General features: G+C 51.5%; 57 protein-coding genes and 3 tRNA genes (2 of these 60 only partly in view). 44 read left to right on the top strand and 16 right to left on the bottom strand.

The annotated features are described in order from the left end of the window. Both HPY52_04030 and HPY52_04025 read left to right on the top strand, forming a co-directional pair. Positions 1–812 carry the 3' portion of a sugar phosphate isomerase/epimerase gene (locus tag HPY52_04030; GenBank protein ID NPV79434.1) on the top strand. Its footprint begins 16 nt before the window's first position, so the window shows 812 of its 828 coding nt (coding positions 17–828); the start codon falls outside the window, past its left edge; it ends in the stop codon at positions 810–812. Between the two features lie 89 nt (positions 813–901). Next, a complete protein-coding gene (locus HPY52_04025) occupies positions 902–1918 on the top strand; it encodes a Gfo/Idh/MocA family oxidoreductase (GenBank protein ID NPV79433.1) in 1017 nt (338 codons plus the stop codon). A 274-nt stretch (positions 1919–2192) separates the two neighbouring features. Here the strand turns inward: HPY52_04025 and HPY52_04020 are convergent, their stop codons facing one another. Continuing rightward, positions 2193–2456 (bottom strand): hypothetical protein, encoded by a 264-nt coding sequence (locus tag HPY52_04020; GenBank protein ID NPV79432.1) that lies wholly within the window; start codon positions 2454–2456, stop codon positions 2193–2195. A gap of 348 nt (positions 2457–2804) precedes the next feature. On the opposite strand from HPY52_04020, the gene HPY52_04015 reads away from it, so the two are divergent. From HPY52_04015 to murQ, 3 genes are all read left to right on the top strand, one after another. Further along, a complete protein-coding gene (locus HPY52_04015) occupies positions 2805–3752 on the top strand; it encodes a hypothetical protein (GenBank protein ID NPV79431.1) in 948 nt (315 codons plus the stop codon). 494 nt (positions 3753–4246) lie between these two features. Then, positions 4247–5608 (top strand): TrpB-like pyridoxal phosphate-dependent enzyme, encoded by a 1362-nt coding sequence (locus tag HPY52_04010; GenBank protein NPV79430.1) that lies wholly within the window; start codon positions 4247–4249, stop codon positions 5606–5608. 135 nt (positions 5609–5743) lie between these two features. Next, positions 5744–6664 (top strand): N-acetylmuramic acid 6-phosphate etherase, encoded by a 921-nt coding sequence (gene murQ / locus HPY52_04005; GenBank protein ID NPV79429.1) that lies wholly within the window; start codon positions 5744–5746, stop codon positions 6662–6664. A 4-nt stretch (positions 6665–6668) separates the two neighbouring features. Here murQ and HPY52_04000 read toward each other — a convergent pair whose 3' ends face one another. Continuing rightward, entirely contained in the window at positions 6669–8090 is a 1422-nt protein-coding gene (locus HPY52_04000) for an HD domain-containing protein (GenBank protein NPV79428.1), read from the bottom strand. Positions 8091–8506: 416 nt separating this feature from the next. Between HPY52_04000 and HPY52_03995 the strand changes: the two genes are divergently transcribed. From HPY52_03995 to yabQ, 14 genes are all read left to right on the top strand, one after another. Further along, positions 8507–9484 (top strand): L,D-transpeptidase family protein, encoded by a 978-nt coding sequence (locus tag HPY52_03995; protein NPV79427.1) that lies wholly within the window; start codon positions 8507–8509, stop codon positions 9482–9484. A gap of 191 nt (positions 9485–9675) precedes the next feature. Continuing rightward, complete coding sequence (gene glmU, locus HPY52_03990; protein NPV79426.1) at positions 9676–11079, top strand: bifunctional UDP-N-acetylglucosamine diphosphorylase/glucosamine-1-phosphate N-acetyltransferase GlmU; 1404 nt, start codon at positions 9676–9678, stop codon at positions 11077–11079. Between the two features lie 56 nt (positions 11080–11135). Further along, on the top strand, positions 11136–12080 hold the full coding sequence (locus HPY52_03985; protein ID NPV79425.1) for a ribose-phosphate pyrophosphokinase: 945 nt from the start codon (positions 11136–11138) through the stop codon (positions 12078–12080). 128 nt (positions 12081–12208) lie between these two features. Then, positions 12209–12850, top strand: a complete 642-nt coding sequence (locus HPY52_03980; GenBank protein ID NPV79424.1) for a 50S ribosomal protein L25 — start codon at positions 12209–12211, stop codon at positions 12848–12850. A 21-nt stretch (positions 12851–12871) separates the two neighbouring features. Next, positions 12872–13450, top strand: coding sequence for an aminoacyl-tRNA hydrolase (locus HPY52_03975; protein ID NPV79423.1), 579 nt, complete (start codon positions 12872–12874; stop codon positions 13448–13450). Further along, a complete protein-coding gene (locus HPY52_03970; GenBank protein NPV79422.1) occupies positions 13447–13884 on the top strand; it encodes a hypothetical protein in 438 nt (145 codons plus the stop codon). The genes HPY52_03975 and HPY52_03970 overlap by 4 nt, the downstream gene beginning before the upstream one ends. Before the next feature lie 177 nt (positions 13885–14061). Next, positions 14062–17604, top strand: coding sequence for a transcription-repair coupling factor (mfd, locus tag HPY52_03965; protein ID NPV79421.1), 3543 nt, complete (start codon positions 14062–14064; stop codon positions 17602–17604). A 187-nt stretch (positions 17605–17791) separates the two neighbouring features. Then, positions 17792–18355 (top strand): stage V sporulation protein T, encoded by a 564-nt coding sequence (spoVT, locus tag HPY52_03960; protein NPV79420.1) that lies wholly within the window; start codon positions 17792–17794, stop codon positions 18353–18355. 125 nt (positions 18356–18480) lie between these two features. Beyond that, positions 18481–20127: a polysaccharide biosynthesis protein gene (locus HPY52_03955; GenBank protein ID NPV79419.1), complete on the top strand. Its 1647-nt coding sequence runs from the start codon at positions 18481–18483 to the stop codon at positions 20125–20127. A gap of 75 nt (positions 20128–20202) precedes the next feature. Next, positions 20203–20988 (top strand): nucleoside triphosphate pyrophosphohydrolase, encoded by a 786-nt coding sequence (mazG, locus tag HPY52_03950; protein NPV79418.1) that lies wholly within the window; start codon positions 20203–20205, stop codon positions 20986–20988. 104 nt (positions 20989–21092) lie between these two features. Beyond that, positions 21093–22079: a SpoIID/LytB domain-containing protein gene (locus tag HPY52_03945; GenBank protein NPV79417.1), complete on the top strand. Its 987-nt coding sequence runs from the start codon at positions 21093–21095 to the stop codon at positions 22077–22079. 76 nt (positions 22080–22155) lie between these two features. Beyond that, a complete protein-coding gene (gene yabP, locus HPY52_03940; GenBank protein ID NPV79416.1) occupies positions 22156–22443 on the top strand; it encodes a sporulation protein YabP in 288 nt (95 codons plus the stop codon). 138 nt (positions 22444–22581) lie between these two features. Continuing rightward, positions 22582–23379, top strand: a complete 798-nt coding sequence (locus HPY52_03935; GenBank protein ID NPV79415.1) for a lytic transglycosylase domain-containing protein — start codon at positions 22582–22584, stop codon at positions 23377–23379. 45 nt (positions 23380–23424) lie between these two features. Next, positions 23425–23871, top strand: a complete 447-nt coding sequence (gene yabQ, locus HPY52_03930) for a spore cortex biosynthesis protein YabQ (protein NPV79414.1) — start codon at positions 23425–23427, stop codon at positions 23869–23871. A 16-nt stretch (positions 23872–23887) separates the two neighbouring features. Here yabQ and HPY52_03925 read toward each other — a convergent pair whose 3' ends face one another. From HPY52_03925 to HPY52_03915, 3 genes are all read right to left on the bottom strand, one after another. Continuing rightward, the gene (locus HPY52_03925) at positions 23888–24874 is read right to left on the bottom strand and encodes a D-glycerate dehydrogenase (GenBank protein NPV79413.1); all 987 of its coding nucleotides are present in this window, start codon (positions 24872–24874) and stop codon (positions 23888–23890) included. Positions 24875–24936: 62 nt separating this feature from the next. Next, positions 24937–25851, bottom strand: a complete 915-nt coding sequence (locus tag HPY52_03920) for a sugar phosphate isomerase/epimerase (protein ID NPV79412.1) — start codon at positions 25849–25851, stop codon at positions 24937–24939. A 64-nt stretch (positions 25852–25915) separates the two neighbouring features. Continuing rightward, positions 25916–26629 carry a FadR family transcriptional regulator gene (locus tag HPY52_03915; protein ID NPV79411.1) on the bottom strand — a complete coding sequence of 238 codons (714 nt, stop codon included), beginning with the start codon at positions 26627–26629 and terminating at the stop codon, positions 25916–25918. A 290-nt stretch (positions 26630–26919) separates the two neighbouring features. Here HPY52_03915 and HPY52_03910 point away from each other — a divergent pair, with 290 nt between their 5' ends. From HPY52_03910 to HPY52_03885, 6 genes are all read left to right on the top strand, one after another. Then, complete coding sequence (locus HPY52_03910) at positions 26920–27297, top strand: septum formation initiator family protein (protein NPV79410.1); 378 nt, start codon at positions 26920–26922, stop codon at positions 27295–27297. A 134-nt stretch (positions 27298–27431) separates the two neighbouring features. Then, entirely contained in the window at positions 27432–27875 is a 444-nt protein-coding gene (locus HPY52_03905) for a S1 RNA-binding domain-containing protein (GenBank protein NPV79409.1), read from the top strand. 250 nt (positions 27876–28125) lie between these two features. Then, positions 28126–28764, top strand: coding sequence for a DUF501 domain-containing protein (locus tag HPY52_03900; protein ID NPV79408.1), 639 nt, complete (start codon positions 28126–28128; stop codon positions 28762–28764). Between the two features lie 36 nt (positions 28765–28800). After that, positions 28801–29376 (top strand): MarR family transcriptional regulator, encoded by a 576-nt coding sequence (locus HPY52_03895; protein ID NPV79407.1) that lies wholly within the window; start codon positions 28801–28803, stop codon positions 29374–29376. A gap of 164 nt (positions 29377–29540) precedes the next feature. Then, complete coding sequence (locus HPY52_03890; GenBank protein ID NPV79406.1) at positions 29541–30074, top strand: rubrerythrin family protein; 534 nt, start codon at positions 29541–29543, stop codon at positions 30072–30074. 238 nt (positions 30075–30312) lie between these two features. After that, positions 30313–31404, top strand: a complete 1092-nt coding sequence (locus HPY52_03885) for an NADH:flavin oxidoreductase (GenBank protein NPV79405.1) — start codon at positions 30313–30315, stop codon at positions 31402–31404. 422 nt (positions 31405–31826) lie between these two features. Here the strand turns inward: HPY52_03885 and HPY52_03880 are convergent, their stop codons facing one another. The 4 genes from HPY52_03880 to HPY52_03865 all read right to left on the bottom strand — a co-directional run bounded on the left by HPY52_03880 (position 31827) and on the right by HPY52_03865 (position 34317). Further along, positions 31827–32549, bottom strand: coding sequence for an ABC transporter permease subunit (locus tag HPY52_03880; protein ID NPV79404.1), 723 nt, complete (start codon positions 32547–32549; stop codon positions 31827–31829). Beyond that, complete coding sequence (locus HPY52_03875; protein NPV79403.1) at positions 32546–33562, bottom strand: ABC transporter ATP-binding protein; 1017 nt, start codon at positions 33560–33562, stop codon at positions 32546–32548. The genes HPY52_03880 and HPY52_03875 overlap by 4 nt, the downstream gene beginning before the upstream one ends. A 189-nt stretch (positions 33563–33751) precedes the next feature. Then, the gene (locus HPY52_03870; GenBank protein ID NPV79402.1) at positions 33752–33946 is read right to left on the bottom strand and encodes a hypothetical protein; all 195 of its coding nucleotides are present in this window, start codon (positions 33944–33946) and stop codon (positions 33752–33754) included. After that, on the bottom strand, positions 33943–34317 hold the full coding sequence (locus HPY52_03865) for a nucleotidyltransferase domain-containing protein (protein NPV79401.1): 375 nt from the start codon (positions 34315–34317) through the stop codon (positions 33943–33945). The genes HPY52_03870 and HPY52_03865 overlap by 4 nt, the downstream gene beginning before the upstream one ends. Before the next feature lie 165 nt (positions 34318–34482). Here HPY52_03865 and HPY52_03860 point away from each other — a divergent pair. After that, positions 34483–34568, top strand: a tRNA-Leu gene (locus tag HPY52_03860). Between the two features lie 4 nt (positions 34569–34572). On the opposite strand, the gene HPY52_03855 is transcribed toward HPY52_03860, so the two are convergent. Continuing rightward, positions 34573–35781 (bottom strand): uroporphyrinogen-III decarboxylase-like protein, encoded by a 1209-nt coding sequence (locus HPY52_03855; GenBank protein NPV79400.1) that lies wholly within the window; start codon positions 35779–35781, stop codon positions 34573–34575. 78 nt (positions 35782–35859) lie between these two features. Here HPY52_03855 and HPY52_03850 point away from each other — a divergent pair, with 78 nt between their 5' ends. The 4 genes from HPY52_03850 (at position 35860) to HPY52_03835 (ending at position 38921) form a co-directional block, all read left to right on the top strand. Next, positions 35860–36453, top strand: a complete 594-nt coding sequence (locus tag HPY52_03850) for a transcriptional repressor (protein NPV79399.1) — start codon at positions 35860–35862, stop codon at positions 36451–36453. Positions 36454–36460: 7 nt separating this feature from the next. Further along, positions 36461–37213, top strand: a complete 753-nt coding sequence (locus HPY52_03845; GenBank protein ID NPV79398.1) for an energy-coupling factor ABC transporter permease — start codon at positions 36461–36463, stop codon at positions 37211–37213. 95 nt (positions 37214–37308) lie between these two features. Next, positions 37309–38082: a hypothetical protein gene (locus tag HPY52_03840; protein ID NPV79397.1), complete on the top strand. Its 774-nt coding sequence runs from the start codon at positions 37309–37311 to the stop codon at positions 38080–38082. Beyond that, positions 38079–38921 carry an ATP-binding cassette domain-containing protein gene (locus tag HPY52_03835; GenBank protein ID NPV79396.1) on the top strand — a complete coding sequence of 281 codons (843 nt, stop codon included), beginning with the start codon at positions 38079–38081 and terminating at the stop codon, positions 38919–38921. The genes HPY52_03840 and HPY52_03835 overlap by 4 nt, the downstream gene beginning before the upstream one ends. Here HPY52_03835 and HPY52_03830 read toward each other — a convergent pair. Next, on the bottom strand, positions 38918–39877 hold the full coding sequence (locus tag HPY52_03830) for an RsmB/NOP family class I SAM-dependent RNA methyltransferase (protein NPV79395.1): 960 nt from the start codon (positions 39875–39877) through the stop codon (positions 38918–38920). The two genes, HPY52_03835 and HPY52_03830, sit on opposite strands and share 4 nt — an antisense overlap. Before the next feature lie 201 nt (positions 39878–40078). On the opposite strand from HPY52_03830, the gene HPY52_03825 reads away from it, so the two are divergent. Both HPY52_03825 and HPY52_03820 read left to right on the top strand, forming a co-directional pair. Next, positions 40079–40154: transfer RNA gene (locus tag HPY52_03825), tRNA-Met, on the top strand. Positions 40155–40199: 45 nt separating this feature from the next. Next, a tRNA-Met gene (locus tag HPY52_03820) sits at positions 40200–40276 on the top strand. Between the two features lie 40 nt (positions 40277–40316). On the opposite strand, the gene HPY52_03815 is transcribed toward HPY52_03820, so the two are convergent. From HPY52_03815 to HPY52_03795, 5 genes are all read right to left on the bottom strand, one after another. Next, complete coding sequence (locus HPY52_03815) at positions 40317–41714, bottom strand: amino acid permease (GenBank protein NPV79394.1); 1398 nt, start codon at positions 41712–41714, stop codon at positions 40317–40319. An 82-nt stretch (positions 41715–41796) separates the two neighbouring features. Further along, complete coding sequence (locus HPY52_03810; protein NPV79393.1) at positions 41797–42741, bottom strand: ABC transporter permease; 945 nt, start codon at positions 42739–42741, stop codon at positions 41797–41799. Positions 42742–42770: 29 nt separating this feature from the next. Then, positions 42771–43871, bottom strand: a complete 1101-nt coding sequence (locus tag HPY52_03805; GenBank protein NPV79392.1) for an ABC transporter permease — start codon at positions 43869–43871, stop codon at positions 42771–42773. Positions 43872–44064: 193 nt separating this feature from the next. Next, a complete protein-coding gene (locus HPY52_03800; GenBank protein ID NPV79391.1) occupies positions 44065–45573 on the bottom strand; it encodes an ABC transporter ATP-binding protein in 1509 nt (502 codons plus the stop codon). 339 nt (positions 45574–45912) lie between these two features. Further along, positions 45913–46812 (bottom strand): BMP family ABC transporter substrate-binding protein, encoded by a 900-nt coding sequence (locus tag HPY52_03795; protein ID NPV79390.1) that lies wholly within the window; start codon positions 46810–46812, stop codon positions 45913–45915. Positions 46813–47134: 322 nt separating this feature from the next. Here HPY52_03795 and spo0A point away from each other — a divergent pair, with 322 nt between their 5' ends. The 12 genes from spo0A to HPY52_03735 form a co-directional block, all read left to right on the top strand. Next, positions 47135–47950 carry a sporulation transcription factor Spo0A gene (gene spo0A / locus HPY52_03790; GenBank protein ID NPV79389.1) on the top strand — a complete coding sequence of 272 codons (816 nt, stop codon included), beginning with the start codon at positions 47135–47137 and terminating at the stop codon, positions 47948–47950. 315 nt (positions 47951–48265) lie between these two features. Further along, positions 48266–49597, top strand: coding sequence for a Trk family potassium uptake protein (locus tag HPY52_03785; protein NPV79388.1), 1332 nt, complete (start codon positions 48266–48268; stop codon positions 49595–49597). A gap of 63 nt (positions 49598–49660) precedes the next feature. Then, entirely contained in the window at positions 49661–50119 is a 459-nt protein-coding gene (locus HPY52_03780; protein ID NPV79387.1) for an arginine decarboxylase, pyruvoyl-dependent, read from the top strand. A gap of 73 nt (positions 50120–50192) precedes the next feature. Next, positions 50193–51056, top strand: coding sequence for a polyamine aminopropyltransferase (gene speE, locus HPY52_03775; GenBank protein ID NPV79386.1), 864 nt, complete (start codon positions 50193–50195; stop codon positions 51054–51056). Next, positions 51049–51924, top strand: a complete 876-nt coding sequence (gene speB / locus HPY52_03770; protein ID NPV79385.1) for an agmatinase — start codon at positions 51049–51051, stop codon at positions 51922–51924. The genes speE and speB overlap by 8 nt, the downstream gene beginning before the upstream one ends. 295 nt (positions 51925–52219) lie before the next feature. Then, positions 52220–52555, top strand: a complete 336-nt coding sequence (locus tag HPY52_03765; protein ID NPV79384.1) for a hypothetical protein — start codon at positions 52220–52222, stop codon at positions 52553–52555. 80 nt (positions 52556–52635) lie between these two features. Further along, on the top strand, positions 52636–54591 hold the full coding sequence (locus tag HPY52_03760) for a V-type ATP synthase subunit I (protein ID NPV79383.1): 1956 nt from the start codon (positions 52636–52638) through the stop codon (positions 54589–54591). Positions 54592–54594: 3 nt separating this feature from the next. Further along, positions 54595–55083, top strand: a complete 489-nt coding sequence (locus HPY52_03755; GenBank protein NPV79382.1) for a V-type ATP synthase subunit K — start codon at positions 54595–54597, stop codon at positions 55081–55083. Between the two features lie 17 nt (positions 55084–55100). Beyond that, positions 55101–55721: a hypothetical protein gene (locus HPY52_03750; GenBank protein NPV79381.1), complete on the top strand. Its 621-nt coding sequence runs from the start codon at positions 55101–55103 to the stop codon at positions 55719–55721. A gap of 53 nt (positions 55722–55774) precedes the next feature. Continuing rightward, positions 55775–56788, top strand: coding sequence for a hypothetical protein (locus HPY52_03745; GenBank protein ID NPV79380.1), 1014 nt, complete (start codon positions 55775–55777; stop codon positions 56786–56788). Continuing rightward, positions 56781–57116: a V-type ATP synthase subunit F gene (locus tag HPY52_03740; GenBank protein NPV79379.1), complete on the top strand. Its 336-nt coding sequence runs from the start codon at positions 56781–56783 to the stop codon at positions 57114–57116. The genes HPY52_03745 and HPY52_03740 overlap by 8 nt, the downstream gene beginning before the upstream one ends. Continuing rightward, positions 57109–57671, top strand: the 5' end (the start) of a protein-coding gene (locus tag HPY52_03735; GenBank protein ID NPV79378.1) for a V-type ATP synthase subunit A. The gene runs 1219 nt beyond the window's last position; the window shows 563 of its 1782 coding nt (coding positions 1–563); the start codon lies at positions 57109–57111; its stop codon lies beyond the right edge, outside the window. The genes HPY52_03740 and HPY52_03735 overlap by 8 nt, the downstream gene beginning before the upstream one ends.

Below are 57671 nucleotides of genomic sequence, written 5' to 3'. Positions count from 1 at the left end.
GTATGTGGAGTCTTCACAAACTCTATCGAAAGGGAGAAATGGATGTCTTCGGGTTCATCGATTATGCCGCGGAACTGGGCGTAGATGGAGTCGAGCTTCTTGATTTCTTCTGGAAAGATATCTCCTCTGAGCCAAAGAAAGCCTTGGACCGCGTGAAGTCCAGGGGGCTTAAGGTTGCAGCTTATGCCATCGGCAATAATTTTGTAAACCCTGATGTCAACAAAAGGATGGCCGAGGTGGAAAAAATCAGGAATGGGGTGGACATGGCTGTTGACCTAGAGACTAAGATAGTGCGGGTTTTCAGCGGAGATCTAGTTCCTGGAATCAAATTCGAGGATGCTAAGAATTGGATATTGGAAGGGCTTTCTGAGGGCGCAAAATATGCGGAAAGAAAGGGGGTCGTTCTTGCCCTGGAGAACCATGGGCTTCTGGCCGGAAAGAGCTCCCAGGTCAAGGAGATCATTGAGACCGTTGGGTCACCCAGTTTGAGATCCACTATTGATACAGGCAATTTCCTCCTAGTAAATGAGAAGCCTGTAGATGCGGTGCGTACACTTGGCTCCCTTGCCGCCCATGTTCATTTCAAGGACATGAAGAAGATCGACGATGGCGATGTCACGGAGTTTTACACTGCTCTCGATGGCACGCGCTACATTGGAACAGTCGCAGGCGAAGGGGATGTTCAGATCGATGAAGTGGTCAGGCTCCTAAAAGAAGCTGGCTACAACGGATATCTGTCGGTTGAGTTTGAAGGGCTTGGGGACCCCAAAGAGGGAACCAGGAAGAGCGTGGAATACCTTCAGCGGTTCTAGGGTCATGGACCACCAAAGCAAAGGATCTCATACTAGATAAGGAGGGACTTGACATGTCCCTCCCACATCAAAATGAGGGGGTTAGTCTAATGTCAGATAACAAGCTCAGAGTAGGGGTAATCGGTTGTGGTGCGATAGCCAGGAATGCGCATCTCCCTTCCTATGCAAAGCTGCGGGATCTAGTTACGATACAAGCGGTTGCCGACGTCCATGAAGGAAGAGCAATGACAGCGGCGGAGCTTTACAATGTCCCGGAAGTCTATACTGATTACAGGGATATGCTCGCAAAGGCTGATATTGATGCAGTGAGCGTCTGCACCCCCAATAGCTTGCATGCTCAGCAGACCATTGACGCCATCAATGCTGGCAAGCATGTGCTATGCGAAAAACCCATGGCTACGAGCCTCGAGGATTCCCGTGCCATGATAGATGCAGCAAAGCAGGCTGGGGTAACGCTGATGGTTGGCTTCACTCACAGATACTTCAATTTCAATCGCAAGGTCAGAGAATACATACAGAAAGGCCTTATCGGCCAGCCTATGATGATGCGGGTGAGGTTCGCGCACAATGGTCCTTATCTTTCCTGGTCAGCTATGAGCGATTGGTTCTTCAAACCAGAGATGGCGGGGGGCGGGGCCCTTTTGGATATGGGCATTCACGCTATCGACCTTTGCCGCTACTTCGGCGGGGATGTAACCTCCATTTCAGCGAAGACCGCTACTCTCGGGAAGGATATAAGTGTGGAAGACTGGGCGGTTGGCATCATGGAATTTAAGGATCCCAAGCTCCTGGCCTATTTTGAGGTTGGTTGGAGCAGCCAGGCGGGACCCCTTGGCGTAGAAATTTACGGATCTGAAGGAACCATTGTGGCCGATTACGTGACTCCGCTGAAGATCTATAAAACCAAGACTGATCTGGGTAAATCTGGCTGGATCCTCCCGGATGACGTAGGAGGCGGCGGATGGGACGCTGAGGTCGCCAATTTCGTCAGGGCCCTTCTTGGCCGGGAGGAGTTGCTGGCTACAGCGGAAGACGGTTATGAATCTCTTCGGATAGCCCTCGCGGCATATGAGTCGTCGAAGAAAGGCGTTAGGGTCGCTCTGTGATCCGAGGCGGCGGTGGGAATGTGTACTCGTCCCGTCGGACGCAGCATGACCGGGGTATGGATACTCCTCTTGGCGGACGCAGCCTTGCTGCGAGGCTGCTCAGTGATCCGAGGCCCTCGGGCTATATGGCCTCGGATCAATGCCGCCGATCGGAGTATCCCAACCCCGGGTCTACCGGCCTCGGATCAAAGCCGCTGGGCCGGTACCACCTGCACCCATACCGCGGCCTCTCAGACAAATGCCGATGGGAGGAGCACCCCGCATTCGGCGTGCCTTAGGTCAACCGGCACGTTTCAGCTGACACGCCCTCGATTTTTCGCAGGTCCTTCGCAAGATTTTGGACGATCGTTGGCTCTGCCTCAACGACCATCGTAATGATGCCGTCAGGGCTCTGCGGATTGTGATATCCCGCCCGGCTCACGATGACATCCCCATATCTCGTCAATATTTCCTGGACTTCGGGCGCATATTTTACCCTGTCCTCAACTCGAATACCAACTACATGCACCGGCCTTCTTTTTTGGATATCCTCCGCCATGGCTCAGCACCTCTCAACTATGTGCAGATTTCGAGTGCTTTATTTGCCTCTTCACCATAGGATTATTTCCATTGGTGCGTGCATATAATCTTCTGCAAATAGGCAGCCCATTACGAAGGCGTTATTCCACGACATCTCGTCTCTCCGTGAAAACGGCCCATGCTTGTCTTTTCAGTTTATAGTAGATCTCTTGTATCGATTTCCTGCTTGTGATACATTGATTGAGGTGATCAGGTTAAGGGTTGCAGGATCCCGTGACTTCAGTCGTGGAGAGGTTCAAGTGGTGCATAAGCCGAATGAGGCCTGGCCTAGCCTGCCAGGAGATGTCTTTCTGAAGGAGAGAGGATCATGACTCCGAAAGAAAGGGCCATAATCGCGCTCACGCTCGGGCAACCCGATTACGTCCCGACGATGGAACTGGAATTTCAGCTTGTTGAAGAATTGTTTGGGGAGAGCTATTACACTGGCGAAGAGGTCGCCCAGGGAAAATCCAGGGAAGAAATCATTGATCATAATGCGAGGCTCATGGCAAAGGTAGCCGATCGTCTGGACTATGCTATCGTCATGTTGAGCTATGGGGTCCCGAGATTCGAAGGGGAGGACCATGTAGAGACCCTGATAGATCTGCGCAAAAGGGTAGAAGAATATCTCTCTTGTGAGCGGCTCTTTGTCTGCCATGGAGATGCCACTTATGCGCTTCCGGATGGCTCGACCATGACCGAATTTGTCTATAATCTACATGATCGGCCAGACGAAATGAAGGAGCAGGCCTCCAATATTGTGGAACGCCAACTGCAGAAATGTCGCCGTCTGATGGACGGGGGCTTTGATGGTTTCGCCCTTTGCTCTGACTATGCTTTCAATAAAGGACCGTTTCTATCGCCTGCGATGTTTCGGGAGTTCGTAACCCCATATCTCGCCAGACTCATAGAAGGGCAGCGGAATATGGGCGCATATGTTATCAAACATACAGATGGCGACATAATGAAAATCGTGGATCAAATAGTAGAATGCGGCCCACACGCGCTCCATTCCCTTGATCCCCAAGGTGGCATAGACATGGCTGTCATGAAAGAACGTTATGGCAGAAAGGTGTGTTTGATAGGGAATGTCAACTGCGCTCTTCTACAGACTGGAACCAAAGAGGAGATGCTGGCGAGCGCTGCATATGCCATGGAGCATGGCAAACCCGGCGGGGGATATATCTTTTCCACGTCCAATGTTGCATTCAAGGGCATGCCATTAGATAGCTATCTCACGATCCATGATTATTACCTGAAACACAGGATGTACTGATGCGGAAAATTGTCTATTTCATAGATTAGGGGTCGCCTGTTTTTGGGCAGACTTTGTGTGAATATGATCGCAAACATCGCAAAACCCGATATTGACAGTCTTTCCATGGGGTAATATAATAAAGTCAACATTTATCAGATGGTCAAAAGCTGTGACCGGAAATAGTAGGTGCCGCCCGCTGACTATGAAGAGAGTCGGGGACGGTGGAAACTCGACGTCAGGCCGGCACTGAATGGATCCGCGAGCTCAGGCCCGAAAGCTCGATACCTGATGAGTATGCGCGGTAAGCGTATACGCTGTGAGTAGGCGCCTGCGGGGGCCCTCGCCGTTACAAGGGGGAGGGCATCGACTTCGATAAGCCTGTGCCTTTTTGAGTGAGCCAAAGGCGCAATGCGTCTACTGACTAATCAGGGTGGCACCGCGGGAATCGACCCTCGTCCCTTACAGGACGAGGGTTTTTTTATATTCTTATGCAACCAGAGGGGGAAAGTTGTATGACTACCAAGATCATATTAGAGGAAAAGGATATCCCTAGGAAGTGGTATAATATTGTCGCCGACATGCCAACGAAGCCAGGGCCGCCGCTCAATCCAGCCACGTTAGAACCTGCGAAACCAGAGGATCTATCTGCGATATTTCCGCCTGTTTTGATCGAGCAAGAGATGAGTCAGGAAAGATGGATCGATATCCCGGAGAAGGTAATGGAGCTATTGTCCCTATGGAGGCCTACTCCACTTTATAGAGCCCATCGCCTCGAGGAGGCTTTGGGCACGCATTGCCGAATCTATTATAAATATGAAGGCGTAAGCCCTACCGGCAGCCATAAGCTCAATACCTCCATTCCACAAGCCTATTACAACAAACAGGCCGGCATAAAGCGTCTTACCACCGAGACAGGCGCTGGGCAGTGGGGCACTGCATTGGCTCTCGCATGCAATTTCGTTGGTCTCGAATGTACGGTATATATGGTACGGGTAAGTTATGAGCAAAAGCCATATCGTAAGTCGCAAATGATGGTATACGGCGCGGAGGTGATTCCGAGCCCGAGTCCCAGGACGGCTGCAGGCCGCAAGGTACTGGGGGAGCATCCTGACTCATTGGGCAGCCTTGGGATTGCCATAAGCGAGGCAGTAGAAGACGCGGCTTCTCATTCAGATAGTAACTACTCGTTGGGCAGCGTTCTGAATCATGTCTTGCTGCACCAGACCATCATAGGTTTGGAGACCAAGGAGCAATTCGCCAAGGTCGGCGATTACCCCGATGTCGTAATAGGTTGTTTCGGCGGGGGCAGCAATTTCTCTGGCCTTGCGCTACCTTTTGTGGCAGATAAGATCGATGGGAGAGATATAAAGGTGATAGCGGCTGAACCAGCGGCCTGCCCGACTCTGACAAGGGGCGTGTTTGGCTATGATTTCGGCGATACCGTTGGCCTTACGCCATTGATGCCAATGTATACATTGGGCCACGATTTCGTTCCCGCCGGCATCCATGCCGGAGGATTGAGATATCATGGCGCTGCGCCAATCGCAAGCCAGCTTCTCAAAGATGGCCTTATCGAAGCCCAATCGTTCATGCAGACCAGGGTGTTTCAGGCCGCCTGCCTTTTCGCCAGGGCTGAAGGAATCGTTCCAGCTCCAGAATCAGCCCATGCCATTGCATGTGTCATTGACGAAGTCAAGAAATGTGAAGAGGCCGGGACAGCCAAGACGGTAGTATTCAATCTCAGCGGCCATGGACTTCTGGACCTGGGGGCCTATGACATTTATTTCGCTGGAAAGCTGGAAGACTACCAGCATCCGCAAGAACTCATCGACGAGGCGCTTGCCAAACTTCCCAAGGTGCCGGCGACGAGTTGACATTCGACTGCGGCACGAAGGACACGAGTGATGAGGCGGTGAAGGCGCAGGACTCCTGCGCCCACCCCCATCACAGGATTCGGCGCGCCGGGGATCGTAATGCTTTTGATGGGGGAGCAGTGAATTTCAGGCATGATGAGACATGATATCACAGAGCAATTGAAAAGGCTTGCAACTGAAGAGCGTAACGAAAGGACCGTGGAAATCGACTGTCTGCCTACTATAGAAGTCCTTCGTCTCATAAACGATGAGGACAAAAAGGTAGCTTTCGCGGTTGAGGCGGAATTGCCTTCTATTGCGAGGGCGGTCGATGGGATAGCTGATAGGCTAGCAAAGGGAGGGCGTCTTTTCTATGTGGGCGCCGGCACCAGCGGGCGACTTGGCTTCGTCGATGCCTCTGAGTGTCCTCCAACTTTTGGCGTGGATCCATCTCTAGTTCAGGCCATCATCGCTGGCGGTGAAAAGGCTATAAGTCATTCTAGTGAAGGGGCTGAGGACGATGCAGGGCAGGGGGAGCGAGACATCATAGGACGAGGTGTAAATGCACATGATGCCGTAGTGGGAATAGCGGCTAGCGGGAGGACTCCTTATGTCATAGGCGCTCTCGAAGCAGCAAGGCGGCTCGGCGCGTTGACTATCTCGCTTACCTGCAATCGCGAATCTGAAATGGCCAAGATAGCGGACATAGCGATCGCTCCAGTTGTGGGGCCTGAGGTTATCCTGGGCTCTACTCGGATGAAGGCCGGCACGGCCCAAAAGATGGTGCTCAACATGATAAGTACTACAGTGATGATCAAGCTCGGCAAAGTTTACAGCAATCTCATGGTTGACATGAGGCCTTCTAACGCCAAACTTGTCGACAGGGCCAGACGTCTCATCATGATCGCCACAGGCGCGAGCTATGCGGAATCTGCCAGGATTCTCGAGGATGCGGGGCTCAATGTCAAAAGAGCCATAGTCATGCTCAAAGCCGGTGTGAACGCGGAGGAAGCGGGTAAGCTTCTTGATGCCGCAGGGGGAAATGTGCGAGAAGCGCTGATAATGAGGAGGAGATGACCCATTAATGGTTATTGAGTTCTCTTGCGAGCTCTAAGAGCTTCTCCTTTGTGTTGAGTGACGGGTCGTCCATAACCATATCAAGTAATCTGTGCAGGATCGCACCTACTTTGGGACCGGGAGGGATATTCAATATGTCCATTATGTCGCTCCCGTCTATCGCCAGATCTTTGAGGTGCAGAATAGGCCCCCTGGCAAGCGCTTCGCGGATTCGATGCAAGAGAAGCGTCATGTTTTCACCCATCCCATGCATGGTCCCCGTTGCTTCCCGATCCGCTTCTCGAAGTTTTGCGAGGTCGTATATGAAATCGAGGCCCAACTGCGCTACCAGCCTGCGAATATCCCCGTCGGTAGCTTCAGTGTTGAAACGGAACATGTGATACTTGATAAGGGAGGAGACATGGGTTATGAGATCCGATGGATAGCCAAGCCTCCGCATGATGCTGGCTGCAATTTCCGCCCCTACGATATCATGATGGTGGAACCAGATCCGGCCCTGCTCATCGCGGGACAGGGTGGCCGGTTTCCCGACATCATGTAATAAAGCAGCAAGGCGCAGGGCCAAGGCTGGCTCGATCCTGCAAACCGCATCCATGGTGTGACGCCATACAGTGTGGATATGGTTTGAGCCTTGTTCCATTCCTACAGTCTGCTGGAGTTCTGGGATGATATGTCCCAGAAGGCCCGTCCCCTGGAGGAGGTCAAGCCCCCTCTTTACGTCCGGAGAGACAAGCATCCTGTCGAGCTCAGCCCGGATCCTTTCTTTCGAGATCTTTGTGATCGAATGGGCCATGCTGAGGATGGCATGTTTAGTGTCAGGGCAAATCTCAAAGGAGAGTTCAGCGGCCAGGCGCACTGCCCTTAGCATTCTGAGGGCATCTTCTTTAAATCTAGCTTCAGGCTTGCCGACACATGATATCCTCCGTTCACGGAGATCTCTCATCCCATTGAACGGATCGACGATTTCGTGGCGAAAAGGATCATAAGCAAGGGCGTTTATTGTAAAATCTCGTCTTGCCAGATCCTCCTCGATACTGCTGGAAAAAGATACGCTGTCAGGCCTCCTCCCATCGCTATATATCCCATCGCTCCGGAAGGTCGTCACCTCTGCTGCATGACCATCCTCCTCCAGGTAGTCGGCTCCTTTGGCCTGGCCAGAGCCTGCCTTTTCTCCCCTGTGGAAGACCACGGTGATCGTGCCAAAACGTTCTCCTGTCGGAATGGCCCTTTCTCCGAAAATGGACTCGACATCTTCAGGCAAGGCATCTGTAGCAATATCCCAATCTTTGGGCCTCTGCCCAAGCTGGATGTCCCGGACTGCGCCGCCGACTATGAAAGCTTGATAGCCATGATGATGGAGTTCATTGACTATCTCAAGAACAGGCGAAGGAATTTCTAGTTTGAGAGCAAAGGACTCAGAGCACAATCTTCTAAAACCACCTTGATCTTCCCATCCTCGGCGACGCGGTCGCTGCATGCCCAGGATATGGGGGTATGTGGATTTCAATACTTTTGCCTGGATCTGATAACGGATCATATGGGCAAATATATATAGGTTATACACATGATGATACTACTCTGCAATCCCATGCGCAAGTTCGGGCATTCCGCCATCCTCCCATTCCTCCCATTTTACCACTCGCCCCTGCCCGTCGAGCCCGAATCAGCCGGGAGCCGGGCATCGAACGAGCTATTAGGGACAGATCTATTGGGAATAATATCTCACAGATCGAAATTGGAAGAGGAGGAAATCTGATTGATATGGGGATGTCTTTTCGCTCCCTCAAGGGATTTGTACGGCAGCTTCCAGCCACATTTGGGAGTCTTCTCAGAACATCTAGCATGAGACAGAGGATGATCCTGACATCTATCGGCATCATTTTGATAGCCGGGATCACCATGGCCGCCATCAGGTCTTATCAGGAGGTAAAACCCTCCCCTCCCAGCGGAGAGGAGTCTCGCCATGATGACTCTGGCGCAGAGTCCAACTCTATGCGACATAATGTCCAGAAAGCGCCAAAACCCGAACTTGTTGCGTCGGAGAAGACCAGGGTTGACAGAACGCATGAGAGAGATTTGGCCAAGGGTCAAGCAGCTTCACATTTAGAAAGAGTTGTCACTCTCCCCTGCGGTTGTATTGCTCCAATAACGAGCCAATCCCTTCAGGGGAAGCCTGCGGCCCCCAGGGGCCCTGAGTCTCCGTTCCCTCTGGAAGCTGGTGCCTGGCATACACAGCTAGCTGAGCCCATAATCTTGGTCATTGATACCCAAGAACGAACTCTCACTATGTACTCACAAGGTAGGCCGATAAAACAATATCCTGTAGCTGTGGGTAAACCAGCTACGCCAAGCCCTCCGGGAGAATGGAGAATTACCCGAAAGGCAAGCTGGAGCGGGGGATTTGGCACAAGATGGATGGGGCTCAATGTCCCCTGGGGCATCTACGGCATTCATGGCACCAACAAACCCTGGTCCATTGGCGATGCCGCCTCTGGCGGCTGCATCAGGATGCACAATCAGCATGTGGAGGAATTATTTAATCTAGTGAAACCTGGCACATTGGTGAAGATAGTAAGTCATCCTTATGACCCCCTCAGGAATCCGAGGCGTCTTTTGGGACCGGGGGAGAGGGGAGCCGATGTCCTGCTTGCCGAACGTCGCCTTGCCCATCTCGGCTATTCGGTGGGAAAGATAGATGGTCTGTATGATGATGATACGGTAAAAGCCGTGAAAGAATTTCAGCGGAAGAGAGGTCTGCGTGTGACAGGTGAAATAACGGACGAGGTCTACGATGCCCTGGGAATGTACCTGGTAGATTGAGAGGAGGACATCAGTCATTCGCCTTTTCCTTCGGCATGCGGAGATCTTGGTCCGGAGCTATATTTCACAGTTTTGCCTAGAGCTGAAAAAGGACTTCCTCCATCCCCGGAGAAATAAGCATGGGTACGAAAATGCATAAATAGGAGGGTGAACCCTCCTGGTTATGATCATACAACGAGGGGGTACTTGGCTTGTCGGGATTCAGGGCGATCTTGCTGGCCGCCGGCCTCGGCAAGAGGATGAAATCTGCGCTTCCAAAAGTCCTGCATAAGGTTTGCGGGAAACCAATTCTATACCATGTGGTTGACTCTTTGTTAGGTGCGGGGGCTGATTCTATTGTCATCGTTGTAGGGCATCAGGGGGAGATGGTGGAGGAAGCGGTGAAGGCTATAGGCGTTGCTCCATTCAAACTACAGTGTGTATATCAAAAAGAACAGCTCGGAACAGCGCATGCGGTGATGCAGGCCGAAAATCTGATGAAAGATTATGATGGCCCTGTTGTGATCGCTGCGGGGGATGTCCCGCTCCTGCCATCAGATGCTGTCAAGGAGCTTGTTGCTTCCCTCGAGGCTAAAGCGGCCTCGGCGGTTGTCCTTACTACCGTGATGGACGATCCGAGCGGGTACGGGCATATAGTCCGCGGGGCAGATGGCAAGGTGGTAAAGATAGTTGAGGACAAGGATGCTTCACCTGCTGAGAAGTCGATACGTGAGATAAATAGTGCTGTCTATTCTTTTCAATCGAAAATATTGTTCCAGATGCTCGGGCAGGTGGATCGCGCAAATGCGCAAGGCGAGTATTATTTGACGGATGTCGTAAAGGTCATGGTGAGCAAAGGCCTTGATGTGGAGGCTGTTGTTTGGCCGCACCCGGTGGAGGTCATGGGGATAAACACTCGTTTAGAACAGGCTGAGGCAGAAGGAATTCTGCGACAGCGAATTCGCGAGAAACTCATGCTGGATGGAGTCACGATCATAGATCCGTCCTCGGTCTTCATTGATGCAGATGTAAAGATAGGAAATGACACGATAATATATCCCTTCACCATTATTGAAGGGAACAGCTCCATAGGACAAAGGTGCACAATAGGACCCGGGGCACGGCTGGTAGATACTTTCGTTGATGATGACGCGGTTGTGCAGCAAGCTGTCGCATATGAGAGCCAGATTGGGCCTAGAGCCTCTGTAGGACCTTTCGCATACCTTCGTCCTGGCACGATCCTGCAGGAAGGGGCAAAGGTCGGGACATTCGTGGAAGTCAAGAAGTCGACGATAGGCAAGAATAGCAAGGTCCCTCACCAAAGCTACATTGGTGACGCTACCATAGGTAAAGATGTAAATGTGGGCGCCGGCACAATTACCTGTAACTATGATGGAAAGCGGAAACATCCCACGATCATCGGGGATGAGGTATTCATTGGGAGCAATACCAATCTCGTGGCCCCCGTGCGTGTCGAAAAGGGAGCATATGTGGCGGCAGGGTCTACGATAACACAAGATGTCCCTTCAGGTGCTCTGGGCATCGCTCGCGGCCTGCAGAGGAACATAGAAGGTTGGGTGGGAAGACGTAGAAAGAGAGATGAGTCTCAAGAGTGAAGCTGAATACGGCGGAATCCGAATGCAAGAGCATTTCCCGAGGGGGTGAGTCTGAGATGCTTTTGTGTTATAAGAGACTGAAGGTTTTCAGCGGAACCGCGAATCTCCCTCTTGCTCAGGAAATAGCCTCTCATCTTGGTCTTGAGCTTGGGAAAATGAAAGTAGACAGGTTTCAAGATGGAGAGACCAGGGTTCGGATCGAGGAGACCGTAAGAGGCGCAGAGGTTTTCATAATTCAGCCAACTTGCTGGCCTGTAAATGACAATCTCATGGAACTCCTGATTATTTCCGATGCCATGCGGCGGGCTTCAGCCAAGAGCATTACCGCCGTGATTCCGTACTATGGCTATGCTCGTCAGGACCGCAAGACCGCCCCAAGAGATCCAATCACAGCGAAATTGGTGGCTAATCTTCTGGTAAATTCTGGTATACAAAGAATCGTGACATTGGATTTGCATGCTGGCCAGATTCAGGGGTTTTTCGATATACCGGTAGATCCGCTGCTGGCTGCCCCAATTCTCGCAGACTATTATAAAGCCGCAAACTTCGACGGCGTGGTGGTTTCTCCGGATATTGGCGGAGCTGCCCGGGCTAGAGCCTTTGCCGAAAGGCTGCACGTGGGATTGGCCATAGTGGACAAGCGCCGACCTGAACCGAACGTGGCCGAGGCTTTGCATATAATAGGCAATATAGAGGACAAAAGAGTGCTTTTAGTAGATGATATAATTGATACAGCAGGCACTATCGTGGCCGTGTCAGATAGACTCCACAAGGCTGGTGCGACTGAAATATATGCGTGCTGCACCCATCCCGTCCTTTCGGGGAATGCAACAGAGAAGTTGGAGAGGTCCGGGATCAAGGAACTAGTGGTGACTAACTCAATCCCGATCCCGCCTTCTAAAATGAGTGATAAGATCAAGGTATTATCGGTGGCTCCGCTATTGGCGGAGGCGATCCGGCGCATATACGAGGAATTGTCTGTGAGCGTGCTTTTTGATTGAGTCGAGAGCTCTGCATTCACCTTGCGGGCTTTATATGTTATACTTCTCATGTGACTTTCTCTTCTTATGTAACCTGTCTTTGTTTTGAGAGGAGGTATGGGGCGCCGTTGGTGGCGCCATGAGATCTTATGAAAGAAGTGGTACTTTCTTGTGAGGCCAGGGATACCCTGGGTAAGGGGGCGAGCCGGAGGTCCCGCCAGCAAGGGAAAATTCCTGGAATAGTCTATGGAAAGGGAACCAAAGCCAGCCCCATTACAGTTGACGGCAGGACGCTCTCTCATCTGTTGGCTCAGGGTCTGACCGGCAAAATCGTCAGGCTCAAGGTGGCTGGCGGAGAGCAGGGCACGATTGAAAAGACTGCGGTCGTCAAGGAAGTCCAGCGTGATTTCACCAAGGGCAATGTGATTCACGTGGATTTCCAGGAAGTCTCTTTAGCGGATAAGATCGTGACCAAGGTCCCGGTCGTCCTTGTCGGAGAAGATCGTCGGACGAATGATGGCGGCATTTTGGAGCATGCGCTGTGGGAGCTCGAGATCCAGGCCACTCCCATGGATATCCCTGAAAAGGTCGAGGTGGATGTTTCAGGGCTTAGAATCGGTGATGTGATCAAAGCCGCGGAGTGCAATGTAGGTCCGAATGTCAAGATTCTTACTGATCCTGATACTCCTGTAGTTTCTATACTGTCGCCTACCAAGGCTGAGGAGGAGGCTCCGAAAGAGGCCGCTGAGGAAGCTGAAACGCCGGAAACTGAGGCCGAGGCTCGGGAGTAACAGGAGGCTCGGATTTGCGGCATGAAGGTAGTCATAGGCCTAGGTAATCCTGGAAGCAACTATGAGGGATCCCGGCACAATGTGGGGTTTAGAGTCGTGAACTCCCTCTCCTCAAGGCTCGGGATCCCCGTAAAGGAACGCCGCTTTCATTCACTCCTTGGTCTAGGAATATTTAAACAGCAAGAAGTGCTTCTTGTGAAGCCACTCACATATATGAATAACAGCGGGGTGGCTGTGAAGGAAATCCTGGATGGCTATTGCGTCGGCATTGATAGCTTGCTGGTAGTATGTGATGACATGGATCTAGATCTTGGAAGGGTTAGGATTCGCCAGAAGGGGAGTTCCGGTGGTCATAATGGCCTGAAATCCATTATAGAGATGATCGGCACCGAAGATTTTGCCAGGATCAGGGTCGGAATCGGGAGGCCCGCCCCGGGCCTCGACAGCATTCAGCATGTGCTTGGCTGGTTTTCACCAGAAGAAATGCCGGTGGTAAATGATGTAATTGAAATGGCTGCAGACGCCGCAGAGCTTTGTATCATTGAAGATGTGAATCGGGCCATGAACCGTTATAATGGTCTCTTCGTAGAGGGAAAATGATACTAGGAGCTGGTAAGGTTTTCGCTGCGGCCATCATTTCTGCATTATTGGCCTTTGGCGTGAATACGGCGACTATGCGCATCATGAGGAAATACCATGCTGGGATGGCAGGCGCCATAGAGGTTTTGCCAGTGCTTGAAGAAGTTATGAAAACTGGGACCGCAATCCTGTTCGGAGCTGCCATTGTCTGGACTCATGCTATATTTGGGATGATCGAAGGCCTTTTCGATATAGCAGGTGCCCGGGTTCGTGGCCCGGCCGGGCAGTCGGGTTGCCTTGCAGCAGTTTCGGGTACCATAGGCCATTTTACATTTGGTTTGCTAACTGCGGTGGTGTTTTCCGCCACATCCGATCTGATCCTAAGCATGGCGGTTTCTGCGACAGTTCATGTTATATGGAATGTCCTGGTAGCAAGAATATTAAGAATAACGTAAATTTGCTTTTCAAATATGTAAAGTCATGGAAAAGTTGAATTCCGCCGTCTAGCGGTAGCGGTTTGCGGATGCGCGGGCGGGTTCTATTTCTGCCTGCGTCCTTATCTCGCTATGTACAATTATCATGTACAGAAGAACGGTCAAGGATAAAGGATCATGTTCAGAAGAAGGGATTGCATGGACGGGATACTGGCTATCTTGATGGAATCCAGCGAATTTAAGATGATGAGCAGGAGTATTTCTTCAGGGACCGGAGACGGGATCATTCAGGGGTTGTCTGGATCCCAGAAAAGCTATATCATCGCCGGATTGCATAAAGCCGTTTCAAGACCCATCGCCCTTGTGACCTATAGCCTCCAGCAAGCAGAGAAGATCTTGGTGGATCTCCATACATTTCTTGAGCCACAGGAGGCTGTGATCTTTCCTCCATTGGAGCTCCTGCCCCATGAGGAAGCCCGGGAAAGCCCGGATATATTGTATGAACGATTAAGGGTTCAGCAGCTGCTTGCAGAAGGTGAAAATCCTGTTGTCATAATACCCATAAGATCATTAGTTCGCAAGCTCATCCCCGGGGAAGTATTCAAATGCCATGTTTTGCGCTTACATCCGGGCATGGCGATGGATTTCGATGAACTTGTAAACCGGCTTGTTTTTTGCGGTTTCGAGAGAGTTGACATGGTTGAACAAAGGGGACAGATGAGCGTCCGGGGAGGTATCGTCGATGTATTTCCAGTTACGGCTGAAAGGCCTATCCGGATAGAATTCTTTGGTGACGAAATCGAATCCATCAGGGAATTTGATGCGGCCACGCAGGTTACGATATCTCACCTTGATGTGGTTGCTATCCCTCCAGCCCGCGAATTTCTATTAGATATGCCAGATGATGAGAAAAAGAAATGTCTCGGACGGATAAGGGCGGAATTGGATCGAACTTGCGGCAAGCTGGCCGGGATGGGACTCTCCGAGAGGTCTCGCAACCTTGCCGCCAGGGTCGAGGCTCATTTAGAGAAGCTGGCTTTCGGCATTTACTTTGACTCAGATGAACAATATGCTCCCTTCTTCTATCCTAAAATGGGATCTTTGCTAGATAGGATGAACGATCCTCTTCTCATTCTCGATGAACCAGGGCGGATCAGGGAAGGTCTGTCAGGCGTCTTCAAGGAATCGCAGGAGAGTTATTTCTCTCTTCTTGAGAAGGGGACGATCCTCCCGTCGCAGGCACATATCTTCTACCAGTCAGACGAGATAACCGGGCTCCTCGGTAGATATCAGACGATTCATATCACTTTTATGTCAAAAGGAATGGATATCTACGAGGGACGCCGTATTTGGAACTTCCCCGCCAGGATGGGGGAAGCCTTCAATGGCAACGTGGAGATGATGACAAAGAGCTTATCTGCATGGCGTCGTAAGGCTTACCGGATTGTTTTCTATATATCGACTCCCACGAGAGCCCGGGCCCTTTTGGATACATTGAAGCAGGCGGGAATCCCGGCTATATTCGAGGAAAGGCCAAAGGAGTCCATCAAGCCCGGGAATGTGGTGATTACTTCTGGTGAACTGGAAAATGGGTTTGAATTCCCTTCGCTCAGGCTGGTTGTCCTCACCGACACGGAAATCTATGGCGCAACAAGGAAAAAACGCCGCATCGCGCCTAAATCAGAGGATGTGAGTCCGCTATCATCCTATACTTCTCTCACCCCCGGAGACTATGTCGTGCATATAAACCATGGTATTGGAAAGTATCTCGGGATTCAGACTCTAGAAGTAGCAGGGGTCAAGAAGGATTATTTAGTGGTGAAATATGCTGGTGAGGATCGCCTGTATGTTCCCACTGACCAGGTTAACCTGCTTCAGAAATACATTGGCCTGGACGATATGCCTCCAAAGATATATAAGCTTGGAGGCTCCGAATGGGCCAAGGTCAAGAATCGGGTCAGGGAGACCGTTAAAGATGTGGCAAATAAGCTCATAGAGCTCTATTCGGTGCGCGAGGCTTCTAAGGGGCATGCCTTCTCGCCTGACACCATATGGCAGAAGGAGTTCGAGGAAGCGTTTCCTTATGAGGAGACACCAGATCAATGGCGGGCTATCGAAGAGGTCAAACGTGACATGGAAAGCCCGCGTCCCATGGATCGACTTCTATGTGGGGATGTTGGATACGGCAAGACAGAGATAGCCATACGTGCGGCGTTCAAATGCGTCATGGATAGCAAGCAGGCTGCGGTGCTTGTACCAACTACAATCTTGGCGCAACAGCACTATATGACATTCAAGGATAGATTTCAGGGGTTCCCGGTAGAGATAGCTGTCCTCAGTCGATTTCAATCAGCCAGAGAGCAGCAGGAGATCCTCAGGAAGCTAAAACATGGGGAGATCGACATAATCATTGGAACCCATAGACTGCTGCAAAAGGACGTGAGATTCAAGGACCTGGGCCTTCTTGTAGTTGATGAGGAACAGCGGTTTGGTGTCATGCATAAGGAGGCGTTGAAAGAGCTGAAAAAGAACGTCGATGTTCTTACATTGACTGCAACACCTATTCCCAGGACTCTTCACATGTCCCTGGTCAGCATCCGTGACATGAGTTTGATACAGACCCCGCCAGAGAACAGGCTCCCGGTGAGGACTTACGTCATGGAATATGATGACAGCATCATCAGGGACGCTATTACCCGGGAAATAGATAGGGGCGGGCAGGTGTACTTCGTCCATAATAGGATTCAGTCCATTGAATCATGCGCATCTCGACTCGCTGAACTGGTGCCTGAGGCCCGAATCAAAGTGGCTCATGGGCAGATGCCTGAGGATCTACTCGAGAGCACGATGCTGCAATTTCTTGACCGGGAATTTGATGTGTTGGTATGTACCACCATAATAGAGAATGGGCTGGACATACCAAATGTGAATACTATCATTGTTGAAGATGCCGCAAATCTGGGGTTGGCGCAGCTCTACCAGCTACGTGGGCGGGTTGGCAGGTCCAATCGCGTTGCGTACGCCTATTTCATGTATCAGCGCGACCATATCCTCACTGAAGAAAGTGAAAAGAGGCTTCAGGCTATCAAGGAATTTACAGAGCTTGGCTCTGGATTCAAGATCGCCATGAGGGACCTTGAGATCAGGGGCGCCGGAAATATTCTTGGTGCGGAGCAGCACGGTCATATCGCGGCAGTCGGATTTGAGTTATATGCCAAACTTATGCGCGATTCTATCAAGGAGCTCAGGGGTGAGAAACCTGATGAGGAAACGCCTGATCCGGTCATTGAGCTTCCTGTGAGCGCCTTTATACCTGATGATTATATCCCTGATGGCAGGCAAAAGATCGAGATGTATAAAAAGATCAATAGAGTGACAGACGCCGAAGAGGCTGATGCGCTTGCGGAGGAATTCATTGACCGATTTGGGGACATCCCGCAGCCTGCCCGCAACCTGCTCATGGTAGCCAAGATAAAGGCCATATGTAAGGCCGTGAAGGTTGTGTCCGTGACGGCTGAACGCGACGGTGTGACAGTCAGGCTTTCACCATTTGCAAAAGTCTCTGGAGAGGATCTTATGTCCGTAGTCCGTCAACACCGCGGCAGGGTAAAGGCAGATTTCGCCCGGTCTCCTTCGCTCAAACTCCGGGTCGGAGGTCTGCAGGATGGGGAGTTGCTCAGTTTCATAGAATCCTGTATCAGCGGCATCGGCGCCAGGACCAGGGCTGTCAGTGGAGAGTAACCAAGGGGACATACCGGGTCAGGTAAGGGATTCCTTTACCGAATACTTTTCATAGAAGCGATTCGTATTAGTGGTAAGACTGAATAATATTGTTAGCGTCCTTATATACTATGGAAGGGGAAACAGGGTGCGGGAATATCTTGGGTGTGGCTGGACAAGACTATACGATGGAGAAGGAGGGGTGGCAATGAAGGCAACTGGTATTGTAAGGCGAATAGACGACCTTGGAAGGGTTGTAATTCCCAAAGAAATTAGGAGAACTCTGAGAATCCGCGAAGGCGACCCTCTTGAGATCTTTGTCGATAGAGAGGGCGAGGTCATCCTGAAGAAATATTCTCCTATAGGCGAACTCGGGGACTTCGCGAAGGAGTATGCGGATTCTCTTTATGAGGCCACAGGCCATATTGCATGTATCGCTGATCGCGATGCCATAATTGCGGTAGCGGGAGCGCCTAAGAAGCAATTTATGGACAAGCGGATTTCACCTGCTGTCGAGCGAGCCATGGAAGAAAGGAAATCGCTCATTATTAACGAACCCGGGAAACATGAATATTGTGAGACCTGCCCCGTCCTCGAGGATGGGGAGGACTGCAAGTTCACGGCTGAGGTGATAGCTCCAATAATAGCGGAGGGAGACCCGATTGGCGCCGTGATCCTCACATCGATGACCCCGGATGTGAAGATGGGGGATCTTGAGTTGAAGCTCACGGAAACCGCGGCCGGTTTCCTGGCAAAACAGATGGAACAATAAGGTCGGGTAACGTTTGTTGATCAACATTGATCAGATGCCGGGCAGGGCGCCAGCATAGGCGCCTTGCTCTTTTGTTTTCTATTGTTGTATACTGTCGCTGTATGGCATAACTTCGGGGGTGCAGTATGACAAAGAAATCTTTCGTCCGTGGCGCCGCGATCCTGGCAATTGCAGGGCTCGCCAACAGGGTTGTGGGCGCCGTGTCCCGGATCGTCCTTCCGGCTCTCATCGGGGACGAGGGCATGGGCCTTTTCCAGATGGCCTATCCAATATATTCGATATTCTTGGTAGTTTCTACTGCTGGCGTCCCAGTAGCGGTATCCAAGCTTGTCGCCGAACAGGCTGCAAAGGGCAATTCTCACGGGGCTAGGAGAATCCTCAGGGTTGCCGCAACTATACTCTTCCTTACAGGAGCTATCGGCACTCTGATCCTGGTAGCCAGTGCAGATGTCTTGTCTTCTGCGGTGCTCAGAGATAGGCGTGCAGCGCTGCCCATCATAGCCACAGCTCCTGCCGTTCTCATTCTATCCTTTATGTCCGCCTTTCGCGGTTATTTCCAGGGGCTGCAGGAGATGGAGCGGAGCGCCAACTCACAGATCGCTGAGCAGCTCATCAGAGTGTTTTCCATGATATCTCTTGCCTATTTCCTTCTCCCGAAGGGAATAGACTTCTCAGCCGCCGGAGCTTCCTTCGGAGCGGTGCTGGGAGGCATAGCGGGCCTTATAGTGATTCTTATTCCATACTACAGGCAGTCTTCCGGTTCAGACAAAAGGGGCGCCAATTCGAATCTTGGATTACGCGGAGGTCAAGGTGATTCTGTTGACCCTTTGTCCGAGGGTTATATGGTATCATCTGCGGCTATCGCTGGGCGCATCTTTTCCCTATCGATACCTATCGTAATAGGGGCTTCCATCATGCCGCTAATGCAGGTAGTGGATGCCGTGTTGATTCCCATGCGTTTGAATGCGGCGGGAGTGGTGGGGACGCAAGTCACAAGGCTCTATGGACAACTCACCGGCATGGCATTACCCCTTGTCTATTTCCCGACCGTTATAACCACGGCTCTCGCGGCAAGCGCCGTACCTGCCGTCTCTGAGGCTTTGGCATACAAGGACCGCCGTATGCTGATCAGCCGGTCCCAGGATGTGATATGGTTTGGTGCTCTCATCGGATTACCTTCATCCCTTGGCCTGTTTCTGCTGGCTGACGAGTTTTGCGCCATGTTCTACAGGTTGCCCGCAGCGGGAGTGTCCCTCAGGGCAGTAGCTTTCGGCACCCTTTTCCTATGTCTCCAACAGACGAGTTCGGGCGTCCTCCAGGGGCTTGGTGAGGTGACCGTTCCAGTCAGGAATCTCTTTGTCGGCGCCATTTTGAAGGCCATAGTAAACTATGTATTTACAGGCATCCCTGCCATTGGGATCAAGGGCGCTGCATGGGGCACCGTAATCGGATTTGCGATTTCTTCTATATTGAATCTGCTTTACCTTTCGCGAAAGCTTGGGCTTGCCTTGGATATTCAAAAACACTTGATAAAGCCTTTGATAGCCACATGCGTCATGGGGATTGCGGTGACCCTAACGTATAGGCTCGCTCATGACGCGCTGGGGAGCAATACCCTGGCCACATTGTCTGCCACAGCGATCGGGGCTGCAATTTACGGTCTGCTCCTATTAGTGACCGGGGCCATCAGTTCACGTGATATAGCATTGCTTCCCATGGGCGCGAAAATATCCAAGATCCTTGTGAAATTGGGTCTTATTCGGGATCTATGATAGAGTTGTGCAAGCAAAGGAGGAAATATGATTTCCTTTGTCTCTGGAGACGAGATAGGGAATCATGGCAATGGTATGAGCAGCGATAAGTATTCTCTGGACAAGTTGTCGGACATCGTGGCCCGGCTGAGGGGCGAAGGCGGGTGCCCATGGGATCGCAAGCAGACCCATGAATCAATCAAACCCCATATTGTTGAAGAGGCTTACGAGGTTGTAGATGCCATAGATAGTCATGATACACAGGCACTCATCGAGGAACTGGGCGATGTGCTTCTACACGTGGTCTTTCATTCTCAGCTGGGGTCAGAAGAGGGCGCCTTCAACCTGGGGAATGTGATTCATGCAATCGAGGACAAGATGATACGGAGGCACCCTCATGTATTTGGAGATGCGACGGTGAAGAGTACGGCTGAGGTCCTCAGGAACTGGGAGAGAATCAAACAGGACGAGGCGTCTCAGGAAACGGGAATCCTGGCGAAGGTTCCAAGGAGTCTCCCAGCCTTGATGCGCGCGCATAAAGTGCAAGAGATGGCTGCCAGGGTCGGGTTCGATTGGGCCCAGGCAAAGGATGCATTTGAGAAAGTAGTAGAGGAAACCAATGAACTCCGCGAGGCGATGGATTCGGAGAATCAGGAAAGTATCTCTGAGGAACTTGGAGATCTTCTATTTGCCATAGTGAATGTCGCGAGGCACTTGGGTGTCCAACCTGAATTATCCTTAATGGATACGGTGGATAAGTTCATCAAGAGATTTAGCTTCATCGAAGCCCAGGCAAAGGATATGGGCATGCACGTGGAAGACATGACCCTCAAACAAATGGATTCGCTATGGGATAAGGCCAAAGAGTCAGAAGATCTTTAGATTGTCACGCTCTCCTGAATGTAACTGTGAGGCAAATTTCTGCGCCTTTTCTTTGGAATACTAATGTCGATAGTCATTTCGATCTACATTCAGGAGGGTATGATATGAGTTTTGGCAAGAGAAGCAAGTGGTACTATCTAGCTTTTGGGATAGGGTCTGTAGTTTTGGCATACATCCTGGTCTTTAGCATAGGAGGTTGCCCCGGGCCAGAAAGAAGGCTTACTGAAAAGCCAATACCCAGGATGGATAAAGAGCCGATCTTGAGCGTATATTTTCATGATACCGGTCAGCGCGTCAAGATGCCCTTAGAAACATACATCGAGGGCGTAGTCGCAGGGGAGATGAAACCAGATTGGCCGGTCGACGCATATGCTGCCCAGGCTATAATCGCAAGGACCTTCACCCTTGAGTTCTTGAGCAGGGGCGGGACACGCAAGCTGCATGGCACGGATATTTCCACAAAACCTGAAGAGACCCAGGCATACAATGCGGCCGCTGTCACGCCTGATATCAAGAAAGCTGTACAAATGACGCGCGGGGAGGTTTTGAGTTACAGGGGACATTACATACATGGCTGGTTTAGCGCGCTGTGCGCTGGCGAGACCTCTCTAGCTCGCGATGGATTGTCATACCCTAAGCCCGAGCCCCCTTATACTGCCCGCGTGGATTGTCCATGCCCCAAATATACGCCTCCTGGGGAATTTTACTGGAAGGCCAGTTTCACAGCCAGCGATATCAAATCCGCTCTAGCCAAGGTAGGTCTCAATATCGGCGATATCAGGAGCATCCGTATAATTCGGAGAAGCCCAGATGATCGTGTCACCCTGTTCAGGATTTCTCATACTGGCGGATCCACAGATATAGCTGGCAACGATTTCCGCGTTGCCCTAGGAAGTGACCGAATGCGGTCAACAATCATTTCCACCATGACCTTTGATGGTAGCACGCTCTACGTGGAGGGGAAGGGATTTGGACATGGTGTTGGTATGTGCCAATGGGGGGCTTACGCCTTCGCCAAGCAGGGGAAATCGCCTGAGGAAATCGTAACCCATTATTTTAAAGGGGTAAAAGTGGTGAAGCTTTGGGATTGAGATAAAGGATGTCATCTTTCACCGAGGACAGGCATAGATATGGAGGTGAGGCGGACTTGGACGGGAGGGGAGTCATGTGGACGACAAGAAGAAGCCCATAACCCTTCAACACAAGATAGAGATCACTGAGCGGGAGTCTGTGATAGTGAGTGGAGTCTCAAATGTCGAGAGTTTCGACGATCAAGAGATAGTTCTCGAGACAAGCGCCGGTGTTCTTTTGATCAGGGGAAGGGAATTACACGTTAAGCAGCTAAATCTTGATGATGGCAACCTTGCGATCGAGGGATTCATACAGGGACTTGACTACATGGATGAGGCCGGAGGCAAGAGAGGGCGTGGCTTCTTTGGGCGATTACTTAAGTGAGTTGGCAGGCATATGAGGCGGGCAAGACCCCTCGGGCATCGCGTGAGGGGTTTCAGAAGGATTTCCTTTCATTTTACGAGGAAACGCAGAAGGGGGAGGCGTACCCGGAGATTTGATCTCTTATGGCCCCTGGATTTCTTGTTCAGAAATATTCCCATGGTGGTCTTCAGCCCATTTGGGCTTATTTGGGAGATCTTCAGGGGGAGGCCCAGGGTTGGCCGTGGTTGGATTTCCTATTACATGATCTTCAGTCTTGCGCTTCTTTGCTCATGGATCGGCGCGTCCTCATATGTTGTAAAGGGAGAAAGGCAGGCAGTCGCGGCTCTCAGCCACTTTTCGCAATCGAAATCAGAAGCGTATAATTGCCCGTTTGCGGCTGAGATAAACTATTATGCCTTGCGCGCAGATATTGACCCGTCCCTGGTGGCCGCCGTGATTTCCCAGGAAAGCTCCTTCAATGCCAATGCCGTCTCCCCGGCAGGCGCAAGGGGGCTTATGCAGATCATGCCGGCCGTATTCAAGGAACTGAATCCTGATTCACCATGCAGTGGTGATCATGCCCCTCCTGCCTGCGGGGAACAATGCATATTCGATCCTGCGACAAATATCAAGACCGGGGTCAAGCTCCTGCATTCTTTGGTAGAGGAATTTCATGGGGATATCATCATGGCTCTTGCCGCATATAATGCCGGCGGTAGAGCGGTAAAGCGATACCAGGGAGAGACGGCGTCAGAGGGGCTCCCGCCCTATAAGGAAACCCAGCAATATGTGCGCAGAATAGCGTTATTCTGGCCGGAATTCAGAAGTCGAAATGTCCATGCCAGACTATGGATCATCTCTATCCTCACGAAGGTAGTCACTATCTCAGCATGGGCCAATCTGGGCGCATGGGGATTGCTCTTTGTCTGGATCATCCTCCGTACGAAAGGAAGGTAACCGCATTTAAGGAATCTTGGCGCCTTCGCTTAATGCGGTAGGATTATGGATTCTCTAATCCTGCAGGTCTTTTCATTTGCCGTGACCATATTGATCGGGGCATTGCTTGGAATGATCTTTGACCTTTACCGGGTCATTCGCGGCATAACCTCCCCAACTCCGGTTACGACAACAATAGGTGACATCTTGTTTTGGATCATCGCGACGACCCTTTCATTCTGCCTCTTATTGAGGGCCACTTGGGCGGATATGCGTTTCTATGTATTCCTGGGCTTTTTGATTGGGTTCAATATTTACAGGGCTCTCATGAGCAGGTTGATCATCAACATGTTCCTCGGGATATATGATGCCGGAAGGCTTGCTTCTCATAGAGCGAAAAATATACGGTACAAAGCGTCTGACCTGGCACGCGCCTACATCTTGGAGGGGGTGGGGGGCAGGCTCTCACGGCTAGCCGGCCGTTTGAGACGCCGGCCCCCAGCTTCCCGTTGAACAATGGTGTTGTTGATCACTTCCGGTCTTTCATGACCTCAGGATTGACCAGATTTGGCGGCGTCTCCCCTTTAAGGGCTGCCATACAATTTTCTGCGGCCATTGTTGCCATTTTTGTGCGAGTAGCTACGCTGGCGCTAGCTATATGCGGCGCAATAGTGAGATTGTTGAGCTTCAAGATAGGATGGTCAGCAGGAATAGGCTCCGGCTCAGTCACATCCAGGCCTGCCCCTGTGATCGTTCCATCCCTGAGGGCTTCATAGAGCGCCTCCAGATCTACTATTGGCCCTCTCGACGTATTGATCAGGATCGCTGTCTTTTTCATCAGTTTCAACTGATCTCTGCCAATAAGATGGTGCGTTTCCTTTGTCAGCGGGACATGTATGCTGACAAAATCCGCCTGTTTCAGGAGTTCAGGGAGACTGACGTACTGGATCCCAAGTTCTTTCTCAGCCTTCTCATTCCTTACGACGTCATAGTAAAGGAGCTTCATTGAAAAACCCGAGCCACGCCTTGCCATCTCGTAACCGATTCGCCCGAGACCTATAAGCCCTAGCGTAGCGTGATGTATATCTTGTCCCAAAAACCCCGTTGGAACCCATGTTTTCCACTTACCTTCCCGTGTATGGCGGTCTGCCTCCACGACTCGTCTGGCCGCTGCCATGAGCAGTGTAAACGCAAAATCGGCGGTTGTATCGGTCAGGACTCCAGGGGTATTGGTGACAAGAATACCGCGCTTAGTTGCCTCAGGGACGTCGATGTTATCAAAGCCGACGGCATAGTTGCTGACCACCTTCAAGCGCCTGGCTTTATCCATAAGTTCCCCATCAATCTTATCGGTGAGTAGCGCCACTAGGCCATCTATGTCCTCAACCTCTTTCAATAGTACCTCGCGCGGCGGTGGAAGTTCCCCATCCCATACTTTGACATCTGCTTCCTTTTTTAAGATATCCAAACCTGGTTCTGGAATTCTTCTGGTAACGTAGACTTTGAAGCGTGGCATAATAAGATCTTACCTCCATCATAGAATGAGAATGAATATAGAAATATTCTGTGCATATATCCTTACAGTCTTGCCCAGGCCTCGTTCAGGGTCCTTTTCGCGTTAGCGATGACCAGCTCAGATGATTCGCCAGGGAGCGGTTTTACCTCAAAGCTTACGATCCTTGGCTCGCTCTCATTCAGATAGCCAATCTCAAAGAGAACCTTGAGGAAATCCACGAGCTCTTTTACGTCATTCTCTCCCCCGGGTATGCCAAAGCGCGGATGCGCGTCACCATAGGCGGGGTGGGATGGATCTTTGACTACTGCGTTGCCGATATGTACATGCACAAGGTGGTCTTTTACCGGTGCCAGTGCCTCATGCGGGGTCTGGCGCAAGAGGGGGAGGTGGCTAAGGTCAACCATAAGGCCGAAGTTATCAAATTCCTTCTTCACTCCCTCGGCTATTCTGAGCGCTATGTCATTTGGACCTACTAGCGCCTTCTTCTCAATATCTCTATCGAAGATCTCCAGGACAACGCGCATATCGCCCTTGGCTTTGGCATGGGCACACAATTGTTTGATAGAATCAATAAGGGCCTCGCAGGCTGCATCTTCCCTATCCTTGCCTGGGTATTTTCCGGAAAGGAAAGCAAGACCGCAGGCACCCATTTCATAAGCCTCGTCGATTCCTTCTTTCAGAGTCTGTATGGTCTTCTCCCGGACCGCGGAATCAAGAGAATTGATGTCCAGCCCGGTGGTGAGGGTGCGAGGTTGTGCCCCATATGCCACGGTCATATGGGCGGTATCTAATGCCTGTTTTGCCGCCTTTCGGGTTTCGGGATCTTTGATCCAAGAAATCTCTACGGCATTGAAATAAGGGTCTTCCGCTATTCTTGTGAGGGTTTCGAGAATCGGCCCCTCGCCTTTCATGACTTGCGGATAGGCCATGAAATGGATAATCCCTACTTTGACATATTTGTAGATGTTGTCTCTCATGGTACGCCTGCCATTTGCGCCATCACATCTCCGATGGCTGATGGCAATCAGCACCCCTTTCTTTTTATGTTAGGGATAGTACGAACCCTTCCACAGTCCTGAGATGCTTGGTGGCTGCAAGTCGTGCAGCCTCTTCGTCCCTCCTTTCTATAGCCTCTGCGATTTCGTGGTGTGATTGGATGGCGGTATTGCGCCCCTCTGGAAGGCGCGCAACCCTTCGGTTAGCCTCCAGGAGGAGTTCTCGGAGGATCATGTTTGTTTTCGCTAGAATAGGATTAGCCGCCGCCTGGTCTACCTTTTTATGGAACAGCATATCGTAATTCAAGAAGTCCTCCACATTGGTGGAGGCACTATCCTCCATATTGTGAATCGTATCTTTGATATCATTTAGGCATTCATCCGTTCTCCTGATGGCGGCAAGCCCAGCGGTTTCAACCTCGAGGATCGCTCTTAGCTCCAGGAGATCCTTCACATTGTCTCGATCCAGCATCAGCACATATGAAAGGGGCTGGAGAACCCTCTCCGCTGTAGCCCTGGACACAAAGCTTCCCTCGCCAGGGCGTATCTCAATCCAACCCATCAGTGCCATCGCTCTTAGCGCTTCCCGGACAGAAGCCCTGCTGACCCCCAACATGTTCGCGAGTTCCCGTTCCGGAGGCAGCTGAGTGCCTATGGGCAGCCGACCATCAAGGATAGAATTCTGTAATTGCTCAATAATCAAATCGAGCATTTGAGGTTTCTTGATCTTGGTTAGTTTTCCGAAGGCTTCAGACGACAAGCTATCCTCCCCTGATCACCTGACTACTGGTCTGGCCACTAGTCCTATATACCAACTTCTGAATACGCCACAGGTTCGAGAATTCCTTCTTTGCAGTCATTAACTATGTAGCGATTTAAGGAAATCTGGTCAAGTTTCTTATGGTTTCCCCAAAATATTGGAAGGAGAAACCGATCAGATGTAGAAATATCGCTGAGATGCGAATATGCCTAAAAGAGGCCACCTGCCTGGTGGACATACATAGGAAGTCGTTGGTCTGATCAGAAGGGAGGGAACCATGGCTTCTCCTTATGCGTGAATACAGGGGTATCCGCCATGGCGGAAATGGGATGAATATGCGTGATGCCATTCGGAAGGTCCTCACGGTAGTCGCTCTGATAATACTTTGTATTGCCTATGTGACAGGTTATGTTCGTTTGGTCCGCACCCGCCAGGATGTGCGCGCAACCCTGGCGGAGATAGAACTATGGCAGAGTGAGAACCAAAAACTGGCCAAGGAGATCGAATTTCTCAAAAGCGATGAGTATATAGAAAAAACTGCCCGGGAGAAGCTTGGTCTCGTGCGCCCTGGAGAGACTGCGGTCATCGTATGCGAGCCTGTGAGACCCGAGGCCGCGTCGCCGGTGAAGAAGAGGCCTAAGGATCCGCGTTTGATATTCGGTGACTGATTGCGAGCGAAAAGCCTCGTTGACATGTTGAATCTGTCATTGTTATAATATGAGTGCGCTCGGATCATACGGTTTCAAATAAAAAGAAATGGTCGGCGCACATAAAATGGCTTGCGGGGGTCGGTCTCTGATTTATGCTGGAATCAACCACAAATGATGTTTCCCAACGGGAATCTACCTTTGAGGTGGGCAGTATCATCGAGGGTCGAGTGACGAACATCGCTCCTTTTGGGGCCTTTGTGGAATTGGCCCCGGGGAAAACAGGTCTTGTTCATATTTCCGAGATCGCTAATACTTATGTTCGGGATATCAAGGATTTCCTCAAGGAAAATGATATTGTGAAGGTAAAGGTCATATCTGTCCAGAATGGTCGCGTGGCCCTTTCAATCAAGCAAGCTGACGAAAACTACCGGCCACCCAAGAGCCGTGGAGACTCTCGGGCTTCGCGTCAGTCCTTCGAGGAAAAGCTTGCCCGATTTATGAAAGAAAGTGAAGAGCGACAGCAGGACCTGAAAAAACTCCTAGATTCCAAACGGGGTGGTAGGGGAACAAGGGCCTCCCGATCTGAAAACTTTTAGTCTACATCCCAGCCAACGCCCTATCCTGATCCTGGTAGAGACGGATTTGGCATTGCGGAACGATATGAAGGTATATTCAGCGGGCACCGGAAATAGGTGCCCTTATTTTGTTTATCTGGGTTAGTTTTATTTACCCGGGCTGGTGTTTCCATTTGCCGTTCAGGCAATCATAATCTTGGCTATAGCTGCTGCAGGCCATCGATAGAAGAGGAGTCGGGGTTCGGGCATTTCGGACATCAGGAAGGGATATATGGGATATATGATAGGGTCTTATTCGCCAATATCACCTGGGGATGAAGAAATCATCACGCGACAACTCCGGAGGCGGCCAAGGGGCCTCGCAGGTGTCGCCAGGAGATGCCCCTGGGGCGCGCCTATGGTGGTGATAACCCATCCGCTGTTTGAAGGTCGTCGGATCTTTCCCACCATTTACTGGCTTACTTGTCCTTTTCTAGTCAAGGCCATAGCAAAGCTAGAATCAGAAGGAGAGATAGCCAGGATCAGCCAGGAGTTCTCCGAGGATAAAGAGCTATATTCCCGGCTCATAGAAGCACACAGGTTATACGCTGAGGATAGGCTTTCCCTCTTGAGTGAAGAGGAAAGAGCGATTCTATCTAGGGAAAGGCCGCAGCTTTGGACCGCGCTCTCCGGGCGGGGGGTGGCTGGCGTTCGATATCAGGATGAAAATGCACGGGGCGTCAAATGCCTGCATGGCCACTACGCTCATTTTCTTTCCGGAAAAGAGAATCCCGTTGGCGAGGTAGTTGAACGAAAATTGCAGGAAATGGGGATTCTACGGGACAAATATGGGAGATTTCACGTGGAACAAAGGGCGTGTCCGTTTCAAGAAATTTGTCTTGGACCTGTTGACAAAGAAAATAAACCATGATAATATTAAACCAGATTAAACAAAAGGATGTGCTGAATGGAAGGAAAAGAGGAAAGAGCGACTATACCGCTTGATGATGCATTGCTCCTGACTACAGCCAAATTATTTTGTTCGGCGCTTATTGTGGCTGTGACAGGCCCTGCCCTTGAGGAGATAGCTAAACTTGCTCTAACGGATGTGCAATTTGCTGCCTTGCGGTACATATTTCTTCATGACCCGCCAGCTGCGAGTGAGCTAGCCGAAGGGCTGGGGATAAGCGGCGCGGCCGTAACCAAGCTTGCCGATCGGCTGGAGCGTAAAGGATTGATTGCGCGCAAACCGGACCCGGGGGATCGTCGTACACTCCGACTCGTGCTTACGGATGAAGGCCGGAGCATAACCGAGGACATAATGCGAAGGGAACAAGGGCGGTTCGATGAGATACTTGAGCGTATGCCCGCATCAAGCAGAGAAGCATTGGAATGCGGTATGAAAGATTTCCTCAAAGCCAGCCTGACTTCTCCAAAAGATATAGAACGTATCTGTCTCAGGTGTGGCTGGGCGCATCAACCGAATTGCCCGGGCAGCAGGATTTATGAGAGCTTGACGGGTAAGACCGTGAGTAGAGTATAGGGCGCTTGCTGGAGGCGAATAGCGGATGATCCTCAACATATGGTAAACCATGCTAATAATATTTCATGTTAAGGGGGTGTCAATAAAAAGGACTTTCACCTGTATCCGTCCAATCTCCCCATCGTATACTGGATATTAGACTAATCTAAAAGGAGGTAATTTAAATGGAATTGAGGGGCAGCAAAACAGAGGCAAATCTCAAGGCAGCTTTTGCTGGTGAATCCCAGGCCAGAAATAAATACACCTATTTCGCGGAGGTAGCTCAGCGTGAGGGATATGAGCAAATAGGGGCGATCTTCCGAGAGACCGCGGATAATGAGAAAGAGCATGCCAGGAGGATATTCAAGTTCCTAAATGGCGTGGGTAAGACCCCCGATAACCTTCTTGCGGCAGCGGAAGGAGAGAATTACGAGTGGACTACGATGTATAAGGACTTCGAAAAGACTGCGAGGGAAGAGGGATTTACTGATATAGCTGATTTCTTCAAGGAAGTCGCAGAGGTAGAGGAAGAGCACGAGAAGAGATATCGTAAATTGTTGGAGAACGTCAAGAATGGAGTAGTATTCAAGAGGCCCCAGCCTGTGGCGTGGAAGTGCCGGAATTGCGGGTATGTCCACAGGGGCACCGAACCCCCGGAGAAGTGCCCATCTTGTACATTCCCCAAGGGGTACTTTGAGATAATGGCCGAAAACTACTGATGCTTTCGTTCAATATATGTTCACACACATTGGCTCCAAAAACCGGTTGATGGTTCGCTGCGCCAGGTGTCTCTGATCCCCCGATTCCCCCAGTCCCCCGGCAAGGCTGAAGAAGAAGGCGCAGCGGCCTTTTTCAAAGGGCCCTGCCGCCCAAATTGCTTGATAGACGTGGCGGCAGGGTTCTTGCGTGTACCACGGATATCGGGTAAGATGGGGGCAGGCGAAAGAGGGTGATCGCTTGATTGGCATTCCGCATCTAGATAGTCCTATCACTATTTCGGGGATAGAGATACGGAACAGGATCGTAATGCCTCCCATGGTTCGTTTTGGTTGGGCTGGGACCTCTGGAATGGCCACGGACAGGCACATCGAGCATTACGCAAGGCGAGCGCGAGGAGGAGCAGGCCTCATTATCGTGGAAGCTACAGCAGTCTCACCCGCTGGCAGACTTTCAACGTCTCAGCTTGGCATATGGGACGATGCGCACATTCCGGGTCTGCAGAAGATAGTCAGGGCCTGTCATCGCGCTGGAGCTAGAATCGTCCTTCAGATCCATCACGCCGGGGCGAACACCAATCCCGAGAATGTAGGAGGGACGTTGGTCGCACCTTCTGCGATCCCAGTGCCGGGAAGAAGATCCTCAGCGGTGCCTCATCCATTGACGCAATCTGAGATACGGGCAATTGTGCGAGAATTCGGCCTCGCTGCCGAAAGGGCGGAACGCGCTGGTTTTGATGGTGTAGAAATCCACGGAGCTCATGGATTTCTTTTGAGCCAATTCTTGTCGCCGCTTACCAATCAGCGTACTGATGAATACGGAGGGTCCTTGGAGAACCGGTTGAGGTTCCCTTTGGAAGTTGTGCGGGAGGTCATGGCGCGCCTGAGTCCCGGTCTTCTGATCGGGTATCGTCTCGGGGCATCTGATCTCATTGATGGGGGGCTCACCATCGAAGAAGGGAAAATCGCCGCCGGGAAGCTCCAGGCCGAAGGGGTCCATCTGATTCATGTATCTAGAGGATTTTCCGACGGCTCTCCAGCGCAGGCTCCCGGAACAGGCGAGTTTAGCCATCTTGTAGATCTTGCCGCATCAATAAAGGAAGTGGTCCGAGTACCAGTAGTGGCGGTTGGCGGAATAAGGCTACCTAATACTGCCCGGGACATTCTCGCCCGGGGTTTCGCCGACATGGTAGCCATAGGTCGCGCTATGCTTGCCGACCCCGATTGGGCTGGCAAGGCGATTTCAGGGCACGACAGCGATATTGTCAGATGCCGCCAGTGCGAAGGTGGCTGCAGACATGACGCCGGGAAGTGTCCTGTAACAAAGGATTGAGAAATTGCGGGGATAAGGATCGATGGGCGCAGACCGCTGGGCACAGCGGACGCGGACTGTCAGGCACAGATGGAGTTGATCATCGCATGGAACGACGAGAGGGGGCCCATCGCCCCCTCCTACTCGATACACGATTCGACCCTACCTGACATTCTTCTCAAGAAAATACAAGATGAACCAGATGACCACTATGAGCCCTACGAGCTCCAACATTTATGTTTCCCCCTCTCGACGTGCTGTTCGCACTCAAAGGATCTTCTACCTCTATATTCATTCGCGGTTGTGTTGCTTTTTCCCTCTAATGGAGTCTAAAGGAACAATGGAATTATTAGGCGGATATGGGAATCACATTGATGCTGCCCTTAGAGAATGGTCCAAAGAGGATAGTCCAATTATATTACTCTCCCTGGCATGTCTTTATGCTACCCAATCTGGGTTAGGACCTTGTCACGGTTAAAAGATCTTGCTCCGGCGCGCAACAAGATCACATTGATGGCAAGCCCTGCCCCTATGACTTGCCCGGGGGCGCTTGTCGCATAGTGCAGCAGCATGGGCGCCTTGTATACCACGAGCAGCAAAATCGGAAGGTTGATGAATGCTCCTATCTGTTGGGCGGCTCTGACGGTATTTATCTTCGATGAAATCACCACCGCGAGGCTTACCATGGTAAGCACTACTAAGGGAACCAGTATCACGGCGCCAATAATGGATTCAAAGTCTGGCGAGAAATTCATGCCGAATTTGACCCGTGCAAGGATATAGCTTGCCGTAAGGAAGATGGCCTGCACCATGACCACCAGCACCAAAGGCGGGAAAAAGGAACTGATCACTTTGCCTGTAAAGAGCTCCATATTGGTGATTGGCGCGGCCAGCAGCGGCTCGATGGTGCGCGCTTCTTTCTCACCCACAAAGCTTATCACGGCAAGCTGCATAGAAAATGTGGCTGGAAGGATACTGGAAAGGAGAAACATGAGGGGGAACGTAGCGCTTTTTATTCCCCCGGGCGCCACCTTTACTGCATTCATCCCGACGAACGCGTAAAATACGGGCAGAACAAGTCCGGTTACGATGATAGTATATACAAACCTGGTATCCGAGAGCATCTCTCTTAGCTCTCTCGATGCTATGATTATGCTGCGGTTCATAAGTCGGCTTCGGGAGACTCGACCTGCTGTCTCGGTAGGCTGGATGACCCGTTGCTATCCCCCTTGATTATGGTCATATAGATTTCCTCAAGACTTTTCGCCGATTCCTCGCATGTAACGACACCAAACCCCGCGCCCATAAGGGATCTCAGAACCTCAGGATTTGTGGTTTCAGGGCGCTTCGTGGAAAAGGTGATCCTGATGACATCCCCATCTTCTCGGTTGGCGCTTACCCCATCAACGCCGGGGATACGTTCGAGCCCCCGGATTGCCGGGTTCACGTCCACCTCCGTGTGGGTTGTATCCAAAACGCATTCTATATGAAACTCTCTGCTCGCTCCGCCGCCTCGAATGATATCCTGCGTTTTTGCGAAATATCTCAACCTGCCATGATCTATGATGCCGATCCAATCAGAAAGTCGCTGCGCCTCGTCCAGGTTGTGAGTACATAGGAGGAAGGTCCTTTTCTGTTCTTCTTTCAAGGAGATTACATAATCACGGAGTATCTTGGCACTTTCCGGATCCAACCCTGATGTTGGCTCGTCCAGGAAGATAACTTTTGGGTCGTGAAGGAGGGCGCGTGCTAAAGCGACCTTCTGCTTCATGCCTTTGGAGAAATTGCCGATACGCTTTTCTGCATGCTCAGAAAGGCCGAAGAGCCTGAGGAATCTTCCCACCCGCTCCTGGATTTCCCCCGCTGGCATTCCATAGAGTCTGGCGAAGAAGACCAGATAGTCCTTGATCCGCATCTTGTCATAAAGGCTTGGATTCTCTGTGAGAAGCCCAACCTGGCTCCTTATTTTGTCTTTATCAGAAAGAATAGAATATCCCGCTACCATGGCATCACCTGAATCAGGGGTGATCAGACATGATAGCATCCTCACCGTGGTCGTCTTCCCAGCGCCGTTGGGGCCCAAAAGGGCCAGGATTTGTCCTGGAGGAATATGGAATGAAATTGAGTCCACGGCAATGTGGCTATTAAAGCTCTTACATAACTTTTTGCATTCAATCATGGCAATCCGGCGTTCTACCTCTACCCCGGGAAATGCGCGCCTCGATTTTCATCCGTCTAACGGTGCCGCCCTGGCGGCACGGGGGTCGCTCCAGGAATTATGCCTCCCATTTCTCTATGTCTGAATACATGATCTTATTCTCGTTGAGAAACTCCTTCAGGCAAATCTCGGCCTTCTCCATCCGCCATGCTACAACATGGCATATGGCGCCGGAACTTGAACGGAAGCAAGCATCAGACTTATTCTACCCCATATGGGAGACTGGGGCAAGATACCTTTGGGTGTGCCGCCAGCCTGTAGAAGCTTTCGGGCATCCTCAAGAGATTCTTTCGCCTGCGTTAATCTATAGCTGATTAGCGTTTTTACATTTTCGTCCAGGCTCATAGTGCAACTCCTTCTCTTTTGACGGTCTTATAAAATGGTGAAGCCTTCAGAGGGGAATTCTCCACCTCCGCTTTGGTGAAAATGGAAGGCACGATAACAATATTCCGTTCAAACCCGATTTCCCAGACAATATCACGAATGATCTGCTGCTGTTCCTCCGTCAAATCATCCGTTTCAAGGTAGATATCCATATCGGATTCTGAATTGGCCGTTCCCCGTGCACGGGAACCGAAGAGACGAAAGTCATAGAGGCGAACATGCCGCGCCAATCGTCTTTTCACTTCCTGTGCGACTGCCAGATCTTCGGGACGGGGTCTCACGGACGAAGCCTCCTTTTTGATGGCAGGCGAGATTCCTTCCTGAATTTCCAACTTTTGCTTTTAGATTATCCTTATAATATGGTTGGCTATCCCTCTCCAAATCTTGGACACAATAATGATTCAATTTATGCCAGCCAGTTTGTGATCTTGACCAGAGCCTATCTGCTTGCTACAATGTAAGCTGTAGATTCATTCTCGTGACGATAGCGTTTCATTGCCGGAGTGGCGGAATGGCAGACGCTGGAGACTTAAAATCTTCTGCCAGCAATGGCGTGCGGGTTCGAGTCCCGCCTCCGGCACCATATCTTATTTCCTGTATACACCTACTTTGAGTCCTTCATCTAGCATAGCAAGGAAATTCTCCAGCGGTATATAATTCGCTACGGTGTTTCCGGTTCCTAAGGCATAACCGCCACCTGGCATACAGGCTTCTAATACCTGACGTGTCCGGGCTCTTACTTCATCAGGGGTAGAGCGGCAGAGGAAATCGACATCTATACCTCCTAGCATGGTCATGGCGTGACCATAGCGTTTTTTCATCTCCTCAACCGGCATTATACGATCCTCAAATGAGTGCTTCGCGTCAATGCCGCAATCGATGAGGTCCTCCATTATAGCGGAAAGGTTTCCGCATGAGTGGAGGATAACTGGCAGATCGCTGGCGTGACTCGTCTCGACATATTTACGATACCAGGGAAAGACATATTTCCGGAGAAAATCCGGCGGCATGAGGGTTTGAGTCTTAAAGCCAAGATCATCGCTAATAAGAACAGCCCCTACAGCGTCCATTCCGGCAAGATCTTGGTATATAGACAAATAGGTCTGTCCTACCCGGTCGAATACCGCCTCCACCAAGTCTGGCTGGTCGTAACAAGCATATGACAATCCTTCATATCCCATAATAGCCATTGGATCTTCCAATACATGCCCTGTGAGGACGATGACCTTCATTCCCTCTGGGGTTATGCGCTCGGCTTCCTCGATCTCTGAATAATCCGCTTGCGCTGGATCTGGCCAGGGATACTGTTCGAAATCATCCCAGTTTCTGATCATTCCCTGAGAAGCAACGTTAAAAGTGCGCTCTGCTCTCGCGAGATAGGCAGTGTCTGCCGTGGAAGCGCGCCCTTTGGTGGGAAAATCCACGCCTTTGACCCAACAGACCACATAGTCATAACCGAGTTTGACATGATAATCGATTCTATCCTGCAGGGTCCGGACCGGGCGTCCCAGGATAGCCTCCATGACCTCCTGGTCCGCAAATAGTTCATAGAATGGAACTCGATCCGGTTCTCCTTCTCGCTTTAGGACTTTTCGTAGACGAGAGAAATCTGGGGACTTTAGATTAGCCATCGACTCACGCGGCGCCGGAAGGAAGCCCCGACGTTTATATCTGGGGAGAGACGCCGCTCCCTCCTTCTCTTGTTGTCTGAATCCTTTCGCACTACTAGCTACCACGCTGCAGATAATGTCTTCGACAGGGACCCCAATACAACCTGCTTCACCAGACAGTATCATCTCCGAAAATGAATCTCCATTATCTTCATCATACTTGACTTTGTTGGGGCTTCGTGTTATTTTGTACTTGCAAATGATTTGCAGAAAGTATTTCAGGAGGTATATGGCTGCGGACTGCATGTCCTATTTCATGTATGGTGCGGCCCAAGCCTGGAAATCATGCCGGATGAGGGACTCAAACTCGATGCTGATAGATTGCTCAAGCAGCATGGCCTTAGATTGACAAGGCAGCGCCGGGAGATCGTAGATACGTTTCTGGCGACGGAAGGGTATCTGTCACCGGAAGAGGTTTACTCTGAAATATCGCGAAGAGGCATCCCCATGGATGTCAGTACCGTCTACCGAAACATGAAGACCCTGGTTGATGGGCATATTTTGAGAAGGGTGGATGTCTCGGGGGCGATAGCGAGGTATGAATTGATATGTAAGGCAGATCAGCATCATCATTATCTGGTATGTGAATCGTGTGGCCGGGCTGTCGGATTTCAGGATTGTAGTGTGGGGGAAATCGAGGAAAATCTTGCTAGACGAACGAAGTTTCAAATCAAGGGACATCATTTGCAGGTTATAGGAATATGTCCAGAGTGCCAGGAATCTTCTGACACTGACTCCAACACTGTTACGGACGCGAAATCCACGACGGGCATGGACCCCGCCAGGGGAAAGGGTTGATTTTGGCATGTCTCACCTGCATATACCAGATGGGCTCCTTCCAATGACCTGGGTCGCCGTCTGGTCTGCTTTTGCGATCGCGTTTTTCATGATATCGATGTATATGCTTCGGCGGAACTGGGGCGCGCGCATCATCGCGAGGATCAGTATATTCGCCGCAGTTATGATCTTAGCGATGTCTGTAGAATGGTTCGGGGTCTATCATCTTAATCTCGCTGTCCTGGCCGGGATTTTGCTGGGACCATGGGCGGGATTCATTGCCCAGGCCCTGGCTAACGTAATACTGGCTCTCATGGGGCATGGGGGCATCACCTCCCTCGGATTGAACATAGTAATCGTTGGAACCGAGGCCATGGTAGGATATTTGATCTTCAAGGCTATGTCTTTGCTTATGATGCGGGCGTGGTCGGGTAGGCCCGTCCCTGAACATAGGCGCCCTCGTCGGCTCGGCCTATCAGCATTTGTTGCAACAATCATTTCACTTATGATCTCTTTTTCTTTCATGGTCTCTGCAGTAGGCTTCAGTCTGGGCGGATGGGATGCGGTATCAGAGACCCTGGCGCACAATCACAATCATCTGGAATCTCAGGCGGAGCCCCATGATCAGAGCAATATCTCGTCCTTCTCCCTTTCGAATTTCGTCAAAGTCATGGCGATTCCAGCGCTTGTAGGGTGGCCAGCGGAATCCATATTAGTGGCAGCTATGGTGTCATATATTGCCTCGGTCAGGCCGGGCTTTTTTGATGTGATTCATAATTAGGAAAGGTAGGGAGATTGCGGCCGATTTCGCAGACTCAAGCTTCTGGCTTATCCCGAATGCTATTCGTGAGTCCGCGATGATGGCCGCGAGTTGCCTTGGAGCTCAGAGTCGTAGACTATCTTGCAAATAGTGGTAATTCCCCTTTGCATAGGGCCGCCCCGTGGTCCAAGCTGCTCGGGGTCGCTATGGTCCTCATTGTCATAATAGTATCGAGGAATCCAGCGCTTATCGGCTTTATCTTGGCAGTCCAATTGTTGATCTCACTGCTCAACAGGACACTGACATGGCCCGTAGCCTCTATCGCGGCATATCCATTGCTCTTCGGGGTTTTATTCGCGATAAGCCAGGCGAGGAATGCCCCTATGCTGGCGGTCCTGGTGATCTTGAAGGGGGTTGCCGCGGGGCTCATGCTAGCTACGCTGATGGTGACTACCTCATATATCGATGTATTCGCGACGTTGGCCAGGATCATGCCGAAGCCGCTGGTGGAGATGCTCTTTATGGCATACCGCGGGTTTTTCCTTCTTGTAGATAGACTGGAAGGGCTCATGCTTGCCGTGAAATTGCGGAGAGGCCGGGGAATTTATGGAGCGATCCACGGTTATTATAGGGGGGCGCAGAGCCTCGGCGCTCTTGTCCTTTCGTCCTTTGATCTCATGGAGCGAGTCTACATGGTCATGGAGCTCAGGGGAATTGAACCAGGGAATATGAGGGGTCATGTAAAAGATGCTGCGGCAAATGGCCCTATATCGAATGAAAGTTGCGATATTCGGCGTCATCCTCAGGGGAGATTTCATCTGAAGATCTATGATCTCATGCCGCTTGCCGCCGGGGTTGTCGCGATTGTAGGGTTGGTGATGATCCATTGAAAGATCTAGGAGAACCGCTGGTCAAGGTACAATGCATAAAGCATACCTATCCTGACCGAACGCAGGTGGATCTGTGTGGCCTTGATTTCACCGTTCGCCGGGGGCAGCGCGTCGTAGTGCTTGGGGCGAATGGATCGGGCAAGACTACTTTGCTGTTTCATATTGTTGGGATATTGAAACCTCTGGAAGGAAATGTGCAGGTTTTCGGCATGGATCCCGCCAAGGAATTCTGGCGTATCCGTGACCGTATCGGTGTCGTGTTGCAGGAACTCGATGAACAAATAATAGGCCCTACGGTATGGGATGACGTATCCTTTGGCCTCAAGAGCCAAGGCCTTTCGCGAAGCGAAGTGGACGCGCGTGTGGGTGAAGTCTTGGGAAGGCTTGGAATCAGTCACCTGACGAAGCGGATTCCACATTATCTTAGCGGTGGGGAGAAGCGGAAAGTCGCGTTGGCTGGAGCACTGATAAGGCGACCTGAGCTCCTGATACTTGACGAGCCTTTTGCTGGGGTAGACCCCGGTTCTAGACGAGAGCTCATCAGTCTGCTATCCGAGTTGAACCGCGAATCGGGTCTCACATATATAATGGCGTTGCATGAGGTGGAGCTTGTGCCGGAAGTGGCCGACTATGTCTATGTGATAAAGAAAGGCGGCATAGCGCTCAAGGGGACCCCACGCGAGGTCTTTTCGAGAGGGGACCTTCTCAGGGAAAACAACCTGGATGTTCCTTCGCTGGTTGAGCTTTTTGACGCGCTCAGGGAACGCAACTGGCCGGTGACCATGCCCCTTACCATCCCCGAGGCTGCAGACCAGTTGGAACGCATGATCGGGGGCTAGGTCAGGCGTTTTCTCAGCTTGCACACGAAAAACCCTTCCATGGTATCGGATGGCAGGATGCGCATACATTTCCTCATGTCATCAGGAGGGACGATGCCATTCACGCGTTCCGGGATCGATAGAGGGATTTCATCAATTGTCACCGATTCTGCGTGATTTTCAAGGAGCCAGGCTATATTTTCTTCATTTTCTTCAGGGGAGAGGGTGCAGGTGGAATAGACCAAGATGCCACCTGGTTTCAGGGCTTTTACGGCGCTTTCGAGGAGCCTCCTTTGAAGGGAAGCAAATTGTTTAATCTTTTTCGTGTTCCACCCTGCATATGTCCTTGGGTTATGGGCCAGAAACAGGCCTTCACCGCTGCAGGGAGCATCTAGCAGCACCTTGTCGAAATATTCGGGGTAGGCTTTGCCGAGAGATGCGCCGTCCTGAATGGAGATTTCCACGATCTCTACACCCTGGACCCTTATATTATATTCAAGCACTTTTGCTCGTACGGAGTTGATATCGTTTGCCAGGATGTACCCTTGATTTCCCATCATCATAGCCATTTGGGCGGTTTTGCTTCCGGGCGCCGCGGCCATGTCGAGCACTTTTTCCCCAGGCTCCGGGACCAAGACCAGCGGCGGGATCATGCTTGAAAGGCTTTGCAAATAGATATGCCCCTGCTTATAGATGTCCAGACCTTCGAGATCCCGCTCCCGCTTGTTCTTTATCACCAGGGCGAGATCATACCACTGGACCCTGTCAAATTTTACATCAAGATCTCGAAGATATCGCATGACACTGCGTATGTCTGATCTAAGGGTGTTGACCCTCAGGGTTGTGAATCTTGCAGCACCAAAGCCGTGTAAGATCTTGTCAGCAATAGATGGCCCAAATAAGAGATAGAGTCGATCGACGAATTCTCTGGGAAGCCTTTCTGCCGTCTGTCGGATGGAATAGCGAATCTTTCCCAATGTCTGCTCTCCTTTCGAGACCTCCTGAAATCAGATGCTGCTGAAGAATTCCGTGGAGACTGTCGGAGCGCCGCTTTGCGTTCTTACTTTTCTCTGCGGCTTTCAAATATCCTGCAGCCGGGTCTTGACGTTCCTGAGATTTGTGCTATACTAAGTTATGGCACTTGGTACGCGCACAAGTAAGATGTCGCCAAATGTCATCGCGGGGTAGAGCAGCCGGTAGCTCGTCGGGCTCATAACCCGGAGGTCGCTGGTTCGAATCCAGCCCCCGCTACCAACTTTTTTATTTCAAGTAGCATTTTGAATCTATGATGAATGTGCTGGCGGCGTAGCTCAGCTGGTCAGAGCACACGGTTCATACCCGTGGCGTCACTGGTTCGAATCCAGTCGCCGCTACCATAGTTTATCGCAGTCTGCCGGAAATCCGCGGCAGGCTTTTTTACGTTCCCTCCTTCTTTTTGCCCGCCAGGGAATGATTCCTTCCATACAGGAAATATATGAACATCCCGATGATGAGCCAGAGGACAAATCGAACCCACGTCAGGCGGGGAAGGTTGGCGGCAAGATAGCCACAAAAGATTATCGTCAAGATCGGCGTATATGGCATGAATGGTGTCTTAAATGGTCGGGGTAGATTGGGCTGGGTTTTGCGAAGGATGAGTATTCCGATGGAAACCAGCACAAATGCTGTCAGGGTCCCTATGTTCGCAAGCTCCGCGACCATTCCGATTGGAAGCAGCATTCCGATTAGAGCTACCACGATCCCTGTCACTATCGTCACCATATACTGGGTTCCGAATTTACGATGTATCTTGGTGAAGGCTGCCGGCAGGAGGCCGTCTCTTGCCATGGCGAAAAAGACGCGGCTTTGGGCGAAAATGGTTACCAGCAGGACGCTGGTCAGGCCTGTGAGGGCGCCGACTGAGACTATGGCCGTGCCCCAGGGAACGCCGGCCTGGAGAAGAGCAAACGCCACCGGCGCAGGGGTGTCGAGCCGTCTATAATTTACCACCCCTGTCAGTATGACTGTCACCAGTATATATAGGATCGTTGAGATGCCAAGAGAGGCGATTAGCCCGATTGGAAGATCACGTTGAGGTCGTTCCACTTCTTCAGCCGCAGTCGCAACTGCGTCAAATCCGATATACGCGAAGAACACAATGGCGGATCCTCGCATGACTCCTGACCACCCATAGGGGGCGAATGGCGTCCAATTTGAAGGTTTTATATGAAATATTCCTATTCCAATGAAGAACAGGACAGCCGCAAGCTTTATGGCCACGATGAGCTTATTGGCATGCGAGCTTTCCCTCGTGCTGAAGACGAGAAGCGCTGTTATGGCCAGGGCTATGATGCCGGCCGGCAGGTTTGCCACTCCTCCTGAAAGCGGCGATGCGATTGCCCACCGGGGTAGATGGATCCCCGCCGCACGGAGGAGATTTACGAAATATCCGGACCACCCTATGGATACGGCTCCGGCGGATACCGCATATTCCAGGATGAGATTCCAGCCGATCACCCAGGCGATTATCTCGCCCAGGGCTATGTAGGAGTAGGTATACGCGCTTCCTGCCACCGGGACCATCGAGGCGAGCTCTGCATAGCACAGGGCCGCAAGCCCGGCTGCTGTCCCAGAAATCATGAAAGATATAAGCACGGCAGGCCCCGCATATCTCGCCGCAGCAACGCCAGTCAGGACGAAGATTCCTGTCCCTATTATCGCGCCTATTCCAAGAGCGGTAAGGTCTGTGGGGCCCAAATTACGTTTCAGGGCGCTTTTATGATAGGCGCTGTCCCTGCGGAGAGTTTCAACGGATTTCTTGCTCCATAGCCCCATGAATATGACACCTTCGCGCAATGAACTCGGTTTCAGTATTTATTATTCTACTGTCACGCGAAAATCATCGGCAGACAATGCCCTATTTTTTGCCTTCGTATGGCACCCCGTCTGCGGCGGGTGGGGTGGAGCGGCCAACTACGCCCGCAAGGGCCAGCATGGTGAGGATATATGGAAGCATCAGCCAGACCTGGCGTGGTATAAAAGTTAGGCCGACAGTCTGGGCGTTCATCTGAAACGCGTCGGCAAAACCAAACAGTAAGGATGCGCCAAGAGCCCCGAGTGGTGTCCATTTTCCAAAGATCATGGCGGCTAGCGCGATGAACCCGCGACCGTTTGTCATGTTTTCTTGAAAGATAGACAAAAGGCCGATGGATAGGGCGGTTCCGGCCAGCCCTCCCAGGATTCCGCTTATGGCAACGCCTAGGTACCTCATATGAAATACATTGATGCCGACGGTTTCAGCTGCCTCTGGGTTTTCGCCCACGGCTCGAAGCCTCAGACCAAGGGGAGTCCTGAACAGTACATACTGGGCAAGGAGTGCGATGAAAATTGCGATATATACTATAGGAGTATGTCCGCTCAGGATCTGAGAAGCCGTGGGACCTATCACAGGTATCTTGTCGAGGCCAGGTATCACCCAATCAGGCAATTTCGGGACGGGCGGCGTCTGGCCTGGATGACCGATAAATTTCTGGAGGAGAAATCCTGTAAGGCCTAAGGCCAGCATATTAAGGGCCGTGCCGCTGACTACCTGATCTGCCTGGAAATTTACACAGACTACGGCGTGGATCAGGGAGACCAGGAGGCCGGAGACTACTCCCGCGAGGACCCCGAGCCATGGGTTCTGTGAATACATGGAGACTATGGCCGCAAAGAATGATGCCACGAGCATGATCCCCTCGAGGGCAATATTGACTACTCCGGAGCGCTCAGAGAAGACGCCACCCAGGGCGGCCAAAGCCAGGGGGGTCGCCAGACGGAGGGTGGAGATCCACAGCCCGGGTATGCTCAGCAGCCACCAAATCTGGCTCAAGATTTCCTTGAATGATTCGATCACGCGACCTCGGCCTCCTTTGCCGGGGAGGACTTCGATGATATATTCCTCCCACGGCTTCTCACAAGATAATTGAGAAACTTCTCCGCAGCTACGAAGAGAATGATTATGGATTGGACAATGGTGATAATCTGCTTTGGAACCCCGGCAAGGATCTGCATCTGCGCGGCGCCGGAGGTAAGAGCGCCGAACAATAGCGCGCTCAGGACCACGCCAACAGGGTGATTGCCCCCGAGGAGAGCCACGGCTATACCATCGAAGCCGTAGCCTGTCCAGGTGAAAATATCGACGAATTTATACTGGATTCCCATGATGTGGATAGCGCCAGCCATTCCGGAAAGCGCGCCAGATAGGAGCATAGCCTTCACAAGGTTGGATGGCACATTTATGCCTCCATATCTAGCTGCCTGGGGATTTCGCCCAACCGCCCTTATTTCATAACCAATTGTGGTGTGCCATAGGATGTAATATACAGCCATTGCCGCTGAGATAGCCAGGATGATGCCGGCATTTGCGCGGTAGTTGGCGCCCATGAAAGCCAGGAGGCGAGGCAATCTGGCGGCCGGGCTGATCTCAGGCGAAACGGGCAAAAAACCTTTCGCCATCATCGGGCCGTTGACAAGATAATTCGCGAGGTAGAGAGCTATATAATTCATCATAATAGTATTGATGACTTCGTGAACTCCTCTGTAAGCTTTCAGCAGGCCCGGAATCAGCGCCCAAAGCGCTCCGGCAGCCATACCAAAAAGCAAGGTGACTGGTAGGTGCAATATCATCGGCAATCCCGCGAGAGCATAACCAATCCACGCCGCCCCAAGCTGCCCCAGGATGAATTGTCCTTCCGCACCTATGTTGAAAAGGCCGCAGTGGAATGCCAGGGCTATGGAAAGACCGGTAAGGACCAGCGGTGTCATGGCAACCAGTGTTTCGGAGATATTCTGAAGGTTGCCAAACGCTCCAATTAGCAGGGCGCCATATGCTTTGAAAGGGTCTTTCCCGGCCCAAAGGATAAGTATGATTCCTGTGGAAAGAGCCAGCATGAGGGCCAGGATCGGGGAGGCGAGCCGTCCGCTAACGATTCCTTTCCGCATAGCCATCATGGATATTAGTCCAACGAAGATAAAGGGGATCATATAAAATATTGCCTGAATGGAAAAAAGAGTTCCCTTTATTATGTCCCCTTTTAGTAGGATACAGAGTAGAAGATATGCCAAGACTGCGCCTGAGATGATCGTGGCGCGTCTATTTCTCACAACGATTCCCTCCAATCTGTCGCCCCTTATGATGGGCTTTCTACGACGCGTCTTGGAGCCGCATTGCCCCTGCCATAAGGAGGCCGAGGGTCTGTTCGGTGGCTTGCTTCGCCGGCATCTCCCCGACAATTTCACCTTCATACATTACAGCGATACGATCGCTGAGGGCCAGGATTTCCTCGAGCTCCAAAGACACCAGGAGCACCGCCTTTCCGGCTTCCCGCGCAGCCAAGAGCCGGCTATGGACGAATTCTATCGCCCCTACATCCAGACCGCGTGTCGGCTGAACCGCTATTATCACAAGAGGATCTCTCGACAATTCACGGGCAAGGATGACCTTCTGCAGATTGCCACCCGACAGGGAGCGCACCGGAACATCCTCGCTGGGAGTACGAATATCAAATTCGCGAATTCTCTCAAGGGTGGCGCTCCGGACATTTTCCCACAGTATCCTCAAGCCCCGCGCAAATGGGCTCTTGTTATGGGATTCCAGGATCATATTTTCTGCTACGGTAAAGTCCGCGATCAATCCTCTCCGCACGCGATCTTCTGGTATATGCGCCATTCCTGAGGCAATTATCTTGCTAGGGGGAAGATTCGTTACCTCTTTTCCATCCAGAAAAATGTGCCCACTTGTAGCTTGCCTCAGGCCGGTGATGACCTCCACGAGCTCTGTCTGCCCGTTGCCCTCGACCCCCGCGATCCCCAGGATCTCGCCAGCGCGAAGCGAGAAACTCACCCTCTTTAGCGCTGGGAGCCTCCGGTTATTCAGAGCGGTGAGGTTATGTACATCGAGCAGCACTCTACCGGGCTCTTGTTCCTTCTTCTGAACCCCCAGGCTTACATCACGACCCACCATCAAAGTGGCGAGTTCATTGACATTTGTCTTATGCTTTTCAAGAGTGCCCACAACTTTGCCGCGCCGGACGATGGTCACGCGGTCAGCGATGGCCATCACCTCGGTCAGCTTATGTGTAATAAAAATGATGGACTTTCCCTGACGCGCGAGGGACCGCATCGTCTCCATCAATTCATCCACTTCCTGTGGCGTCAGGACAGCAGTCGGCTCATCTAGAATGAGGACCTCCGCTCCTCTGTAAAGGGCCTTCAGGATCTCCGTGCGCTGCTGCATTCCTACAGAAATATCCTCCACTCGCGCGAATGGATCTACTTTGAGTCCATACTTCGCGGACAATTCTGTCACCTGGCGGGCAGCCTCACGAATGTCCAGATGGATGCGCGCTTTGGACGGCTCCATTCCAAGAATGATGTTCTCTGCTACTGTAAATGGCGGGATCAACATAAAATGCTGATGCACCATGCCTATGCCAAGCCGGATGGCACAGGCGGGATCATTAATCTCCTGTTTGACACCCTTGACATAAATCTCGCCCGAATCTGCCAGATAAAGTCCGTAGAGAATCTTCATCAACGTGGTCTTCCCGGCTCCGTTCTCCCCTAGGAGGGCATGGATTTCGCCCTGGCGCAGCGAAAAATCGATATGATCATTGGCCAGCACCCCCGGGAATTGCTTCGTGATACCCCTCATGCTTATAACTTCCGCGTTCTCACGACCCGCCAAGATTCATCCTCACTCCTTTTGGGGACACTCTTTCGGTGGCATCCTCAGTAACTTTGACCTGGGTATGGATACTTCTCCCGGCGGACGCAGCAGCCTTAGGTATGGATACTCCTCCCGGCGGACGCAGCCTTGCTGAGAGGCTGCTCAGTGATCCTCGGCCCTCAGGCTATAAGGCCTCGGATCAATGCCGCCGGTCGGAGTATCCCAACCCCGGGTCTACGAGGGTGTGGGTGGTATCGGCCCAGCGGCGTTCCCTGATAGTGTTGCGTCCACCGAGAGGAGCACCCATCCCCTGCAACCAACGGATCAAGGCTTCCAGTTCGCTACGTCCTTCGGAACCTCCGGGACCTTGATCTTGCCGGAAATGATGTTCTTAGCCCATTCATCAGCCTTTGCTATAGCCTGGCTGGATGCGGTCTTGGATGTACTGGAGCAGTACCCCACGCCATTTTCCTTGAGTCCCAAGACCACTAATCCAGGCTTGAATTTCCCTTCTGCTACCGCCTTGGCGCCGGTAAAGACTCCTACATCGACTCTTTTGATCATGCAGGTTAGGACATTGTTGGGGGCCAGGTGATGCTGGTCAGAATCCACGCCGATGGCCCAGAATTTCTTTTCCTTGGCAGCCTCTATTACCCCGATGCCGCATGCGCCTGATGCATGGTAGATCACATCCGCGCCGGCGCTGTGCTGGGCCAATGCCAATTCCTTTCCTTTTGCAGGATCATTGAATGATCCGGTATATGCCGCCAGCACTCTTGCCTTGGGGTTCACCGCTTTTACTCCTGCCTTGAAACCGGCTTCAAACTTCTGTATCAAGGGGAATTCCATGCCGCCTACAAATCCAATGATATTCTTCTTTGTGGTCATGCCTGCGATCACGCCCACGAGGAATGATCCTTCTTCTTCCTTGAATGTAACTGACATAACATTGGGTGCCTCTACGACACTATCGATTATCCCGAAATGAACATCAGGGTATTGTTTGGCTACATTCTTAACCGCATCGGTCATCAGGAAACCTATTGCCCATATCAGATCGTACTTCTGCTCCGCCAGGTTACGGAGATTGGGTTCATAATCATCCATCTTCTTGGACTCAATGACCTTGATTTCTGCTCCTAGTTCTCTTTGTGCCTGAAGCATGCCACGGTAGGCTGCATCGTTGAAAGACTGGTCGCCAAGTCCTCCTATGTCAGTGACCATGGCGATCTTCAATGACTTTTGGGCCCATGCCGAGGGTACGCCGAGGAGGGCAAGAATCAGAAGACAAGTCAGGATACACAACAGAATCCTATTCCCGCGAATCAATCCAACACTCCTCCTTTGGTTTTATTAGCCTTGTTTGGCTCTATTTTGTCCGAAGGAGATTATTCTTCATTGCTGGAAGGAATCCTTTCACGTTTCCATTTGGATCTTCGGGGACAATAGAGGAATTTGTCTATGAATATAGAAAATCTTAGACGTATGGGTAGGGGGCGCCCGCGGTTTCATGTCATTGGGCCTTACGTTGAGGGGGAGGAGGCAGATGCAAACCGACAAAGTCAAGGTGTTGGCGGCGGAAAACAACAGGGATCTTTGTAATGTGCTAGAGGACATTATCAGAGGGGAACCGGACCTTGAGTGGGTCGGGGCGGCCTATGATGGGCTGGATGCCCTCGAGAAGATCGTAAGTCAAAGGCCTGATGTTGTTCTACTTGATATGATCATGCCATATCTTGATGGTATGGGGGTTCTTTCAAAGCTGCAGGAAATGGACCTACCCAGACGGCCAAGAATAATTGTGCTTACAGCGTTTGAAGAGGAGGCCATGGTCCGATCCACATCGCGTCTCGGCGCCGATTATTACCTTCTCAAGCCGTTTGATAGGGCAAGCCTGGTGAACCGCATCAGGCAGCTGGGGCGTGAGGGACATGCATTGGATAAACTCGTATTTAGGAAATCCTCGAGGGACATTGACCCGCCCGTCGATAAAGATAAAGAAGAAGACCTCGAGGACAGGGTAGCCAGGGTACTCTATAAGATGGGGGTTCCTACCTACTTCAAAGGGTATGCATACCTCAGGGATTCTATAGCAATGGTCTCGCAAGACATGGGACTTCTCAATTCAGTGACCAAGAGTTTGTATCCTAGGGTTGCAGAGAAGCATGGCACAACGCCTCTAATTATCGAAGCGGCCATCCGGTATACGATTCAGAAGACATGGATTCAGGGGAATCTGGATTATATATACCAGATTTTTGGTCATGCCGCGCATTCCCGAGGGGGCAAACCCCCTACTAATTCTTTTTTTATCGCGCGGATAGCAGAAGAGCTTCGCCTGAAGATGCTTGAGAACGCTTGATCCCAAGGTGTGCGCCAAAAAAGCGGTTGACAGGTTGTCGCGGCATGCTATAATTGAGCAAGGATTCTAGCGCATCTGAGGACCTTCATCCGGGGATGAGATTCCCGGTGAGGGTCTTTCATAGTTCAGGGAAAGAAATCCGTCTATATTGCGGAAAGAGATCCGTTTATAATTGACATCTTGTGCTTGCCATGAAAGAGGACTGCAGTCCACATCGGGGTGGGCATCTATTTTATATTCGGCGTCCTGCCCTCGCGAGAGAAGGGGACTGATATGGAAAACTTGACAGATGGTGGCCCATTGCTTGGCCGGATCATGACATCACTAAGACAGCTTACTCCACCTCAGGTACTTGTCCTGGGATTTATGGCATTGATCATCGTCGGCGCGATCTTGCTGACGCTCCCGGTGGCTTCTCGAAGCGGCAATTCAGTAGGATTTCTCACCGCGCTCTTCACCGCCACATCGGCGGTTTGCGTGACGGGGCTCGTGGTTGTGGATACTCATGATGCCTATTCCCTTTTCGGCCAGATAGTTACCATGCTCCTGATCCAGTTTGGGGGCTTAGGCATAATGACCATATCTACCTTTGCGCTCTTGGTGCTGGGAAGACGAGTTTCTCTCAAGGGCAGGCTCTTGATCCAGGAAGCCATGAACCAGTTGACCCTTGAGGGGATGGTTCGTCTTATCCGTAATGTAATAATCGCTACCGTCATCATAGAAGGGATAGGAGCGCTCTTATTATCCATCCGGTTTATTCCTCTTCTCGGGGTGGCTAAAGGGATTTATTACTCTGTGTACCATGCTGTATCTGCCTTTTGTAACGCTGGATTCGACCTGTTCGGCGGCTTTAGGAGCCTTGCTGATTTCGTGGGGGATCCCCTTGTATCGCTTACGATAGCATCTTTGATAGTCCTTGGTGGGCTTGGTTTTTCAGTCCTGATGGATATTTTGCACTATAGATGCACGAGGCGGCTCCACCTGCATACAAAGGTCGTCCTGGTCACTACTGCAATCTTGATTGCGCTTGGAACAATCCTTATCCTGGCTATAGAGTCAGACAACCCTGATACCCTGGGAAGGCTACCATTTGGGTCTAAACTGCTGGCCGCCTATTTTCAGGCGGTTACCCCCAGGACCGCGGGTTTTTCCACAGTCAATATCGGGGCGCTTCGTCCTGCCACCATATTTCTCGTGATCTTGCTGATGTTCATTGGTGCATCTCCTGGCTCTACTGGAGGCGGCATAAAGACATCTACTTTCGCCGTGCTTATTCTGGCCGTTCGTTCTGTGGTCAGGGGCAGAAATGATGTCGATGTCTTTGAGCGTAGATTGCCTACAGGATCCGTCTTGAGGGCCCTGGCAATAACCATGATCTCAGCGGCTTTAGTGTTCACGGGAGCCATCATATTGGCTGTGTCTGAGGGAAAGAGCCTTCCGGAAGTTCTTTTCGAGACCGTATCTGCCTTTGGAACAGTGGGGCTCAGTATGGGGATAACCCCCACCCTTTCCACCTTGGGCAGGTTGGTGATAATATTCATAATGTTCGCCGGTCGTGTCGGTCCTCTCAGTATTGCGCTGGCCTTGGCTCAAAAACAACAGGCCAACGGTGTGAGGTTTCCTGAGGAACGCGTCATGTTAGGTTAGAATATCATGATAAGGCGTTCAAGATCGGTGTAACAATAATATTGAGTCAGAGGGGGCCAGACTATGCTTCCAACACCAAAGAAATTTACCCTTGTTTCGGGGAGCGCGGAGGGCAAAACTAAGCTCACGGCATTTGACAAGGCGCTCCTGGCATCCGGGATAGGTAATCTCAATCTTCTCAAAGTATCAAGCGTTTTGCCTGCCGGAGCCCAATACGTGGAGAAGCTGGATATCCCGCCTGCTTCACTCACCCCTACGGCATACGGCTATATCACTAGCGACGTCCCGGGGGAGATCATTTCTGCGGCTATCGGCGTGGGTATGAGTGATGGTACTTTTGGGATCATAATGGAGTTTTCAGGTAAGTGCAGCGCTGCTGAGGCTGAGGAGCAGATCAGAGAGATGGTCAAGGAAGCCTTTGAAGTCCGGGGTATGGATCTCACCGACATCAAGGTCAAAGCTGTGGAACATAAGGTGGAGAAGATAGGCTGCGCTTTTGCAGGAGCAGCTCTCTGGTATTAAATCGGCCCTCCATTCTCAGGATCGGGTCTGGTGCCAAACTCGCCATTCTCAATATAGGGTAGGGAGATGAAACATGGGCAATCAGATAGGATTGTGGTTTTACGAGCTTCAGACTCAGAATATGAAATTAGGTTTGCGCATATCACGAACATTGGCCCAGGAGAAGACTCCATACCAGGACCTTCTTGTGGTGGATACCCTTGAATACGGAAGACTCCTGGCCCTTGACGGGGCAATTCAGCTTACAGTTAGCGATGAATTCATTTACCATGAGATGATAGCTCATGTTCCCCTGATGGCCCATGAGGATCCCAAGAGCGTGCTGGTTGTGGGCGGAGGGGATGGTGGCACCGTAAGGGAGATTGTGAAGCACCTCTCTGTCGAGCACGTAGATTTAGTGGAAATAGACGAGCGGGTCCTGGATGTTTGTCGCAGATTCTTCCCTGAGATATCTCGGTCTCTCTCTGATCCCAGAGTGCGGGTGGCTGTAGGTGATGGGATAGAATTTGTAAAGAAGGCCACTTCTCAATATGATGTCATAATCATCGATTCGTCCGATCCTATCGGCCCGGGCGTAGGGCTCTTTGAAAAGGAATTTTACCAGGGGGTCTTCGATGCGCTAAAACCTGAGGGTTTGTTTGTAGCGCAGACGGAGTCGCCGTTTTCTAACCGGGATCTGATCCAGAGGGTATATGCCTCCGCAAAGTCGATATTTCCGAAGGCGGCGCTCTATCTCGCTCCGATTCCAACATATCCAAGCGGGCTTTGGAGTTTCACAACAGGGTCAAAAGTCTATGATCCCATTTCACCGGCGCGCAGTATGCCTGATGATATTGTATGCCGTTACTATACACCGGAAATCCATAAGGCGGCTTTTGCGCTTCCGCGATTTGTGAAAGAATTGATTGGTGAATACGCTGGTGCTGGCAATGCGTGAATTATCCCCATTTCTTGAACGCCAGGGGCATTTTTTTGCCTCTGGTGATTCATACAATACCGCAAAAGTAGTCATCACTGGAATTCCCATGGACTTTACCGCCAGCTGGCGGGCCGGGGCCCGCGCCGGCCCGTCTCGAATTAGGCAGGTGTCCGATGCCCTGGAGGACTTCAGCCCTGCCCTCAAACGCTCTCTGATTCCGGAGATGCTTTATGACGCCGGCGATCTTGTGCTGCCGATAGGTAATGTAGGGGAAAGTCTCTCTTGCATCGAGAGAACCACGCGCATCATCGTAAATGGCGGTAAATTCCCTATTTTCATCGGTGGAGAGCATCTTGTAACATTCCCTGTAATAAAGGCTATGCGCGAGGTCTACCCGGATCTCCTGGTCGTGCAATTGGATGCCCATCTGGACCTTCGCGACAATTATCTTGGCGAAGTCTTTTCCCATGCCACGGTCATGCGCCGGGTAATTGAGACAGTCGGGGAGGGGAACCTCTTCCAATGCGGGATAAGGTCAGGTACCGCGGATGAATTCCAGAAGGCCGAGAGAATTGGCTCGCTCATAGAGGGGAAAGACATCGTTGAAAGTGTTAGCCATATTCTGAGGGAAACCGGCCAGCGTCCCGTATATGTGACACTGGATATCGATGTGGTGGATCCTGCGTATGCTCCAGGCACAGGGACGCCGGAGCCAGGGGGGTGCACCACGCGCGAGCTGTTTTCAGCTCTTTATTTGCTCTTCGAGACTAAGCTGGTGGGTTTTGACCTTGTGGAAGTGGCTCCGACCTTTGATCATTCTGATATCACATCGCTCTTGGCGGCTAAGGTAATAAGAGAGGTGGTGTTGAGCCGCGTAGGTAAATAGTGTCTGCAATCTGCAAAAACGGGCTGCCTGCGCGATGATGGTGCCGGACGGTCCATGTAAAATCCAGTGCGTAGAAGGCCGGCAGGATATTGCATTTGCGAAGGGATTAGTATAAACTTAGTAACGTACAGTTACGAAGTCTTGCGAGGGAACTGATATAACGAACTTTTCAATTGCCCTCGGATTTTGAAATCCCCTGAAGGAATTTAGCCGTTTGTGGAGAAAAGGAGAGTTTAATGTTTTGGCAGCCGTGAGAATTGCGAGGCTGTGAGGGTTTTACTTTGTTATTTACAGGATGTCTGGAGGTGCAGCGCTTTTGGCAGTGGAGATCCTGGGGGAGATAAGGAAAGTAGAAGCGGAAGCCGATAAAGTTATAGAGAGAGCCCGCGCTGATGCCAAGAGGATCGTCGCGGACGCACATGCCAGGGCTGAGCAGTTATTGCGGGAGGCCGTCGATAAAGCCCGGGCGGAAGCCGATGCGATGATCGCGTCTGGTGAGAGTGAAGGGCGCGAGGAGGCTCGAAAACTGGAAATGCAGGCTCGTGCCGAGATTCAAAAGCTCGCTTCGCTGATTCAGAAGAGACGGGCCGAGGGTATAAAGCTTGTGCTCGATAAGATAATGGAGTCATAAGAACTGCTTGTGGTAGAGGGGGTGAGCCGCGCGCAAGGAGGCAGAATCGGAGCCTTTTCATGTGTACGCGGCAATCCGGGATGGCTATAGCGGAAATGCTCAAGATCACAGTGCTGGGTCATATATCAGAAGAAAAAGGGGTCGCGGATTTCCTTTATGACGTCGGTGCCGTTGAAATCCTGGAGGCAAAAGAAGAAGATGGCGTCCAGGGGCGCCGTGGTAGAGACACGGCTATCTCTGACCTGGATCGAAAGATCTCCCAGCTCAAATATTGCATCGACTTCCTCGACAGGTTTGGTAAACCTAAGAAGAATCTGATCCAGCAATTCAGTGGCGGCAAGGTGCTGGTGCCTCAGGGCAGGTTCATAGAACTGGCCAGCGACGCCAATTTCGTAGATGAGATAAACGAAAAGTGTCGTTCATACGACTTTCGTCTATCAGAACTCACGACCCAGGAATCCCAGGCAAGTACTCTCTTAGACTCTTTGAGGCCATGGATTCAGCTGGATTTACCTTTATCGGAGTTGCGTGGGACCAATAAGACTGGAATCTTGCTCGGGTTTTCCCCCAGGGAGTCGCTTGAAGCCGCCGTCAATGAAGCGGCAGAGGCCGGCATAGCCCATCTTGTGGAGGTGGTGTCAGAAGAGCGCAAGGAAACGAGGTTTGTGGCATTTTACGCAAGACAGGACGAAGAAAAATTTACGGAAATCTTGAAGAAAAATGATATTACTATTATACCTTCGCTGGGACCTTCCGGGACCGTCCGGGACGAAATTGGACGACTCACAGAAAAACTTGCCAGGAATCAGAGGGAGCAGGAAGAACTCAGGGCAGAGGTGACAAAGCTCTTCGTCCACAGGGAGAAGCTTTATTCTCTTTACGATTTCTACTCGATGGAGAAGGAAAAGATGCTGGCCAGGTCGAGATGGTATGGCACCCGGGAAAGCTTCGCGCTGGAGGGGTGGGTGCCCCGTGACAGGATTGACCAGCTCAAGCGCGGACTCGAGAGCAAGTTCGAATCTACCTGTGTTTTAGCCCGTGAACCGGAGGAGGGGGAAGATGTGCCGGTACTCCTGGCAAATACGCCTGTGATTACTCCATTTGAGGCGGTAACGGAAATATATAGCCTTCCAGGACGCAAGAGTATTGACCCAACTCCCATGCTGGCGCCATTCTTCTTCATATTCTTTGGACTTTGCCTTGGGGATGTTGGGTATGGAATCGCCCTTACAGCAATCTCCTTGCTTCTCTTGAAGAAGGTCAGGATGGCTGGCATTGCAAAGAAGCTCTTTACATTGCTCGCCATATGCGGGGTTTCATCGGCCATTGCTGGCGCTCTCACCGGAGGCTGGCTTGGCACTTTGATCAAAGTCCCGCCCTTGTGGTTCAATCCGCTGGATGACCCAATGAGGATGCTGATCGTATCCTTTATTTTGGGTATTGTCCAGATTTACGTGGGCCTTGCGATAAAGTTCTATATGAATGTAAGGCAGGGCAATCCCTCGGCTGCGGTGTTCGATCAGGGGTTTTGGATGATCTTCCTGGCTGGGCTGATCTTCCTCCTTGTGGGTCCGTCTCTAGGAATAGCCTGGCTATCGCGGTCCGCCCCGGTGCTGGCGATCGCCGGCGCTCTTGGACTCATAGCAACGCAGGGAAGGCACCAAAAGAATCCCATCGCTCGTCTTGGGTCAGGCATCCTAAGTCTCTATGGAGTGACTGGATATTTGAGTGACGTGCTCTCATATTCGAGGCTGCTGGCCCTGGGCCTGGCGTCGAGCGTGATTGCAGGGGTCATTGATACGATGGCCCTCATGATAACCGGGGTGCCTGTCCTGGGTTGGATAGTAGCTTTTGTCATTCTGGCCGGCGGACATTTATTTAACCTGGCGATAAATGTAGTGGGATCATATGTTCACTCCAGCAGGTTACAGTACGTGGAGTTTTTCAGCAAATTCTTCGAGGGCGGAGGCAGGCGCTTCATGCCCTTTGCGAGGAAAACACGATATGTTGAACTGGTTGGGAAGGGAGATGCATAGTTCATGGAAACAACAAGCTGGCTTGGAACAATCTTGGGATTCTTTGGTATAGCTCTTGCTGTGGCTTTGCCGGGCATCGGATCTGCTATCGGTGTCGGCCTAGTTGGTCAGGCCGGAGCCGGGGTAGTGACAGAGGATCCTGACAAGTTTGGACAGATCCTCCTCCTGCAGGTAATTCCCGGCACCCAAGGTATATATGGATTGTTGACAGGATTTCTTCTCATGATGCGTCTTAATGTATTCAGTTTTGGCAACCTCAAGCCACTTACAGTCGAACAGGGACTCTTTGTGATAATGGCTGCACTTCCCATTGCTCTCGTGGGATGGCATTCGGCCATAAGCCAGGGCAAGGCGGCGGCAGCCGGGGTAGGGGTGGTCGCCAAGAGGCCGGAGGAGCTTGGCAAACCAGTGACATTTGCCGCCATGGTCGAGACATATGCGGTTTTGGCGTTCTTGTCTTCACTACTCCTGATATTCGGTCTCCCGTTCTAATAAAGGGGTTGATTGATATGGGCACTGCTCTGCCGGCAGATGGACTTATGCGCCTACAGCGCAGGATTCTTGATGATGCTGAAAAGGAAGCTAGCCGGATAAAGGATGCGGCTCAGGCCAAGGCTGAGGAGATCCTCAAGGAAGCGTCGGCAAAGGCTGAAGTCAGGTATTCAGAGATCATGAGCGCCGCTCAGAAGGAGCGCGAAACCCGGAAGCAGCGTCTCATCACTCTCGCCCGCCTGGATGGGCGGCGCATGCTGCTGGCCGCAAAAGACCAAGCCCTGCAGGATGTATTTGCCGAGGCAATGAATGCCATGGTGAGTTCATACAGGCAGAGGTACAGAGATTTTCTGAGGGAGCTGCTGGCTGCAACCGCGACTTATGACGTTCAGGAAGTCATATTCAATGAGCGCGACCGAAGCGAGCTGGCGTCCGGCCTGGTGAGCGAAGTCCAGGATCTGTTGAAAAGGCAAGGACGAAATGTAAGGATCGACGTGTCTCAGGAGACTCGTCCAATTAGGGGCGGATTTCTCCTGAGATCCGGGAATATCGAGATCAATTGTTCGGTAGAGGCGATTTTCCAGAATAAGAGAGATGAGCTGATACCTGAAGTGGCCGGGGTTCTTTTCGCAGAGTGATGGATCATAAGAAGCCCCTGCCCGAGATTTTTGAATAAGAGGGATTGGCCAAAATGCCAGGAGATAGATTGCAATGGGCCTATTCAGTTGCCAGGATCAGGGCCCTGGAATCTCATATGATCGATAAGAATATAATCAGCCGGATGCTTGATGCCGGGGACGTCATAGAGGCTGCCAAGGTCCTCCAGGAGACTGAGTGGGCGCCTTACGTCTCGTCCCTCGCTAACCCAGATGAAAGGGATCAGTCGTTTACCGGCGAATTGGCCCGTATCTATCAGATGGTGGAAGACATGATCCCCGACGACTGGCCCGTGAACATCCTCCGGGCCCGATATGATTACCATAACCTCAAGGTAGCCTTAAAGGCGTCCCTGGCCAGCCGTGACCCGGTTCCAAGCGCCCTAAGCCAGCTTGGCAATGTGCCGGCGCAGACGATGCTGGATTCTGTGAGGAATAATGCCCTTACTGATCTATCAGAGGATCTCAGGGAAGCAGCTGAATCTGGCAGGTCCGCCTTTGCACAAACGGGGCGTTTTGGCGCGGTAGATGCGGTCGTAGACAGTCGTATGTTCCACTCCCTCATCTCGCGCGTCCCTGAACCGGATGGGGAATTCCTCGCAGGGTATATCTCGCGGTATGCCGATGTCGTCAACATAAGGGCTCTGGCAAGGGCAAGGGATATGCATCTCCCGGTCGATGCATTTGCCAGCTTCCTCGTGCCGGGCGGCTATATAGATAAAGGGAAATTCCTAGCGGCCTATACCGGCCCGGAAGAGGGCATGGCTGACGTCTTTCAGAATACCGACTATGCCAAGATTCCATCTATCACGCTGAAGCCCCAACATGGAGAGGCTCGTGGCATATGGAGGTTTGAAAGGGACTCGGATGACTTTTTGATAGAATACCTCAAAGGTTCCAAATATGTGGCCTTTGGGCCGGAACCGGTGATAGGGTATTTGCTGGGCAAGGAGCACGAGGTCAAATTGATCAGAATGCTCCTGGTCGGCAAAGCGAATGGATTGCCGCGGGAAGCCATCAGGGAGAGGTTGCGTGATACGTATGTCTAAGATAGCTGTCATCGGCGACCGGGATTCGATTTTGATGTTTCGCGCCACAGGCGTAGAGGTCTTTCCCGTTGAGGGGGCCGAGGAGGCCGAGAGGCTGCTGAGGTCCCTTGCAGGTGAAGGATATGTATGTATATTTTTGACCGAAAATCTAGTCTCAGATCTCAAGCCGCTGCTTGAGGAGTTTGCAGCAAGGCCTCTTCCCGCTCTTTCGTTTATTCCGACTGGCGCTGGCAGCCTCGGTCTGGCGCGGGAGAAACTCAAGCATATAGTTGAAAAGGCGGTAGGAGCTGATATTCTATTCCAGGAAGGGGCAGGTAATAGTGAATGAGGGCAAGGTAATCAAGGTTTCCGGCCCTCTGGTGGTCGCGGAGGGCATGGCGGAAGCTAGGATGTACGATGTAGTAAGGGTAGCGAATGCGAAGCTTATCGGCGAGATAATCGAAATGCGCGGGGATAAGGCTTCCATTCAGGTATATGAAGAGACGGCGGGCATCGGCCCCGGGGACCCCGTAGTCAGCACAGGGGAACCTCTCAGCGTCGAGCTTGGCCCTGGACTCATAGAGACGATTTATGACGGGATCCAGAGGCCGCTATCGATACTGAAAGAGCAAGCAGGTGATAGGATTGAACGAGGCGTAGAGGCCCCCGCCCTCGACCGCGAGCGGATCTGGGAGTTCGTCCCTAGAGTAAAACAGGGGGACAGAGTAGGCCCGGGGGATATATTGGGCATCGTGAAGGAGACCACAATAGTTGAGCATCGCATCATGGTCCCGCCTGGAGTAACCGGTATCGTTCGAAAGGTCCATCAGGGCAAGGCGAAGGTTGCTGATGTCATCGCCTGGATCGAAACTGCCTCAGGCACCCATGAGGTGACCATGATGCA

Source organism: Bacillota bacterium (genome assembly GCA_013178415.1).
Lineage (GTDB): Bacteria > Bacillota > SHA-98 > Ch115 > Ch115 > Ch115.
The sequence above is the reverse complement of the archived record's forward strand: the minus strand, read 5'-3'. Positions and strand labels throughout refer to the sequence as shown.

What these genes read in the sequence shown, in the direction of transcription:
- HPY52_04020 (NPV79432.1), bottom strand. Translation starts at nt 2,456, where the DNA reads ATGGCGGAGGATATCCAAAAAAGAAGGCCGGTGCATGTAGTTGGTATT.
- HPY52_03900 (NPV79408.1), top strand. Translation starts at nt 28,126, where the DNA reads ATGGGATATATGATAGGGTCTTATTCGCCAATATCACCTGGGGATGAA.
- speB (NPV79385.1), top strand. Translation starts at nt 51,049, where the DNA reads ATGCGTGAATTATCCCCATTTCTTGAACGCCAGGGGCATTTTTTTGCC.
- HPY52_03765 (NPV79384.1), top strand. Translation starts at nt 52,220, where the DNA reads ATGTCTGGAGGTGCAGCGCTTTTGGCAGTGGAGATCCTGGGGGAGATA.
- HPY52_03905 (NPV79409.1), top strand. Translation starts at nt 27,432, where the DNA reads ATGCTGGAATCAACCACAAATGATGTTTCCCAACGGGAATCTACCTTT.
- HPY52_03760 (NPV79383.1), top strand. Translation starts at nt 52,636, where the DNA reads ATGGCTATAGCGGAAATGCTCAAGATCACAGTGCTGGGTCATATATCA.
- murQ (NPV79429.1), top strand. Translation starts at nt 5,744, where the DNA reads ATGAGACATGATATCACAGAGCAATTGAAAAGGCTTGCAACTGAAGAG.
- HPY52_03980 (NPV79424.1), top strand. Translation starts at nt 12,209, where the DNA reads ATGAAAGAAGTGGTACTTTCTTGTGAGGCCAGGGATACCCTGGGTAAG.
- HPY52_03995 (NPV79427.1), top strand. Translation starts at nt 8,507, where the DNA reads ATGAGACAGAGGATGATCCTGACATCTATCGGCATCATTTTGATAGCC.
- HPY52_03745 (NPV79380.1), top strand. Translation starts at nt 55,775, where the DNA reads ATGCCAGGAGATAGATTGCAATGGGCCTATTCAGTTGCCAGGATCAGG.
- HPY52_03785 (NPV79388.1), top strand. Translation starts at nt 48,266, where the DNA reads ATGACATCACTAAGACAGCTTACTCCACCTCAGGTACTTGTCCTGGGA.
- HPY52_03910 (NPV79410.1), top strand. Translation starts at nt 26,920, where the DNA reads ATGCGTGAATACAGGGGTATCCGCCATGGCGGAAATGGGATGAATATG.
- HPY52_03890 (NPV79406.1), top strand. Translation starts at nt 29,541, where the DNA reads ATGGAATTGAGGGGCAGCAAAACAGAGGCAAATCTCAAGGCAGCTTTT.
- spoVT (NPV79420.1), top strand. Translation starts at nt 17,792, where the DNA reads ATGAAGGCAACTGGTATTGTAAGGCGAATAGACGACCTTGGAAGGGTT.
- HPY52_03970 (NPV79422.1), top strand. Translation starts at nt 13,447, where the DNA reads ATGATACTAGGAGCTGGTAAGGTTTTCGCTGCGGCCATCATTTCTGCA.
- HPY52_03740 (NPV79379.1), top strand. Translation starts at nt 56,781, where the DNA reads ATGTCTAAGATAGCTGTCATCGGCGACCGGGATTCGATTTTGATGTTT.
- HPY52_03800 (NPV79391.1), bottom strand. Translation starts at nt 45,573, where the DNA reads ATGAGGGGTATCACGAAGCAATTCCCGGGGGTGCTGGCCAATGATCAT.
- HPY52_03985 (NPV79425.1), top strand. Translation starts at nt 11,136, where the DNA reads ATGCTTTTGTGTTATAAGAGACTGAAGGTTTTCAGCGGAACCGCGAAT.
- mfd (NPV79421.1), top strand. Translation starts at nt 14,062, where the DNA reads ATGGACGGGATACTGGCTATCTTGATGGAATCCAGCGAATTTAAGATG.
- HPY52_03815 (NPV79394.1), bottom strand. Translation starts at nt 41,714, where the DNA reads ATGGGGCTATGGAGCAAGAAATCCGTTGAAACTCTCCGCAGGGACAGC.
- HPY52_04015 (NPV79431.1), top strand. Translation starts at nt 2,805, where the DNA reads ATGACTCCGAAAGAAAGGGCCATAATCGCGCTCACGCTCGGGCAACCC.
- mazG (NPV79418.1), top strand. Translation starts at nt 20,203, where the DNA reads ATGAGCAGCGATAAGTATTCTCTGGACAAGTTGTCGGACATCGTGGCC.
- HPY52_03870 (NPV79402.1), bottom strand. Translation starts at nt 33,946, where the DNA reads ATGAGCCTGGACGAAAATGTAAAAACGCTAATCAGCTATAGATTAACG.
- speE (NPV79386.1), top strand. Translation starts at nt 50,193, where the DNA reads ATGGGCAATCAGATAGGATTGTGGTTTTACGAGCTTCAGACTCAGAAT.
- HPY52_03845 (NPV79398.1), top strand. Translation starts at nt 36,461, where the DNA reads ATGTCTCACCTGCATATACCAGATGGGCTCCTTCCAATGACCTGGGTC.
- HPY52_03855 (NPV79400.1), bottom strand. Translation starts at nt 35,781, where the DNA reads ATGATACTGTCTGGTGAAGCAGGTTGTATTGGGGTCCCTGTCGAAGAC.
- HPY52_04025 (NPV79433.1), top strand. Translation starts at nt 902, where the DNA reads ATGTCAGATAACAAGCTCAGAGTAGGGGTAATCGGTTGTGGTGCGATA.
- HPY52_03750 (NPV79381.1), top strand. Translation starts at nt 55,101, where the DNA reads ATGGGCACTGCTCTGCCGGCAGATGGACTTATGCGCCTACAGCGCAGG.
- HPY52_03920 (NPV79412.1), bottom strand. Translation starts at nt 25,851, where the DNA reads ATGAGAGACAACATCTACAAATATGTCAAAGTAGGGATTATCCATTTC.
- HPY52_03755 (NPV79382.1), top strand. Translation starts at nt 54,595, where the DNA reads ATGGAAACAACAAGCTGGCTTGGAACAATCTTGGGATTCTTTGGTATA.
- spo0A (NPV79389.1), top strand. Translation starts at nt 47,135, where the DNA reads ATGCAAACCGACAAAGTCAAGGTGTTGGCGGCGGAAAACAACAGGGAT.
- yabQ (NPV79414.1), top strand. Translation starts at nt 23,425, where the DNA reads ATGGATTCTCTAATCCTGCAGGTCTTTTCATTTGCCGTGACCATATTG.
- HPY52_03955 (NPV79419.1), top strand. Translation starts at nt 18,481, where the DNA reads ATGACAAAGAAATCTTTCGTCCGTGGCGCCGCGATCCTGGCAATTGCA.
- HPY52_04010 (NPV79430.1), top strand. Translation starts at nt 4,247, where the DNA reads ATGACTACCAAGATCATATTAGAGGAAAAGGATATCCCTAGGAAGTGG.
- HPY52_03945 (NPV79417.1), top strand. Translation starts at nt 21,093, where the DNA reads ATGAGTTTTGGCAAGAGAAGCAAGTGGTACTATCTAGCTTTTGGGATA.
- HPY52_03875 (NPV79403.1), bottom strand. Translation starts at nt 33,562, where the DNA reads ATGATTGAATGCAAAAAGTTATGTAAGAGCTTTAATAGCCACATTGCC.
- HPY52_03925 (NPV79413.1), bottom strand. Translation starts at nt 24,874, where the DNA reads ATGCCACGCTTCAAAGTCTACGTTACCAGAAGAATTCCAGAACCAGGT.
- HPY52_03780 (NPV79387.1), top strand. Translation starts at nt 49,661, where the DNA reads ATGCTTCCAACACCAAAGAAATTTACCCTTGTTTCGGGGAGCGCGGAG.
- HPY52_03975 (NPV79423.1), top strand. Translation starts at nt 12,872, where the DNA reads ATGAAGGTAGTCATAGGCCTAGGTAATCCTGGAAGCAACTATGAGGGA.
- HPY52_03895 (NPV79407.1), top strand. Translation starts at nt 28,801, where the DNA reads ATGGAAGGAAAAGAGGAAAGAGCGACTATACCGCTTGATGATGCATTG.
- HPY52_03795 (NPV79390.1), bottom strand. Translation starts at nt 46,812, where the DNA reads ATGGTCACTGACATAGGAGGACTTGGCGACCAGTCTTTCAACGATGCA.
- HPY52_03805 (NPV79392.1), bottom strand. Translation starts at nt 43,871, where the DNA reads ATGATGGCTATGCGGAAAGGAATCGTTAGCGGACGGCTCGCCTCCCCG.
- HPY52_03880 (NPV79404.1), bottom strand. Translation starts at nt 32,549, where the DNA reads ATGAACCGCAGCATAATCATAGCATCGAGAGAGCTAAGAGAGATGCTC.